Annotated in this window: 48 protein-coding genes (1 of these 48 running past the window's edge); 25 read left to right on the top strand and 23 right to left on the bottom strand. The window is 65.9% G+C overall.

What is annotated here, in order from left to right:
- On the bottom strand, window positions 1-326 hold the 5' portion of the coding sequence (locus tag AC04MI_RS00240; RefSeq protein ID WP_056067875.1) for a hypothetical protein. The gene continues 181 nt to the left of window position 1, outside the view; the window shows 326 of its 507 coding nt (coding positions 1-326); the start codon lies at window positions 324-326; its stop codon lies beyond the left edge, outside the window.
- On the bottom strand, window positions 326-835 hold the full coding sequence (gene def, locus AC04MI_RS00235) for a peptide deformylase (RefSeq protein WP_476496860.1): 510 nt from the start codon (window positions 833-835) through the stop codon (window positions 326-328). Before def ends, AC04MI_RS00240 begins: the two co-directional genes overlap by 1 nt.
- Before the next feature lie 199 nt (window positions 836-1,034).
- Here def and AC04MI_RS00230 point away from each other — a divergent pair, with 199 nt between their 5' ends.
- Both AC04MI_RS00230 and dprA read left to right on the top strand, forming a co-directional pair.
- Complete coding sequence (locus AC04MI_RS00230) at window positions 1,035-2,237, top strand: LysM peptidoglycan-binding domain-containing protein (RefSeq protein ID WP_436076782.1); 1,203 nt, start codon at window positions 1,035-1,037, stop codon at window positions 2,235-2,237.
- A 79-nt stretch (window positions 2,238-2,316) separates the two neighbouring features.
- On the top strand, window positions 2,317-3,483 hold the full coding sequence (gene dprA / locus AC04MI_RS00225) for a DNA-processing protein DprA (protein ID WP_436076781.1): 1,167 nt from the start codon (window positions 2,317-2,319) through the stop codon (window positions 3,481-3,483).
- A gap of 124 nt (window positions 3,484-3,607) precedes the next feature.
- On the opposite strand, the gene AC04MI_RS00220 is transcribed toward dprA, so the two are convergent.
- The 5 genes from AC04MI_RS00220 to AC04MI_RS00200 form a co-directional block, all read right to left on the bottom strand.
- Entirely contained in the window at window positions 3,608-6,007 is a 2,400-nt protein-coding gene (locus AC04MI_RS00220) for a DUF1631 domain-containing protein (protein ID WP_476496859.1), read from the bottom strand.
- A gap of 17 nt (window positions 6,008-6,024) precedes the next feature.
- Entirely contained in the window at window positions 6,025-6,975 is a 951-nt protein-coding gene (gene secF / locus AC04MI_RS00215; RefSeq protein WP_056742880.1) for a protein translocase subunit SecF, read from the bottom strand.
- Window positions 6,976-6,987: 12 nt separating this feature from the next.
- Window positions 6,988-8,871 (bottom strand): protein translocase subunit SecD, encoded by a 1,884-nt coding sequence (gene secD / locus AC04MI_RS00210; protein WP_476496857.1) that lies wholly within the window; start codon window positions 8,869-8,871, stop codon window positions 6,988-6,990.
- 106 nt (window positions 8,872-8,977) lie between these two features.
- The gene (yajC, locus tag AC04MI_RS00205) at window positions 8,978-9,313 is read right to left on the bottom strand and encodes a preprotein translocase subunit YajC (protein ID WP_015016243.1); all 336 of its coding nucleotides are present in this window, start codon (window positions 9,311-9,313) and stop codon (window positions 8,978-8,980) included.
- A 299-nt stretch (window positions 9,314-9,612) separates the two neighbouring features.
- Window positions 9,613-13,182 carry an indolepyruvate ferredoxin oxidoreductase family protein gene (locus AC04MI_RS00200; protein ID WP_476496855.1) on the bottom strand — a complete coding sequence of 1,190 codons (3,570 nt, stop codon included), beginning with the start codon at window positions 13,180-13,182 and terminating at the stop codon, window positions 9,613-9,615.
- 188 nt (window positions 13,183-13,370) lie between these two features.
- Here AC04MI_RS00200 and AC04MI_RS00195 point away from each other — a divergent pair, with 188 nt between their 5' ends.
- Window positions 13,371-13,856 (top strand): Lrp/AsnC family transcriptional regulator, encoded by a 486-nt coding sequence (locus tag AC04MI_RS00195; RefSeq protein ID WP_476496854.1) that lies wholly within the window; start codon window positions 13,371-13,373, stop codon window positions 13,854-13,856.
- Between the two features lie 73 nt (window positions 13,857-13,929).
- On the opposite strand, the gene mltA is transcribed toward AC04MI_RS00195, so the two are convergent.
- A complete protein-coding gene (gene mltA, locus AC04MI_RS00190) occupies window positions 13,930-15,153 on the bottom strand; it encodes a murein transglycosylase A (protein ID WP_288850872.1) in 1,224 nt (407 codons plus the stop codon).
- On the opposite strand from mltA, the gene AC04MI_RS00185 reads away from it, so the two are divergent.
- Both AC04MI_RS00185 and AC04MI_RS00180 read left to right on the top strand, forming a co-directional pair.
- A complete protein-coding gene (locus tag AC04MI_RS00185) occupies window positions 15,086-15,229 on the top strand; it encodes a hypothetical protein (protein WP_192419165.1) in 144 nt (47 codons plus the stop codon). The two genes, mltA and AC04MI_RS00185, sit on opposite strands and share 68 nt — an antisense overlap.
- A gap of 197 nt (window positions 15,230-15,426) precedes the next feature.
- Complete coding sequence (locus tag AC04MI_RS00180; protein ID WP_056067856.1) at window positions 15,427-16,077, top strand: YiaD family glycine zipper/OmpA-like lipoprotein; 651 nt, start codon at window positions 15,427-15,429, stop codon at window positions 16,075-16,077.
- A gap of 36 nt (window positions 16,078-16,113) precedes the next feature.
- Here the strand turns inward: AC04MI_RS00180 and AC04MI_RS00175 are convergent, their stop codons facing one another.
- From AC04MI_RS00175 to AC04MI_RS00160, 4 genes are all read right to left on the bottom strand, one after another.
- Window positions 16,114-16,743, bottom strand: coding sequence for a response regulator transcription factor (locus AC04MI_RS00175; RefSeq protein ID WP_056067854.1), 630 nt, complete (start codon window positions 16,741-16,743; stop codon window positions 16,114-16,116).
- Window positions 16,744-16,828: 85 nt separating this feature from the next.
- Window positions 16,829-18,877, bottom strand: coding sequence for a two-component system sensor histidine kinase NtrB (locus AC04MI_RS00170; protein ID WP_436076778.1), 2,049 nt, complete (start codon window positions 18,875-18,877; stop codon window positions 16,829-16,831).
- Window positions 18,874-19,689 carry a carbon-nitrogen hydrolase family protein gene (locus tag AC04MI_RS00165; protein WP_436076777.1) on the bottom strand — a complete coding sequence of 272 codons (816 nt, stop codon included), beginning with the start codon at window positions 19,687-19,689 and terminating at the stop codon, window positions 18,874-18,876. Before AC04MI_RS00165 ends, AC04MI_RS00170 begins: the two co-directional genes overlap by 4 nt.
- Entirely contained in the window at window positions 19,686-23,843 is a 4,158-nt protein-coding gene (locus AC04MI_RS00160) for a YhdP family protein (protein ID WP_436076776.1), read from the bottom strand. Before AC04MI_RS00160 ends, AC04MI_RS00165 begins: the two co-directional genes overlap by 4 nt.
- Before the next feature lie 143 nt (window positions 23,844-23,986).
- Here AC04MI_RS00160 and glnE point away from each other — a divergent pair, with 143 nt between their 5' ends.
- From glnE to AC04MI_RS00085, 15 genes are all read left to right on the top strand, one after another.
- Window positions 23,987-26,752: a bifunctional [glutamate--ammonia ligase]-adenylyl-L-tyrosine phosphorylase/[glutamate--ammonia-ligase] adenylyltransferase gene (gene glnE / locus AC04MI_RS00155; RefSeq protein WP_436076775.1), complete on the top strand. Its 2,766-nt coding sequence runs from the start codon at window positions 23,987-23,989 to the stop codon at window positions 26,750-26,752.
- Between the two features lie 257 nt (window positions 26,753-27,009).
- A complete protein-coding gene (locus AC04MI_RS00150; RefSeq protein ID WP_056067849.1) occupies window positions 27,010-27,693 on the top strand; it encodes a CerR family C-terminal domain-containing protein in 684 nt (227 codons plus the stop codon).
- Between the two features lie 7 nt (window positions 27,694-27,700).
- On the top strand, window positions 27,701-29,083 hold the full coding sequence (locus AC04MI_RS00145; RefSeq protein WP_436076773.1) for an efflux transporter outer membrane subunit: 1,383 nt from the start codon (window positions 27,701-27,703) through the stop codon (window positions 29,081-29,083).
- 213 nt (window positions 29,084-29,296) lie between these two features.
- Window positions 29,297-30,508, top strand: coding sequence for an efflux RND transporter periplasmic adaptor subunit (locus tag AC04MI_RS00140; protein ID WP_476496853.1), 1,212 nt, complete (start codon window positions 29,297-29,299; stop codon window positions 30,506-30,508).
- Window positions 30,509-30,520: 12 nt separating this feature from the next.
- Window positions 30,521-33,667 carry an efflux RND transporter permease subunit gene (locus AC04MI_RS00135; RefSeq protein WP_476496852.1) on the top strand — a complete coding sequence of 1,049 codons (3,147 nt, stop codon included), beginning with the start codon at window positions 30,521-30,523 and terminating at the stop codon, window positions 33,665-33,667.
- Between the two features lie 108 nt (window positions 33,668-33,775).
- Entirely contained in the window at window positions 33,776-34,987 is a 1,212-nt protein-coding gene (locus tag AC04MI_RS00130) for an HD-GYP domain-containing protein (protein WP_436076770.1), read from the top strand.
- A 335-nt stretch (window positions 34,988-35,322) separates the two neighbouring features.
- The gene (locus AC04MI_RS00125; RefSeq protein WP_056742863.1) at window positions 35,323-35,907 is read left to right on the top strand and encodes a glutathione peroxidase; all 585 of its coding nucleotides are present in this window, start codon (window positions 35,323-35,325) and stop codon (window positions 35,905-35,907) included.
- 244 nt (window positions 35,908-36,151) lie between these two features.
- Window positions 36,152-37,462 carry an NAD(P)/FAD-dependent oxidoreductase gene (locus tag AC04MI_RS00120; protein ID WP_436076769.1) on the top strand — a complete coding sequence of 437 codons (1,311 nt, stop codon included), beginning with the start codon at window positions 36,152-36,154 and terminating at the stop codon, window positions 37,460-37,462.
- Window positions 37,459-38,250 (top strand): DUF1365 domain-containing protein, encoded by a 792-nt coding sequence (locus AC04MI_RS00115; RefSeq protein WP_436076768.1) that lies wholly within the window; start codon window positions 37,459-37,461, stop codon window positions 38,248-38,250. The genes AC04MI_RS00120 and AC04MI_RS00115 overlap by 4 nt, the downstream gene beginning before the upstream one ends.
- Before the next feature lie 35 nt (window positions 38,251-38,285).
- Window positions 38,286-39,518 carry a class I SAM-dependent methyltransferase gene (locus AC04MI_RS00110; protein WP_436076990.1) on the top strand — a complete coding sequence of 411 codons (1,233 nt, stop codon included), beginning with the start codon at window positions 38,286-38,288 and terminating at the stop codon, window positions 39,516-39,518.
- A 50-nt stretch (window positions 39,519-39,568) separates the two neighbouring features.
- Window positions 39,569-40,102 (top strand): chalcone isomerase family protein, encoded by a 534-nt coding sequence (locus AC04MI_RS00105; protein ID WP_309828066.1) that lies wholly within the window; start codon window positions 39,569-39,571, stop codon window positions 40,100-40,102.
- A complete protein-coding gene (locus tag AC04MI_RS00100) occupies window positions 40,099-41,397 on the top strand; it encodes an MFS transporter (RefSeq protein WP_436076767.1) in 1,299 nt (432 codons plus the stop codon). The genes AC04MI_RS00105 and AC04MI_RS00100 overlap by 4 nt, the downstream gene beginning before the upstream one ends.
- Before the next feature lie 25 nt (window positions 41,398-41,422).
- The gene (locus tag AC04MI_RS00095) at window positions 41,423-41,965 is read left to right on the top strand and encodes a DUF3833 domain-containing protein (RefSeq protein ID WP_056056565.1); all 543 of its coding nucleotides are present in this window, start codon (window positions 41,423-41,425) and stop codon (window positions 41,963-41,965) included.
- On the top strand, window positions 41,962-42,744 hold the full coding sequence (locus AC04MI_RS00090) for an SDR family NAD(P)-dependent oxidoreductase (protein ID WP_436076766.1): 783 nt from the start codon (window positions 41,962-41,964) through the stop codon (window positions 42,742-42,744). The genes AC04MI_RS00095 and AC04MI_RS00090 overlap by 4 nt, the downstream gene beginning before the upstream one ends.
- An 8-nt stretch (window positions 42,745-42,752) precedes the next feature.
- The gene (locus AC04MI_RS00085; protein WP_436076765.1) at window positions 42,753-43,208 is read left to right on the top strand and encodes a nuclear transport factor 2 family protein; all 456 of its coding nucleotides are present in this window, start codon (window positions 42,753-42,755) and stop codon (window positions 43,206-43,208) included.
- A gap of 181 nt (window positions 43,209-43,389) precedes the next feature.
- On the opposite strand, the gene AC04MI_RS00080 is transcribed toward AC04MI_RS00085, so the two are convergent.
- The 8 genes from AC04MI_RS00080 to AC04MI_RS00045 all read right to left on the bottom strand — a co-directional run bounded on the left by AC04MI_RS00080 (window position 43,390) and on the right by AC04MI_RS00045 (window position 50,852).
- Window positions 43,390-44,295: a sugar phosphate isomerase/epimerase family protein gene (locus AC04MI_RS00080; protein WP_436076764.1), complete on the bottom strand. Its 906-nt coding sequence runs from the start codon at window positions 44,293-44,295 to the stop codon at window positions 43,390-43,392.
- A gap of 16 nt (window positions 44,296-44,311) precedes the next feature.
- Window positions 44,312-45,211: a VOC family protein gene (locus AC04MI_RS00075; RefSeq protein WP_436076763.1), complete on the bottom strand. Its 900-nt coding sequence runs from the start codon at window positions 45,209-45,211 to the stop codon at window positions 44,312-44,314.
- Between the two features lie 37 nt (window positions 45,212-45,248).
- A complete protein-coding gene (locus tag AC04MI_RS00070; RefSeq protein ID WP_108497021.1) occupies window positions 45,249-46,157 on the bottom strand; it encodes a shikimate dehydrogenase in 909 nt (302 codons plus the stop codon).
- 81 nt (window positions 46,158-46,238) lie between these two features.
- Entirely contained in the window at window positions 46,239-47,243 is a 1,005-nt protein-coding gene (locus AC04MI_RS00065; RefSeq protein ID WP_436076762.1) for a TRAP transporter substrate-binding protein, read from the bottom strand.
- Window positions 47,244-47,298: 55 nt separating this feature from the next.
- Entirely contained in the window at window positions 47,299-48,579 is a 1,281-nt protein-coding gene (locus AC04MI_RS00060) for a TRAP transporter large permease (RefSeq protein ID WP_476496850.1), read from the bottom strand.
- 27 nt (window positions 48,580-48,606) lie between these two features.
- Window positions 48,607-49,191: a TRAP transporter small permease gene (locus AC04MI_RS00055; protein WP_260668910.1), complete on the bottom strand. Its 585-nt coding sequence runs from the start codon at window positions 49,189-49,191 to the stop codon at window positions 48,607-48,609.
- Between the two features lie 224 nt (window positions 49,192-49,415).
- Window positions 49,416-50,132 (bottom strand): TetR/AcrR family transcriptional regulator, encoded by a 717-nt coding sequence (locus tag AC04MI_RS00050; RefSeq protein ID WP_260668911.1) that lies wholly within the window; start codon window positions 50,130-50,132, stop codon window positions 49,416-49,418.
- Between the two features lie 105 nt (window positions 50,133-50,237).
- Window positions 50,238-50,852 (bottom strand): glutathione S-transferase N-terminal domain-containing protein, encoded by a 615-nt coding sequence (locus AC04MI_RS00045; RefSeq protein ID WP_056742845.1) that lies wholly within the window; start codon window positions 50,850-50,852, stop codon window positions 50,238-50,240.
- 132 nt (window positions 50,853-50,984) lie between these two features.
- Between AC04MI_RS00045 and purB the strand changes: the two genes are divergently transcribed.
- Window positions 50,985-52,364 carry an adenylosuccinate lyase gene (purB, locus tag AC04MI_RS00040; RefSeq protein ID WP_476496848.1) on the top strand — a complete coding sequence of 460 codons (1,380 nt, stop codon included), beginning with the start codon at window positions 50,985-50,987 and terminating at the stop codon, window positions 52,362-52,364.
- Window positions 52,365-52,466: 102 nt separating this feature from the next.
- Window positions 52,467-53,027, top strand: a complete 561-nt coding sequence (locus tag AC04MI_RS00035; protein ID WP_056057564.1) for a YaeQ family protein — start codon at window positions 52,467-52,469, stop codon at window positions 53,025-53,027.
- 84 nt (window positions 53,028-53,111) lie between these two features.
- Here the strand turns inward: AC04MI_RS00035 and AC04MI_RS00030 are convergent, their stop codons facing one another.
- Both AC04MI_RS00030 and AC04MI_RS00025 read right to left on the bottom strand, forming a co-directional pair.
- A complete protein-coding gene (locus tag AC04MI_RS00030; RefSeq protein WP_121941350.1) occupies window positions 53,112-53,417 on the bottom strand; it encodes a putative signal transducing protein in 306 nt (101 codons plus the stop codon).
- A 52-nt stretch (window positions 53,418-53,469) separates the two neighbouring features.
- Entirely contained in the window at window positions 53,470-53,910 is a 441-nt protein-coding gene (locus AC04MI_RS00025; RefSeq protein ID WP_476496847.1) for a DUF3717 domain-containing protein, read from the bottom strand.
- Window positions 53,911-54,434: 524 nt separating this feature from the next.
- On the opposite strand from AC04MI_RS00025, the gene AC04MI_RS00020 reads away from it, so the two are divergent.
- The 3 genes from AC04MI_RS00020 (at window position 54,435) to AC04MI_RS00010 (ending at window position 56,163) form a co-directional block, all read left to right on the top strand.
- Window positions 54,435-55,190: a TerC family protein gene (locus AC04MI_RS00020; protein ID WP_056056589.1), complete on the top strand. Its 756-nt coding sequence runs from the start codon at window positions 54,435-54,437 to the stop codon at window positions 55,188-55,190.
- 86 nt (window positions 55,191-55,276) lie between these two features.
- Window positions 55,277-55,735: a hypothetical protein gene (locus tag AC04MI_RS00015; protein ID WP_056056591.1), complete on the top strand. Its 459-nt coding sequence runs from the start codon at window positions 55,277-55,279 to the stop codon at window positions 55,733-55,735.
- 74 nt (window positions 55,736-55,809) lie between these two features.
- A complete protein-coding gene (locus AC04MI_RS00010; RefSeq protein ID WP_056056593.1) occupies window positions 55,810-56,163 on the top strand; it encodes a phage holin family protein in 354 nt (117 codons plus the stop codon).
- Here AC04MI_RS00010 and AC04MI_RS00005 read toward each other — a convergent pair.
- Entirely contained in the window at window positions 56,131-57,591 is a 1,461-nt protein-coding gene (locus AC04MI_RS00005) for a M48 family metalloprotease (RefSeq protein WP_436076761.1), read from the bottom strand. The two genes, AC04MI_RS00010 and AC04MI_RS00005, sit on opposite strands and share 33 nt — an antisense overlap.
- Window positions 57,592-57,671: the final 80 nt, after the last annotated feature.

Below are 57,671 nucleotides of genomic sequence, written 5' to 3'. Positions count from 1 at the left end.
TTTTGCAGGTCGGCGCGGGTCCAGGTGCCCACGGGCAGGTTCTCGAATCGCTGCTGCGTGAGCACCTGCTCGTTGCGCACCAGCCGGCCACTGACATCAAAGTCGAGGTTGTAGGCGGCAAACCCGGCGGGTAATTCCGAGTACAGCAGCCGCTCGCCAGAGGGCAGCGCTATCGTGGCGGTTGGCGGGCCCAGGCGAGCGATCACTTCGGCCCGCAACGCGCCGGGCCGTTCACGGGCCGGCAGCACACAGCCCGCCAACTGGCAAGCCAGCGCCACCAGCGCCAGCACTCTGACGCCCCAGCGGACGCAGAGCGCTGCGCGCATCACCCGCGCGCCTCCCGCTGCTGCTTGASCAKCTTGSTCTTGATGCGGTTGCGCTTGAGSGGSGASAGGTATTCSACRAACACCTTGCCCAKCAGGTGGTCSAKCTCGTGCTGGATRCASACSGCCAGSAGGCCKTCGGCCTCGATGACGCGGGACTGGCCCTGGGCGTCCAGCGCGCGCACATGCACCGCGTCAAAACGCTCCACGCCGTCATAAATGCCTGGCACCGACAGGCAGCCTTCTTCGTTCAGGTGCTTTTCGGCGCTGGTCCAGACCAGCTCGGGGTTGATCAGTACCAGGGGCTGGTCGCGCTCCTCCGACACGTCGATGACCACCAGCCGCTCATGCACATCCACCTGGGTGGCCGCCAGGCCAATGCCGTGCGCGTCGTACATTGTGGCGAGCATGTCGGCCACCAGCGTGCGAATGCGGTCGTCCACCGCCTGGACGGGGCGGGCGACCTTGTGAAGCCGGGGGTCCGGGTAACAGAGAATGGGAAGGATTGCCATGGCTGCAGGTAAGAGATGTCGCTATTTTCGCCACTTTTGCGGCCTACTGCCGCCTTGCGAGCCAATAATCGTTGCCGAATCAAGGGCTTGAGCAGAGAATCTAAGAAGCTTTGTAACGTATTTGCCCGGCCGCACGCCTGCTTTGTGCGCCGAGGTGCCAGCGAGGGGGCGTTTCCCAATGCATGAGAAAAGGAACAACATGACGGCATTCACCAGCGTGCGGCGGACCGCCCTGGGCGCGCTCACGATCATTGCTGGCGCCCTGCTGGTCATGCCGGCCCAGGCGCAGAACTATCCCATCTCCAGCGGCCAGCGCGCCACAGCGCAGCAGGTGTCCGAGCGGGGAGTGCCCCTGGAAGAGCTGGCACCCAACGCCCCGGACACCTACACGGTCAAACGGGGCGACACGCTCTGGGGCATTTCGGGCATGTACCTCAAGCGCCCCTGGCGCTGGCCGGAGCTCTGGGGCATGAACCTCAAGGCCATCCCCAACCCGCACCTGATCTTCCCGGGCCAGACGCTGTACCTCATCAAGGAAGGCGGCTACGCCCGCCTGAGCACCAGCCGCTCGAACGAACCCGAAACCGTGCGCATATCGCCCCGTACGCGCAGCGACAGTCTGGCCGATTCCGCGCTGCCCACACTCAAGCAGCACCTCATCGAGCCCTTCCTGGTCGAGCCCATTGTGGTGGACGAGCAAGTGCTGCTGCGAGCCCCCCGCGTTATCGCAACGACCGACGAGCGTGTATTGATGGCGGCGGGTGACCGCGCCTATGTGCGCGGAGACGCCGCGTCTCCCATGCTGGCAGAGGCGGGCGAACCCCGGTACTACCGCGTGTTCCGCAATGCCGTGGCGCTCAAGGACCCCGTAACCGCCGAAGTGCTGGGATACGAAGCCCAATACCTGGGCAAAGCGGAGCTGGTGCGTGGCGAGTCGTTCGAAGAAATTCCTAACGGCAAGGGTGGATACACGGCGGAATATATCCCCGCCACTGTGGATCTGTCGGCCACCAAGGAAGAGGTCCGCGCTGGTGACCGCCTTCTCCCCGCGCCAGCGCGTCCGTTCCTGAGCTACACCCCCCGAGCCCCCGAGATGGAAGTGGATGCACGCGTGGTGTCCATTTATGGCAGTTCGGCCGTGGCCTATGCAGCCCAAAATCAGGTGGTAGCCATCAATATGGGTTCGCAGGACGGACTGGAGCCTGGCCATGTGCTCAGCCTGCTCACCAAGGGCGACCGCATCAAGGACATGACCGACAGCAACAGGGCGATGGTCAAGCTGCCCAGTGAAATCAACGGCACTGCCATGGTGTTCCGCACCTTCGAGCGCGTGTCCTATGTGCTGCTGCTGGAAATCCGCAACGGTGTGCGCGTCGGCGACCGCTTGGTCAACCCCAAGTAACGCTGAGGGCCGGTAGTACGTATCGCCGCGCGGGGTTCCTGCGCTGCGGTAGTCACGTTGCCGCGCCGTACTGGTATCCATGGACCACGACGAACTCGGCGCCTGGCTACGGCTGACCTTGACGCCAGGCATTGGCAACGGGGCCGCGCGGCGTCTGCTGGCACGCTTTGGCTTGCCGCAATCCATCTTTCAGCAGACCGAAGCCGCCCTGCAACTCTGTGTGCCCGCCGCGCAGGCCAAGGCGTTGCGAGAGATTCCGCAGGGGTGGGAAGCCCTGTGGCAGACCACCGCCCAATGGCTTGCCAGTGCTGTACCACAAGCCCCCGCGCGCGCCATCGTGAGCCTGGGCGACCTGCGCTATCCGCAGGCCTTGCTGGACACGGAAGACCCACCGCTGCTGCTCTACCTCATGGGCCCGGCATCACTGCTGGAGCACCAGCCTTTTCCCAGCGATCGCTGCCTCGCTGTGGTCGGGAGCCGCAACCCCACCGCCCAGGGCGCAGAGAACGCTCGCCTGTTTGCCCGGGCGCTGCACAGCGCAGGCTTGACCATCGTGTCGGGGCTTGCGCTGGGAGTAGACGCTGCCGCCCATGAAGGCGCGCTGGACTTGGCGACGCCCCCTTGCGCGAGGGCCGCCACCATCGCCGTGGTAGGCACCGGGCTCGACCGCGTGTATCCGCGCAAGAACCTGGACCTGGCCCATCGCATTGCAGCGCACGGACTGATCGTCAGCGAGTACCCCCTGGGTACTTCACCGCTGCCCGGCAACTTTCCCAAACGCAACCGCATCATTTCGGGCCTCTCGCAGGGCACGCTGGTGGTGGAAGCCGCACTGGCATCGGGCTCGCTGATCACAGCCCGCATGGCGGCCGAGCAGGGGCGTGAAGTGTTTGCCATTCCAGGTTCCATCCATGCACCGCAGTCACGCGGCTGCCATGCACTGATCCGTCAAGGCGCCAAACTGGTGGAGTCTGCCCAGGATGTACTGGAAGAACTCAAGATCCCCGCCACCACTATGTCCGGCCTGCCCCACGAAGGCGCGAACGCCGCGGAAGTCGCTGTATCGGACGGCACCGAAGACCCCGTGCTCGCCGCCTTGGGCTACGACCCCATGGGGCTGGATGCTCTGGTGGCCCGCACGGGCATGGGCGCATCCGCCTTGCAGGTGGCCCTGCTGGAACTGGAACTCGACGGCAGCATCGCGCGGCTGCCGGGGGGGTTGTTTCAACGGGTCGGCAGGGGCTAGCTGATCGCTCCGTAATCGCCCGGGGCCAGAGTGGCGCAAGGGATGCCAACACGCATCCCGGATAAGCGCCTGTTGACGATCTCACAGGAGATCTCACACAGGCTCTGAGCAACGCCTGCGGGGCTCAGTCCAGCAATCGTTCCGGGTTGGCGTCCAGCTTGGCCAGGGCATCGCGCGTGGCGCGCAGCGTGAGTCCTTCCTCGTCCTGGGCCACCAGCAAGCCAGCCTGCAGGTACGCCGCCAGGCGGCGCAACTGGATCAGGTAACTGCTGCCATCCACCGCAGCAAACAGGTGCAACTGCTTGCGCTGGCTTTGCCAGGCGTACTGCACCTGGGCCGATGCGCCGTTGTGGTCCAGCGTGTACCAGGTGCCAGGCTGCAGATCCTGCGCCCAGGCCACCATGGCATCGTCCACTGGAGCACCGTTGTCAGCAATCACGTGGATGGACGAGGCGTCGATGCCCAGCATCATCTCGATGTTGTCCGCATTGAGCGGCATGTCACCCAGCGTGGCGTCACTGATGAAGTCTTCGAGGTTGGCCAGGCGTTTGGCCATGGCATCGATGTGCGCCTGGGGAATGGACGCCGTCTTGGACAAAAAGGCGTCAGCCAGGGTGTCCGTCAACACTTTGACCTGCGCATCCTGCGCCGCGCCGTTCACGCCCAGCAGGGTCAGCCCTTGGCGCAGGCGTTGCAGCAGCGCGGGCAGGTTCTGGATGACCTGGGCCCGGTCGCTGCGATTGGGTTTAGCGCTGGCGGCCCAAACGAGGTCTGCTGCCGTGCGCTTGAAGGCCACCGTGTCGGCATGCTGAGGGCCATCACGCACGGCCGACAGCGCAAGCACCTCGGCCCAGGTCTTGAACAGGAACTCGCGGATCTCGTCGCGCACCGGCATGTCGCGCAACATGGTGCGCAGCTCGATGGTGTACTGGATCGCCAGCGTTTCCCGTTGCTCGACCTGCTGGGCGACGCTCACCAGACGCGAGGTGACCTGCTTTTCGGTCAGGAACTTGGCCAGGAATTTCTCGAACTCGTCATAGACGAGCTGGAAGACGCGGCGTCCGGTCTCGGGGTACTGCTCGATCACCTGCACCACACGGCGAATCTCGGCTTCCAACGCGCTGCCATTGATGCTGGTCGCGTCAAAACCGAGTACGCAGGCACCCATGCGGTCGATCAGCTTACGGGCGGGATGGTCAAGATTGCTGAAAAATTCGGGCTCAGCCAAGGCCACACGCAGCACCGGCACCTGCAGCCGGGCAAACCACACCCGCACGGCGGGCGGTATCCGGTCCTCTGCGAGGATGCTCTGGAACATCAACGCCACCACCTCGATGATGGCCTTCTCGCCCGAGGTGGTCGCTTTCTTCTTGAGTTCGGTGGAGCGCTCCCGCACGGCGCCCACCAACTGGACCACGGCTGCAGGGCTGTAGTCCTCCATCAGCGTGGCCACGCCACTGTAGTAGGTGTCCGCATGCACGCGGTGCGCCGTGAGCGCATGTGCCAGCGCGGCCGAAGCGGGGGGCGCATTCACCATGTCAAAGCCGGTGGCGGGCTGCGTGAGCAGCCGTCGCAACTGCCCCATCACACCCTGCGCACGCTGGCGTGCCCGGGCCAGGGGCGTCATGCCCGTGGCAAAGGCCGTGGGCATTCCGTGTTGTGGCCGGGGGTAGCCGCCATGTCCAGTGGGCGGCATCTGCGTGCCCGGTGGCCCCATCGGCCGAGCCCCAGCGGGCATGCCGGGAGGCTGCTGCATTCCTCCGCGCGCGGCCATCATGACCGGGCGGGTCTGCGCCAGGGCCTGCGAAGCCAGGCCCCCGGAACCCGAATCGCCCCCGCCACTGCCCGTGGCGGTGCCACCCTGCGTGCGGCGCACCTTGGATTTGAGATCGACCTGCGGCGTGATGCCCTGCTCTACGTAGAACACGTTGACCGCCTGGTAGTGCTTCTGGAGCAGATTGGCCAGCTCGCGCTGCAGGGGATCCACCACGGTTTGCAGGTCCGTTCGGGGTAGCCCTGCCTCCACCCATTGTTCCACCAGCAACAGGCATACCGTGTCGGGTCGCAGGATGTCGCTACTGTCCAGCTCCTGCCCCTCCAGCGACTGGGTGCGCTGGCGCAAGGTGTCGAACTGATGGCTGACCTGCTCGTTCACCGTCAACGCCATGCGCGAGGCGAGGATCTTGTTCTCGACCACATCGTCACTGAGCAGCTCGAACTGACTGAGCCCACCACCACCAGCCGCCAGCTGGCCACGTGTAGAGCTGACGTGGGGAGCCAGCGCCTCTTGCCAGGCCTTGCCGGCGCRCTCAGTCCATGCGGAATGTTTTTGCTGGTACTGCAGCCACGCATCCCGGCGCGACTGCATCTCGCGGGCTGTGCCCGTCTGGTTCATCAACGCGGTGAGGAAGTCCTGGACGGTCTTGTCCAGATCCACCAACCCTCCACAGATCCCCTCTACAAACCGCTGGCGCGCCTGGCGGGCCAGGCGGCGTTGCGGAACAGAAGGGGGCGTGGTGTGCATGAACAGATATTAGCGGGTCAGACGGTAGCTCCGGCATGGGGATCGTTGGGATCCCCCTCCTTTTTGGCGGGCTTGACGAGGTCCTCGCGCTTGACGCCCAGCCACATGGCAATAGCCGCCGCCACGAACACCGAGGAATAGATACCGAACAGGATACCGATGGTCAGCGCCAATGCAAAGTAGTGCAAGCTCGGGCCGCCAAAGAAGAACATCGACAGCACCATCGCCTCGGTGGAGGCGTGGGTGATGATGGTTCGACTCATCGTGCTGGTGATGGCGTGGTCGATCACCTCGTGCGTGGTCATCTTGCGGTACTTGCGGAAGGCCTCGCGGATCCGGTCGAAGATCACGACCGATTCATTCACCGAGTAACCCAGCACGGCGAGCACGCCGGCGAGCACCGACAGCGAGAACTCCCACTGGAAGAATGCAAAGAAACCCAGGATGATCACCACGTCGTGCAGGTTGGCAATGATTGCGGCGACGCCGAATTTCCACTCAAAGCGGAAGGCCAGGTAGATCACGATGCCCACGACCACCATGGCCAGCGCCATCAGGCCGCCGTGCACCAGTTCCTCGCCCACCTGCGGACCTACAAATTCGGTGCGACGCAAGGTCACTGCGGGGTCTGCAGCCTTCAAGGCGCCCAGGACCTGCTCGCTCTGCTGTGCGGACGTCACGCCCTTTTGCACGGGCAGGCGGATCATCACGTCACGCGAGGTGCCGAAATTCTGCACCTGCACGTCGGGGTAGCCCAGTGCGGCCACGGTGTCGCGGACCTTGGCCAGTTCAGCGGGCTGGCTGTAGGCCACTTCCATCACGGTGCCGCCCGTGAACTCCACCGACAGGTGCAGCCCACGCGTAAGCAGGAAGAACACCGCCAGAGCGAAAGTGATGAAGGAGATCGCGTTGAAAACCAACGCGTGCTTCATGAAAGGGATGTCTTTGCGGATACGGAAGAATTCCATGGTTTTCCTCCTTTAGTTCGTCTTGGCCACAGCACTATCGGACTCAGGCTTCCACACCTGACCGATGGCCACGCTCTTGAGCTTCTTCTTGCGGCCGTACCACAGGTTCACSARGCCACGCGAGAAGAACACGGCCGAGAACATGCTGGTCAGGATGCCGATGCAGTGCACCACMGCRAAGCCRCGCACCGGSCCSGAGCCRAASGCCAGCAGCGCSAKGCCCGCGATCARSGTGGTCACGTTSGAGTCSAGGATSGTGSCCCAGGCRCGSTCRTASCCCGCGTGGATGGCCGCCTGSGGCGASRCRCCSTYGCGCAGCTCYTCGCGSAYGCGCTCGTTGATCAGCACGTTGGAGTCAATCGCCACCCCCAGCGCCAGCGCCATGGCAGCAATGCCGGGCAGCGTGAGCGTGGCCTGCAGCATGGACAAGATGGCCAGCAGCAGCAGCACGTTCACCGCCAGCGAGACGGTGGAGAAAATGCCGAACAGTGCGTAGTAGATGCACATGAACACCGCAATGGCCACCATGCCCCACACCACGCTGTGGATACCGCGCTCGATGTTGTCGGCGCCCAGGCTGGGGCCGATGGTGTATTCCTCGATGATTTCCATGGGCGCGGCCAGCGAGCCAGCGCGCAGCAGCAGGGCGGTGTCGTTGGCCTCGGCCGTGGTCATGCGGCCCGAGATCTGCACGCGGCCGCCACCGATTTCGGAACGGATGACAGGGGCCGTGACGACCTCGCCCTTGCCCTTTTCGAACAGCACGATGGCCATGCGCTTGCCCACATTCTCGCGCGTGATGTCCTTGAAGATGCGGGAGCCCTTGGCGTCCAGCGTGAGGTTGACAGTGGGTTCCTGTGTCTGGCCGTCAAAGCCAGGCTGCGCATCGGTCAGGTTTTCGCCGGTCAGGATGACCTGCTTCTTGACGATGACGGGCTGGCCGTTGCGTTCCAGGTAGCGCTCGGAGCCGAACGGCACGGGGCCGCGGCCTGTCTCTGCCGAACGGGCTTCGGTGCCCTCGTCCACCATGCGCACTTCCAGCGTGGCAGTGCGGCCCAGGATGTCCTTGGCCTTGGCGGTGTCCTGCACGCCGGGCAGCTGCACCACGATGCGGTCCAGACCCTGCTGCTGGATCACGGGCTCGGCCACGCCCAGCTCGTTGATCCGGTTGTGCAGCGTGACCATGTTCTGCTTGAGCGCCTGCTCCTGCACGCGGCGTGTGGCTTCGGGCTTGATCGAAGCGCGCAGCTTGAACTCAGTGCCTTCTGGCGTGGTGGTGACCTGGAGATCGGCGAACTGGTCGGCGATCAGGTTGCGCGCGGCCGTGGCCGTGGCTTCATCGCGCACCTTGATGTCGATGGACTGGCCGTCGCGGCTGATGCCGCCATGGCGGATGTTCTTGTCGCGTAGTGCCGTGCGGATGTCACCCGCATAGGACTCGGACTTCTTGGTCAGCGCCGCCTGCATGTCCACCTGCAGCATGAAGTGCACGCCACCGCGCAGGTCCAGCCCCAGGTACATCGGATTGGCGTGCAGGGCCTTGAGCCACAGCGGCGAACGCGACACGAGGTTGAGGGCCACGATGTAGGAAGGGTCGTTGCCGTCAGGCACCAGCGCCTTCTGGATGGCGTCCTTGGCCTTGAGCTGGGTGTCGGGCGTGTCGAAACGCGCGCGCACCGAGTTGCCCTCCAGCGCCACAAAATCAGGTGTCACACCGGCGGCCTTGAGGGCTTCTTCCACCCGCTGCTGCACGGCGGTATCCACCTTGATGGTGGCCTTGGCCGACGACACCTGCACAGCAGGCGCCTCGCCAAAGAAATTGGGCAGGGTGTACAAGGCCCCCACCAGCAGCACGATCACCAGGATCGCGTACTTCCAGACCGGATAACGGTTCATGATCGCGCTCTCACCTCAGTTGTGCAGGCGCCCTACGCGCCAGCGCCCCCCGACCCCGCGCCCGGACGGGCCGGGGCGCGCAGCGCCTCAGGGGGATGTTCATGGATTACTTGACGGAGCCCTTGGGCAGCACCTGCACCACAGCGCTGCGCTGCATTTGCACTTCCACGCCACTGGCGATCTCGATGTGAAGAAACCCTTCGGACAGGCGCGTCACCTTGCCCACGATGCCACCGGCGGTAGCCACTTCATCGCCCTTGGCGATGGCGTCGATCATGGCGCGGTGTTCTTTCTGGCGCTTCATCTGGGGGCGGATCATGACGAAGTACAGCACCACAAACATGAGCACCAGGGGCAGCATGCCGGTCAGAGAGGACATGATGTCACCGCCGCCAGCGGCTGCGGCAGGTGCGGTTTGGGCGAAAGCGGAAGAAATAAACACGGACTGGACTCCACAACGGATGGTCAAAATTCACACAACCCGCCCACACCAAGCGCCAAAGCGCCTGCGGGGGCAGAACAGGGCATTGTATGCGGCGCCTTGAGCGCCGCCCAAGGGGGAAGACCCAAGCGCGCAGCGGGTGTTTGCCACCTGCGGGCCCCACAAGGGCCCGCCAGCGGAAATACAGGCCAAAAACGGGTGATGCGCTAGGGATTCATGCCTCAATAGCTACACTATTAATAGCAAAAGCCCGCACAGAGGCGGGCTTTTGTGGGAGACACTGACGGCAGAAGGACCTATCAGGCGACCTGACGCTGGACCGGGGCGCCCGTGCGCCACTGGGCCATCAGGCCGTCCCACTTGGGACGCGCCGCCTTCAGGTGCCGTTCCTTCACGTGGCCGTAACCACGGATCTCTTCGGGAATGCGGGCAATTTCCACCGCCAAGGCCAGGTTGTCAGCGTTCAAGCGGGCCAGCAGCTCGTCGACGCAGGCGCGGTATTCGACGATCAGTGCACGCTCCATGCGGCGCTCCTCGGTCTTGCCGAAGATGTCCAGTGCCGTGCCGCGCAGGCCTTTCATCTTGGCCAGCAGGCCGAAGGCGCTGCGCATCCAAGGGCCAAACGGCTGCTTCACCAGCTCGCCCTTGTCGTTCTTCTTGGCGGTCAGGGGCGGTGCCAGGTGGTGCACCAGCTTGTAATCGCCTTCGAACATGTTCGCGATCTTGTCCGTGAAGGCCTTGTCGGTGTGCAGGCGCGCCACTTCGTACTCGTCCTTGTAGGCCATGAGCTTGAACAGGTAGCGGGCCACTGCCTCAGACAGGCGGGTGCCGCTGCCCAGTTTTGCTTCCGCCGCCTTCACTTTCTCGACGAAGGCCTGGTACTCGGAAGCGTAAGCGGCGTTCTGATAACCCGTCAGGAACTCCACGCGCTTGGCCACCATCTCGGCCAGCGACGGCTTCTTGACGAACTGGATCACTTGCGCGGCCTGGAACAGCGCCTGCACCGCCGCCAGGTCGTGCGCGCAGCGGCGGCCCCATTCAAACGCTGCCTTGTTGTTGTCCACCTGCACGCCGTTCAATTCCATGGCGCGCATCAGCGATGCGTAGGTGAGTGGCACGCGGCCCTTTTGCCAAGCGTAGCCCAGCATCAGCGGGTTGGTGTAGATGCTGTCGCCCAGCAGCTGGGTGGCCACTTGCTCGGCGTCAAAGCTGCCCACACCTGCCGCGCCTACGGCAGTGGCAATGGCGGCGTCGCAGTTGCCACCGGGGAACTGCCAGTCCGGGTTGTTCACAAACGCCGCCGTGGGCGTGCTGTGGGTGTTGAGCGCCACAAAGGTGCGGCCGGGCTGCATGACAGCCAGGGTGTACTTGTGCGCGGCCACGATGGAGTCGCAGCCGATCACCAGGTCGGCCTTGGCGGTATCAACCTTGGTGGTGTAGATGGCGTCGGGGCGATTGGCAATCTGGATGTGGCTCCAGGTAGCGCCGCCCTTTTGCGCGAGGCCGCCGGCGTCCTGCGTGATCACGCCCTTGCCGTCCAGGTGCGCGGCCATGCCCAGCAGCGAGCCGATGGTGATCACGCCCGTGCCGCCCACGCCGCCCACCACAATACCCCAGGCGCTTTCAGCCACGGGTAGCACGGGCTCAGGAATGGAGGGCAGCGCCGACAGGTCGCCCTTCTTCTCCTTCTTGGGCTTCTTGAGCTGGCCACCTTCCACCGTCACAAAGCTCGGGCAGAAGCCGTTGACGCAGGAGTAGTCCTTGTTGCACGTGCTCTGGTTGATCCGGCGCTTGCGGCCGAACTCGGTCTCCACGGGCTCCACGCTCAGGCAGTTCGACTTCGTCGAGCAGTCGCCGCAGCCCTCGCACACCAGGTCGTTGATGACCACGGTCTTGTCAGGGGTGGCCAGCTTGCCGCGCTTGCGACGGCGGCGCTTTTCGGTGGCGCAGGTCTGGTCGTAAATGATGGCAGTGCAGCCCTTGATCTCACGGAACTGGCGCTGGATGGTGTCCAGCTCGTCGCGGTGGTGCACCGTCACGCCATCGGCCAGGGCCACACCGTCGTATTTGTGCGGCTCGTCCGTCACGATCACGAGCTTTGCCACACCTTCGGCCTTGAGGCTGTTCATGATCTGCAGCACCGAGTGGCCCTCGGGCCGCTCGCCCACCTGCTGGCCGCCGGTCATGGCCACGGCGTCGTTGTAGAGCACCTTGTAGGTGATGTTCACACCCGCCGCAATGCTCTGGCGAATGGCCAACAGGCCGCTGTGGAAGTAGGTGCCGTCGCCCAGGTTGGCAAAGATGTGCGCGTCCGTGGTGAAGGGCTGCTGGCCCACCCAGGTCACGCCCTCGCCGCCCATTTGCGTGAAGGTGCTAGTGCGGCGGTCGGGCATCCAGTTGACCATGTAGTGGCAGCCAATGCCGGCGACGGCGCGGGAGCCCTCGGGCACACGGGTGCTAGTGTTGTGGGGGCAGCCGCTGCAGAACCACGGAGCGCGTTCGCCCGTGTCCACCTGCAGCTCCGTCATGGCGCGTTCGCTGGCCTCGATGATGGCCAGGCGCGCCTCCATGCGGGCCACGATGTCAGAGGGCACCCCCAGCTTCTTGAGGCGCTTGGCAATCGCCTTGGCGATGATGGCGGGCGTGAGGTCGGCCTTGGCGCGCAGCAGCCAGTTCTGGCTGGGGTTGGGCATGCTCCATTCGCCGCCGGTGGCGTCGCCCTCGGGCTCGTCGAACTTGCCCAGCACGTTGGGACGCACATCGGGGCGCCAGTTGTACAGCTCCTCCTTGAGCTGGTACTCGATGACCTGGCGCTTTTCCTCCACCACCAGAATCTCTTGCAGGCCCTGGGCAAAGTCACGCGTGATGGTGGCTTCGAGCGGCCACACCACGTTGACCTTGTGTACGCGGATGCCCAGGCTGCGGCAGGTGTCGTCGTCAAGGCCCAAGTCCACCAGCGCCTGGCGSGTGTCGTTGTAGGCCTTGCCGCTGGCSATGATGCCGAAGCGGTCTTGTTTGCCTTCGATCACGTTGTAGTTGAGCTTGTTGGCGCGGATGTACGCCAGGGCTGCGTACCACTTGTAGTCCATGAGGCGCGCTTCCTGCTCCAGCGGCGCGTCGGGCCAGCGGATGTGCAGGCCGCCGGGCGGCATCACGAAGTCCTCGGGCAGGATGATCTTCACGCGGTCCGGGTCGATGTTGATGCTGCTGGACGACTCCACCACCTCCTGGATGGTCTTCATGCCCGACCACACACCCGAGAAGCGGCTCATGGCAAACGCATGAAGGCCCATGTCCAGAATCTCTTGCACGCTGCTCGGGAAGAACACCGGCGTGCCGCAGGCCTTGAAGATGTGGTCGCTCTGGTGCGCGGCCGTGCTGCTCTTGCTGATGTGGTCGTCGCCCGCAATCGCGATCACGCCGCCGTGCTTGGCGGTGCCCGCCATGTTGGCGTGCTTGAACACGTCCGAGCAGCGGTCCACGCCCGGGCCCTTGCCGTACCAGATGCCGAAGACGCCATCGAACTTTTTGCTTTGCGGGTACAGGTCGAGTTGCTGCGTGCCCCACACGGCCGTGGCGCCCAGTTCTTCGTTCACGCCGGGCTGAAAGACGATGTTGTTGGCCGCCAGGTGCTTCTTGGCGGCCCACAGCGCCTGGTCGTACGTGCCCAAGGGCGAGCCCCGGTAGCCACTGATGAAGCCCGCTGTATTGAGCCCCGCCGCCGCATCGCGCTGGCGCTGCAGCATGGGCAGGCGCACGAGGGCCTGCACGCCGCTCATGAAGGCGCGGCCCTCGCCCAAGGTGTATTTGTCATCCAGAGTGACCGTCTCTAGCGCTTTGCGGATGGACTCGGGCAGGGGGGCGTTCATGGCTATGTCTCCAATGGCTTTTGTGATGTCCGCGCCTTGTGGGCACGCTGGGGCAGCACCATGCGGCCCGTTTAGGGCCACGGCACTAATGTGCAGGTAAGTGTATGTCTGCGCCGCTGATATGTCTTTGCGTTCTGTGCCGTGTTTAGGCTATTCTGAGAAAGGATCTTTCTCTTTTCGGCCGCTTTGTGAACACTCTCGACAAATTCGATATCGCTATCCTCAACGAGCTGCAGGCTGACGCCCGACTGACAAATGCCGAGCTGGCCCAGCGGGTGGGCCTGTCGGCCGCACCCTGCTGGCGCCGCGTGCGGGCGCTGGAGGAGCAAGGCTTCATCAAGGGCTACCGCGCAGAAATCGACCGGCACAAGATCGGCCTCGGGGTACTCGCCTTCGTGCGGCTGGATGCGGACCGCAGCACGGGCAACCTCACGCGCAAGATGGAGGAAGCCATCCGACAGATTCCGGAAGTGGTGTCGTGCCACTACATCAGCGGCACCGGCACCTTCGAGCTGCAGGTGGTGGCRCRGGAYCTGGACRGCTTCTCGCAGTTTGCGCGCGACGTGCTGCTGAACCTGCCCAATGTGAAAGACATGCACACCAGCTTCTCGCTGGGTGAGGTGAAGGCCAGCGGGGCGCTACCGCTGACACACCTCACACGCACACGGGCTTGAAGGCGCGCCGCCCCGGCTCTGCTAGCTACGAAGGGCATGGCAGATTGGGGCCACGCCTTATTTCATGAGCGCCTCAGCGCGGCCACAGCGCCCAAAGGCGCAAATTCTGCTTGAGCCGGCCCGCGATGTCACCCGCCTCTGGCCCCCAACCCGTGAAATAGTCCGCACGCACTGCACCGAGGATGGCGCTGCCCGTGTCCTGTGCGAGCACCAGGCGGTTGAGCTGCACCTGCGGGCCGGACGAGGCCAGCCACACGGGTGTGCCGTAGGGAATGCTCTGCCGGTCCACTGCAATCGATCGGCCCGGCGTCAGGGGCACGCCCTGCGCACCACGCGGGCCAAACCCGGCGTCCAGCGGGGTCAAAGGCTCTTCGCGGAAGAACACATAGCGCGGGTTGCTCCACAGCAGCTCATTGGTGCGCTGGGGGTTGGCGGCCACCCAGGCGCGGATGCCCGGCCAGGTCGCATCGCGCGTCAGGCCCTGGTCCAGCAGCCAGCGGCCCACGCTCTGGTAGGGCTGGTCATTGGTGCCTGCGTAGGCCACCCGCACCAGCGAGACCGAGCCATCGGGCTCGGTGATGCGCAGACGGCCTGACCCCTGGATGTGCAGCACCATGGACTCGATGGGGTCACGCAGCCACGCAATAGCCCGACCCGCGAGCGCGGCCTGGGCCTCCGGCAGGGTGTCAATCTGCTGGCGGGTGTACCAGGGCTTGCGCGCCCCCAGGCTGGCGGGTACCCGATAGATAGGCACCGTGAAACCATTGCCGGGCTGGCGTGCCGCGTCCATCATGGGTTCGTAGTAGGCCGTCAGCAAACCATCGGCGTTGCCGTCAGTGGCCTCAACGCGATAGGGCTGCAGGCGTGCGATGAGCCAGGCACGCTGCTCGTCGGCCGTGGCAATGCTCAGCTGCCGGACCTCGCTGCACAGCGCAGTGAAGGGCGGCTGGGGCCGCTCGCAGCTCTTGATCCACGCGTTCCAGGCTTCGTGCAGCGCGTCTTCGGTAAAGCCCGGCAGCTCGGCCCAGCGCACGGGAATCCAGCGGCTTTTGGGCTGCGCCATGGGCGATGGCAGCGGGCCGGTGTCGCCCGGCAGCACCACCGCACTGGGCGGCAGCGGCGCAGGAGTGCCCCCAGGGCGTGCGGGGACTGGGGCAGGGGGCGTGGAGCAGGCGGCCAGCGTTCCTACAATCAGCGCGGTCAACGCAACGCGCAGGAGTGTCAATTTCATGGGGCTGATTTTGCTTGAAGCGCTGCTGGCGCTGGTGGTACTGGTGGCTATCGTGTGGTGGACCATGTTCTCAGGCCGCAAGGGAGGGGAACTGAAGTCCCCGCCGCCTGCCGACAGCGACAAGCATCCGCCATCGCCTTGAACGAGCGGTGAGTTGCGCCCCAGGGACGGCCCTGTCCTACAACCGATGGGCCAGCGCGCCGATGGCACAGCTTCATCGCGGGCCCCACGATGGTGTGAGCTGGGTGATGCCACTGCACGGGACGCGATAACGCTCCGACAGCGCGGCGGGTGCAAGGCCCGCCCACCCAGCGCCACCGATTTTCAAGGAGCACACACATGCGCACACACATTCAAATTCTCGGCGCTGCCGCCGCCATCGTTCTGGTCACCGGATGCGCCAGCATGGATGACACCCAGCGCCGCACAGCCACCGGAGCTGGCATTGGGGCGCTGGCAGGCGCGGTCATCGGCTCCGCGACCGGTGGCAGCGCCGGGACCGGCGCCGTGGTAGGGGCCGGTGTCGGGGCACTGGGCACCTACATCTGGTCGCAAAACATGGAGCGCCAAAAGCGCGAGATGGAACAGGCCACCCAGGGCACTGGCATCGCCGTGACCCAGACGGCTGACAACCAACTCAAGCTCAATATCCCCAGCGACATCTCGTTTGCCGTAGGCCGCTCGGACATCCAGCCCAACTTCGCGCCGGTCCTGGACCAGTTTGCCGCAGGCCTGCGCAACAACCCGAACACTGACGTACGCATCGTGGGGCACACCGACAGCACAGGCAGCGATGCCACCAACAACCCCCTGTCGATGGACCGCGCCGCAAGCACCCGCAGCTACCTGACAGCGCGCGGTGTGGATGGCCGCCGCATCGTGATCGAAGGCATGGGTGAGCGTTACCCCATCGCTACCAACGACACCGCCGAGGGCCGTGCGCGCAACCGGCGGGTCGAGATTTTTGTGGGCGAACGACCACGGGGCTGATCGCCCGGACTGCGAACTCCCCGCCAGGAGGTGGGCTCAGTTACCCGTGCGCAGCAGGTTGGCCAACTCCACAGCGGACTTGACCTGCATCTTGTCGAACACCCGTGAGCGGTGAACCTCGACCGTGCGCACGCTGATGTCGAGCTGGTCAGCGATGAGCTTGTTGGGAAGACCGGCCACCACCAGGTCCATCACATCACGCTCCCGCTCGGTCAGTTCGCTCAGCCGCACCTGCAAGTCACTGCGTTCGCGCACCTGGGCCAGCCGCTCGGCCGATTGGGCGAGTGCCTGCTCGATGCGGTCCACCAGCGCGTTGTCGGAAAACGGCTTCTCGCAAAAATCAAAGGCCCCCCGCTTGACGGTGTCCACGGCGGTGGGCACGTCCGCATGGCCAGTGAGAAAGATCACCGGCATGGTGGCCAGGTCGCCCCGCGCGGCCAACACGTCAAACAGTGCCAGCCCGCTCATGCCAGGCATACGCACATCCAGCAGCAGGCAACAGGGCTGGCGTTGGGGGGGGCGCTTTTGCAGCATGGCATCGAAGGCTTCGGCCGAATCAAAGGACTCGCTGGGCAGCCTGCGCGAGCGCAGCAGCCAGGCCAGCGCCTCGCGCACGCTGGCGTCATCGTCCACGATGTACACGGTGGCGTTGGTGATGGGCTCCATAGATCAGTTCAGTTGTCCATTGCAATGTCAGTCACGCGCAGACGATGAAAGCACCAAAGCCCCACCGCTGGCCGCCGTAACTGCCTCAGGGGGTGGGTCCATTGTTCACGGGCAGCGTGAAGGTGAATACCGTACCACGGGGCTCATTCGGCGCAAATCCGAGAAAACCGCCGTGTTGTTCGATGACGGTGCGGCACATGCTCAACCCCAAGCCCATGCCCTCCGGGCGGGTGGTGAAAAACGGGGTGAACAGTTTTTCTGCGACCTCGGGGGGAATCCCGGTTCCCACATCGGTCACAGCAAATTCAATCCAGCCGTTATGCGGGTTGGAGGCAGCACGCCGCACCCGGATATCCAGCACGCGATTGCGCACGCCGGGATCATCCATCGCCTGCATGGCATTGCGCGCCAGGTTCAGCAACACCTGCTCCACCATCGTACGGTCACACAGCGCGGGCGCCAGGCCCTGCTCCACCGATGTGTTGACGCGCACGCCCAGTTTGCGGGCCTGCAGGCTCACCAGCGGCAGGATGGCATCGAGCAATTGCTGCGCATGCACTGCCTCACGGGCTTGGTCGCGGCGCCGGACGAAGTCGTGAACACTTTTGATCACTCGGCCCGCTCGCTCGGCCTGGCGGGCAATCTGGCGCATGGCCATGCGCACATCCTCCAGCGCGTCGGGCTCGGGTACAGACGCACTGGCGGGAGTGGCATGTTCCAGCAGGTTGATGGAACCATTGGCGTAGCTGGAGATGGCGGCCAGCGGCTGGTTGAGTTCATGGCTGAGCAACGAAGCCATCTCGCCCACCGTGGCCAGCCGCGCAGTGGCCTGCAGCCGCTCCTGCGAGGCGCGGGACAGCTCCTCGACCCGGCGCTGTTCACTGATGTCCAGGAACGCGCTCATCCAGCCGGTGTGCTGGCCTTGGGCATTGATGAGCGGGGCCTCGATGATCAGCACGGGAAACCGCGTGCCGTCCTTGCGCATGAACTCGGACTCAAATCCCTCGCGCGGCGGCATGGTGCCGGCAAAACGGATGGCCTGGCGCTGGCGGTATTCCTCCACACGCTCGGGGGGCCAATAGGGTGCCGACATGCTCAGGCCCAGCAGCTCCTGCGGGCTGAAGCCCACCATCTCGCAGAAGGCCGGGTTGACGTAGGTGATGCGCCCCTCCAGGTCGCGCGCGCGAAGCCCGGTCACCAGCGAGTCCTCCATCGCCTTGCGAAAGGCCAGCGCATCGGCCAGGTCACGCTCGGCGCGCAGGCGGCGGCGGTTGTCGCGCACCAGCACCACCATCACCGTCACCAGCGCAATCGACATGGCCGTGACCAGGGCCGTCAACACATTGGGGAACAGGCTGGGTGCACTGTGCCAGCTGTCCATGCGCAGCACCAATGTACTGCCTGGCAGATCCAGCAGGTGCTGCGCCGAGAACATGCGCGACCCCCGTCGCGCCGCTCCCAGCACCGCCAGCCGGGTGCCGTCGGCCTCTGTGAAGGAGGCTTCCTGGCTGCGCGTGAGGTTGTGCCCCACCAGATTGGCCAGGATGTCCTGCAGCGCATACGTCGCGACCAGATACCCCATGGTGCGTCCGCTGGCAGACAACGGAATACACAGCTCCATCATCTCCGAGCCCAGGCCGTCACCATGGGGCTGAAAGTAGCTGCTGGAATACGCAGGCCCCCCCAGGCGACGCGCGTTGGCGCAGGCGATGGTGAGGTCCGACTGGCCACTGTCGCGCAGCCGCATGTCCCAGGCCACCGGGCGGTAGGGTGACTGCACGTGGGTGCGCATGCGCAGATTCGCATCGCGCAGCTCAATGCGCACGAGCTCGCGCCGGTTACGCAGCAGGTCAGACGCCTCGACCTCCCAGGCCAGATGGCTCGGGTTGTCGCTGGGGAGTGCCTGCAGGCTTTGCAGGTTGTGCGTCAGCGCGGTGCGGATGTCCGAGACTGCATCGGCGGTGTCCCGCTCCAGGCGGGTCTGCACCTGGCTGGCTTCATAGCGCCCGGCAAGCCACACCATGGTGGCAAGCATGGACACCACGAGCAGTACCAGCGCCGTCCACAACGACCAGCGCCGCCAGGCTCCGCGCCAGCGCTGCAGCAGGGTGCGTTTGACGGGCGTTGGCTTCACAGGACGCGGTGGGTCAATGCTGGCAGCTGAGCGCGCACGACACTCAGGCGCTGCGCGTCCAGCTCGCCGGCTACCACGCCAGCGCCTTGATCGCGCTGCGCGATGATGCTGCCCCAGGGGTCCACCAGCATGCTGTGGCCCCAGGTGTGGCGGCCGTTGGCGTGCACACCGCCTTGGGCAGGGGCGAGTAAATAGGCCAGGTTTTCCACCGCGCGGGCACGCAGCAACACTTCCCAGTGCGCCTGACCCGTGGTGTGCGTGAAGGCGCTGGGCACCAGCAGCAGGTCCGCACCTGCGCGGGCATGCGCGCGGTACAACTCCGGAAAGCGCAGGTCGTAACACACGGACAACCCCACCCGCCAGCGCTGACCGCTGCGCGCTTGCAGATCAAACTGCACCGGGGTGTCACCGGCGTCGATGACACGGCCTTCGTCGTACTGTTCAGCGCCGTTGCTGAAGCGAAAGAGATGGATCTTGTCGTAGCGCGCCACACAGGCACCCGTCGGGTCGAAGACCAGCGTCGTGTTGCGCACACGGTCCGGCGTACCCGTGGCCATCGGCAGCGTGCCGCCCACGATCCACATCTCAAGCGCGCGCGCGATATCGGCCAGAAACTGCTGGATCACGCCGGAACCAGCGGTCTCGCGCAAGGCGAGCTTGTCAGTGTCCTTGTGCCCCATCAGGCAAAAATACTCCGGCAGCACCGCCAGCTCAGCGCCGCCCTGCGCAGCCTGTTCCAGCAGCTGGCGCGCAACGCGCAGGTTATCGTCCAGCGCGATGCCAGACACCATCTGGATGGCGGCGACTTTCATGAAGGTTCTCCAGTCTTGGGGGGTGGGTTGGCCCGGGGCGTCGCCTCGGTGGCAGGGCTCGATTCGCGCCCGCGGCGGGCTACGCGCACCACCCGCGGGTCGGCCCAGGTGCCATCGATGCGGAATTCCTGCGTGGCAGCCTCGATGAGCGGACCGCGCAAAAACACCTGTGCCAAAAAGCTGCCCAGGCCAATCACCGGGTTGATGGCCGTGGCCACAAGCGACGCCGTCATGGCGTTGATTTCCGGCACCACCACCACACGCAGATCCTGCGTCTCCTGGTCGATGTTGGCGCTGCCTTCCATCAGTACGGCCGCATTGACGCCCTTCATCTGCAGGTTGTTGGTGGTGGCCACACCGCGCTCAATGCGTACATCACCGCGCACAAAATCAAACGCAAAACCCTCACTGAACACATCGCGAAAATCCAGTGTCAGGCGGCGCGGCAATGATTGCAGGCTGAGCACGCCCAGCAGCTTGGCCAGGCCAGGATCAGCCTTCAGAAACTGGCCGGATTCGACATTCAGGTTGATCTGCCCGGTCATGCTGCGGTAATCGGGGCTGAAGGGAGCCCCAATCCAGCCCACCTGCCCTTCCATGCGGCCCTTGCCGCGCCGCACCACGTTGGCCATGCCCAGGCGGGCCAGCAGATCGCCCGAGTCGCGGATATCGAGCTTGAAGCTGAGCACGGTGCGCCGCTCGGCCGAACGGGGGCCTGCAGAGGCTGCATTGAGCACCGCCCAGTTGCCGTTGGCAGTGAAAGCGGCCTCGGGCGCCGTGATATTGAACTTGGACAGGCGCCATTCGCGCTGCACCCCCTCGCCGCCCCGGTTCTGGGCCTCCATCTCCACCCGTCCTAGCCGCTTGCCCCGCAGCTCGAAATCTTCCACGACGATGTCCAGCGCAGGCAGGTTGCCCGGTTGCTCGTTGAGCAGTTCTTCGACCTGGGTCACGTCGCTTTGCGGCATGTTCACACGCGACAGTCGGGCAAACAAACGGCCGTTGCTGAAGTCGGGCGATCCGGGCTGGCGGTACTCCAGGTAGCCATTGAGTTCGGTGGCATCGAGGTTGGCACGCCAGGTGGAGCCGTCGCGCAGCGCACCTGCCACCACGTTGTGCAGCGTGCGGCCTTGCAACGTGAGCTCGCGCGCGCGCAGCGCCAGGGTGGTGGGCAGATAGTCCTGTGCCACGGCCTGCCCGGCAGGCGTGGTCGCCACTGCGGCACCCCGGGGGGCGGGCTCGGCGGCAGTGGCCCGGGTGAGCACCTCGTCCCAGGCGTCCACATCCAGCTTGCCCTGGTTGATGTTGGCAGCCACGCCTTGCGCAGGCATCGGGGCGGACTCGCCGTTGCTCAGACCCACACCGATGGCGCCGCGCAGCACGCGCGGCTGGGGGCCGCTCAGGTCGCGCAGGTAGGTGGCGGAGCCAAGTGATCCCAGGTCCAGCACGATCTGGTCCCGCAACGGGGGGGCACTGCTCCCGTTGCCGTTGCTGCTCGCCAAGCCCACCAGTGATTCGCGCGCCACCTGGTTGTCAAAGCGCAGGGGCAGGCTGCTGTCCGCCGTCTTGCCCAGCGGGGGCGGCAAGGCCAAGGCCAGGCCCTGCAGGCTGGTGTTGACCTGCAGCTCGGGCACCCCGCGGCGAAACGACAGGGCCAGCGTGTACGGTGCGCTGCCGGTGGCACGCCGCGCCAGTTGTGACAACATGCCCAGCTGCGGGGTTTGCTGCAGGCCTTCGGCCGTGGCGGTGCCCTGCGCGCGGATCTGCACCGCCGACTCGGTGGCCGGGGCATTGGCCGCCAGCGCACGCATGCCGCCTTCCAGCCGCACGGGGCCGCCCAGCGCCTGGGCCTGCACATTGGACAGCGAAAACCCGGTCTCGCTGAACTGCACGGCGCCCCGCACGCGGGTGAGCGCCGGGGTGTCGGGGGTGATGCGCAGCTCATTACCAGCCAACGTGACGCTGCCCTGCACCTTGGATTTGTTGATATCGCTGATGGGCAGGCTCAGTCGCAACTGAAAGTCGGCATTGCCCGTGCCGCTGGCCTGCTCCAGCGCATTGCCCGTCATACGGCCCAGCGGTGACGTGGTCATGAGCGTGAGCAGCTCGGCCAGCGGGCCGCGTGCATCGGCGCTCACGCCCACCACGGTGTGCGCCAGGTCTGGAATGCGGGCATCGACCTTGGACAGCCGCAGGCCCTTGCTGCCAGCAAAACCGCCGCTGGCGCCGCGCACCTGCATGGACGAACGCTCAAAAATCAGCTCACCGCCGAGGTCAGTCAACGCAGGCCAGGGCAGGGTGCCCGCAGGCTGCAGCGCAGTAGGAACGTAGGCATAGGTCACGTCCTTGACGCGCGCCGCAATGCGGAACTCGCCCTGCTTGGGATCGTTGAAGGGCAGGTCATGCAGATCGCCCTTGACGCGGAACTGCACATTGCTGGCGCTGCCGGCGACCACCGCGTCGCGCACATAGTGACGCGAATCGGCAGGAATGGACAGGGGCAGGTAGCGGTGCACCCGGGTGCCGTCGGCGCGGTGCAGCGTGCCGGTGAGGTCCAGCACCCCCGGAAAGCGCGACCGGTGGGGCGCCTTGGATGCGTCGCTGGTGTGCCAGGTGGCACGGGCATCGCCCTGCGCATCGGCGTTGGCGAACTGCACATCATTGGCCTGCACGGCAATACGGCTGCCATCCAGCTGCCAGCGCACGTCGGCACTGAGCCGGTCCAGCGGCAGGACGGGTTCCTCGAACACCCCTGGCAGCACCAGCGCACCTGACGCCATGGTCAGTGCCGCCTTGCCCCCTGCCTGGTTCATGTCGATGTCCACATTGGCGCCACGCAGACCCAGGTGGGCGGGGGCCGAGCCATCCGTGGCACCCGCCAGTGCCAGCCCCTGGATACGCCCCTTGACCTGGTACTGCTGCAACGCATCCAGAGGTCCCTTCCAGGTGGCCTGGATCTCTTCCACCAGCCCTTGGGGCGTGTAAGAGCGCAAGGCGTCGTGGGCGACCGTCCCCAGCGGCAGGCGGCTGGCCACCTGCGCCAGGGCCGCCAGGTCCAGCCGGTCAGCCCGCAACTCGCCTTGCGCCGGGGCCTTGCCGTTGGCATCGGTGTGCACCAGCCGCAAGTTGCCGCCGGGCCAGGTCAGACCGTCATCGGTCTGGAACTGCAGCGCCTGCGTCGAGAACTCAAAGCCGCCGGTGAACCTCCGCCCCCCCAGCCGGCCCTGGATGGAAGGAAGAACCAGCGGGCGCAGATCGGCGGCCAGCGTGGTGTTCACATCGGCCAGCGCCAGGTCGGCCGTGCCCCCCACCACCTGGCCGCTGCGCACATCGGCCCAGGCCCGCAGCGCGCCCCGGCCCTGCGCCACCTCGATGCCCACATCGGCGTGATGCCGCAGATGCGACACATCGACCCGCGTGAAGTGCGCAAACACCTGACCGTTCCAGTGCTTCCAGTTGCCATCGCGGGCGCGCAGCAGCGGCGCGCGAAACAAGCCGACCAGGCTGAAACGGTCCCCCCATTCCGGCGGCGGCGTGGCATCCACCCGGAGGTTGTGGCGCCAGTTGCCGTTGCGCAAAACCAGATCCACCTTTTCCAGCGCCAGCTCGGGAGCGCCGCGCTGCTCATCGGTCCAGCGCACCGTGCCGTCCTTGATGTAGACCTCGCCCTGCGAGAACAACCAGTCGGCCGCCGCGCTGCTGTCGCCCTGGTTCTGGGCAAACTCCAGCCCCGCCACATAGATGCGTCCGTCACTCGCCCGGCGCACATCCAGGTCGGGGCCTTCGATGTAAAGCTGCTCGAACCCCCACTGCAGCAACGAACGGGGTGACAGCGCCACCACCACCCGGGGCAGGCGCAACGCAGTGCGGCCCGAGGCATCCAGCAGCGCGACATCAGACAGCTCGATGGACGGGATCAGCCCCTCGGTGCGGGCCACGATGGCGCCGATCTGCACGGGAACCCCCAATACCCGTGCGGCCTGCGCCTGCAACTGTGGGCGGAAATCACCGATTCGCGGCACAATCCAGCCATGAAGAGCCCCCCATGCGATGGTCAGCAACAGCCAGAAGGCGAGCAACAAGCCCAGCGACCACCGTGCAAAACCTGCGACTATTTTCAGCAGGCGTGAGGGGTGCGAGGTGGGATCGATCATGGTGAGATGGAAAGTGGCAGGAATTATGACCCGCAGCCCTGGCGTGGGTTCACTCGTGTCCCGAGTGCCCAGTGAGCTTTTGTATGCCGTCGGGCCCGCAGACCAGCACCCCGCTTCCCGTCCAACATCCGGCTGTGGCTGCCATGCATCCTTCTCTGTCTGACCCCCGCTGCCATCAGCCCCTGCCCGAGGGACCTCTGGCCGAGCATTCCCGCTTCTACCAGCGCCTGCACCGCCGCTACGCCAACGACCTGCCGCTGCTGCCACCCGGTGTTCCGGTGCTTGCGACCATGGAGCAGGCCTACGACGCTCTGTGCGCGCGTGGCTGCGACACCGGCACCGCGCTGCGGGTGCTGCGCCAGCTGGTCATGGAACGGCTGATCCAGCTGGACTGCGAAGCGCAGACACCGCTGGCCGACATCACCCGGGCCGTGACCGAACTGGCCGAGCTGGCCCTGGACCGCGCCTGCCAGCAGGCGCGCCGCGAGCTGGACGAACGCCATGGTGCCCCGCGCGGCCCACAGGGCCAGCCCGTGCAGCTGTGGATCATCGGCATGGGCAAACTGGGCGCCCGCGAGCTCAATGTCTCGAGCGACATCGACCTCATCTATGTGTATGAGCACGATGGCGAAACCGCCGGCATGCCCGATGGCCGGGGCCGCATCTCCAACCACGAATACTTTGCGCGCGCCGTCAAGGCCATCTACAGCCTGGTGGGCGACACCACCGAGCATGGCTTTGTCTTCCGGGTGGACCTGGCCCTGCGGCCCAACGGCAACTCGGGCCCCGCATCGGTGTCCCTGGCCGCGCTGGAGGAATACCTGCAGGTGCAGGGCCGCGAATGGGAGCGTTTTGCCTGGCTCAAAAGCCGCGTGGTGGCCCCCCGCGAGTGCATCGGCCGCCCCGAGGTGCAGGCCGTGCGCGGCGTGGTGCTGCCGTTTGTGTTTCGCCGTTACCTGGACTACAGCGTGTTCGATGCGTTGCGCTCGCTGCACAGCCAGATCCGGGACCATGCGTCCAAACGCAGCGCCGGGCACCCCGAGCGYGCCAACGACGTCAAGCTCTCGCGCGGYGGCATCCGCGAGATCGAATTCACCGTGCAGCTGCTGCAGGTGGTGCGCGGCGGGCAGTTCCCCGAGCTGCGCCGCCGCCCCACGCTGGATGCGCTGCAGCGCCTGGCCCATGCGGGCCTGATGCCGCAGGAAACCGCCGACGCGCTGGCCCGAGCCTATGTGTTCCTGCGACGGGTGGAGCACCGCATCCAGTACCTGGACGACCAGCAGACCCACGTGCTGCCCACACGCGACGATGACCTGGCCTGGATCGCCAGCACCCTGGGCTACAAGGACTGCTGCGCCTTCCTGCACGAGCTGGACGCACACCGCGAGCTGGTGGCCCAGGAGTTCGACACCCTGCTGGGTGGCAACGGCAAAAAACAATGCAGTGGCGGTGGCTGTGGTGGCCCCCGGGCGGCGGCACCGCCGCCTCCAGAGCTGGAAGGCCTGCTGGAGCAACTGCCACCGGGCTTTCGCGAGCGTGTGGCTGAATGGCGCAACCACCCGCGCGTGGCCGGGCTGCGTGACGAGGCGCGGGCCCGCCTGTTCCGCCTGGTGCAGCGCACGGCCCAGTGGCTCAAGGAAGGACGCGTCACCGAAGAGGCCACCGTGCGCCTGGCCAACTGGCTGGAACCGCTGCTGCGGCGCGAAAGCTATCTGGCGCTGCTGCTGGAACGGCCCTCGGTGCACGAGCAGCTGCTGCACCTGCTGGGCGCAGCCAAGTGGCCCGCGCGTTATCTGCTGCAGCACCCCGGCGTGATCGACGAGCTGGTGGGCGATGCGCTGCTGTCCGAGCGTTTTGTGGTGGCCGACTTTGAACGCGAGCTGGGCATGCGCCTGGCGTCGCTGCGGTCCACCGGCGAGGACGACGACGAAACCCTGCTCAACCTGCTGCGCCGCGCGCAGCATGCAGAGACCTTCCGCACCCTGGCCCGCGACGTGGAGCGCCGCATCACCGTCGAGCAGGTGGCCGACGACCTGAGCGCGCTGGCCGACAGCGTCCTGCGCATCACCAGCCAGTGGTGCTGGAGCCGCCTCAAGAACCGCCACCGCGACGAGCCCCAGTTCGCCATCATTGGCTACGGCAAGCTGGGCGGCAAGGAGCTGGGCTACGGCAGCGACCTGGACATCGTCTTTGTATTTGATGACGACGACGAACGCGCCCCCGAGGTGTATGCGGCCTTTGTGCGCAAGCTCATCAACTGGCTCACCGTCAAGACCGGCGAGGGTGACCTGTACGAGATCGACACGGCCCTGCGGCCCAATGGCAACTCGGGCCTGCTGGTGACGAGCTTCGAGGCCTACGCCAATTACCAGCAGCAACGCGGCAGCAACACCGCCTGGACCTGGGAGCACCAGGCCATGACACGCGCGCGGTTCGTGATGGGCAGCGAGGCCTTGCGCGAGCGCTTTGACGCTGTGCGCGAGGCCGTCATCACGTCTGCCCGCGACCCGCTGGCGTTGAGGGGCGAGATCGTGACCATGCGCGAGCGGGTGCGCTCAGCCCACCCCACGCCCGCCGGTCGCTTCGACGTGAAGCACAGCCCGGGCGGCATGGTGGACGCCGAATTTGCCGTGCAGTACCTGGTGCTCTCGCAGTCTGCCGCCCACCCCGAATTGCGTGGCAACCTGGGCAACATTGCACTGCTGCAGCGGGCCGAGCAAGTGGGCCTGCTGCCCCCAGGCGTGGGCCACGCAGCCGCCGACGCCTACCGCGAACTGCGCCGGGTACAACACGTGGCGCGGCTGGACGAGGCGCCCACCCAGGTCACGCCACCCGCACTGCAGGCCGAGCGCGATGCCGTGCTGGCGCTGTGGTCGGCGGTCTTCGGCTCCGCAGCCCCATCGGCCTGATCGGCCGGGCGCACTGCGCAAGGGATGGCCGACTTCTGGAGGGGTCGCCTTCCCCCTCCCCGCCATATATTGGGACGGTGCAAAACCTCCATCCCATCTGCCCGTCCCTCGCTGCATTCAACAGGTCATCCCTGACAGAAACACGGCCGAAACACCCACGATATTTTTTGAAACAAAAATTTAATCAATCGTTTGATTAAATAATGCTGTAATCCGGCTCCATGCCAGATTCAGCCCCCAAGCCAACCCGGCCTTCCGTGCCCCCCCCACCGCCCACGGAAGGCGCACAGGCCCGCGCGCGGCTGCTACACGCCGCCTTGCGCCTCTTTGCCGAAAACGGCTTTGCCAAGGCGTCCATCCGCGACATTGCCCAGGCGGCGGGTGTCAACCCGGCCTCCATCAGCTACTACTTTGGCGACAAGAACGGGCTGTACCGCGCAGCGTTCACCGAGCCCATGGGCAGCCCCATCGCCGTGGATGCCTGGCCGGACACCTTGCCTGCGTTCATCGAGCTGCTGATCCAGAGCTTCATGCAACCCCTGCACGAAGGTGATCTGGTCGAGCTGTGCATGCGCCTGCACTTTCGCGAAATGCTGGACCCCACCGGGCTGTGGCAGCAGGAGCTGGAGTGCGAGATCAAGCCTGCCCACGCCGCGCTCGTCGGCCTGCTGTGCAAGGAGTTCGGCCTGAAAACTGCCGATGACGATGTGCACCGCCTGGCCATGGCCATCACCGCCCTGGCGCTGCAGTACTACGTGGGCCGCGACGTGGTGCAGGCCGTGCGCCCCGGCCTCACCGCCACGCCGCGGGGGCTGGCCGCCACCACATCGCGGCTGGTGGACTTTGCCCAGTTCATGGTGGACGGGGAACGCCAGCGCCGCGCTGCGGCCCGCGCGGCCGCCCCCGCCAAAAAAACCTCCTCTCCCCGTACCCCAGAGTGACTTGCACATGCGATTGATCTCACACAAACCCTTGTGGCTGGCGCTGGTCCTGCCACTGGTGGCCTGCTCCACCACCGCACCACCTGCGCAGGTATCGGCACCCGCACCTGCGGCCTGGCACGCACCCTTGCCACACCAGGGCTCCCTCACGGACATGGCCCACTGGTGGACCCAGCTGCAAGACCCGCTGCTGGTCGAGCTGATCGACGCCGCCCAGGCCGTGAGCCCGGGCATCGCACAGGCCCAGTCGCGCATTGCGCAGGCCCGCGCCACGCAGGTGGGCAGCCGGGCAGCCTTACTGCCCTCGCTCGACGCACAGGCCAGTGCCAGCCGGGGCTTCAATGACCAGCTGGCGCGTGTGGCCACCACCTCGCAGGCGGGGCTGCAGGCCAGCTGGGAGCTGGACCTGTTTGGCGCCAACCGCGCCGCCAAAACCGCTGCCGATGAGCGGCTGGCCGGCGCGCAGGCCCTGTGGCACGAGGCGCGCGTGAGCGTGGCAGCCGAGGTGGCACAGCAGACCAGCAGCATCCGCACCTGCCTGGCCCAGCAACAGGTGGCCGAGCGCGATGCGCAGTCCCGTAGCGAAACGTCCCGCCTGTCGCAGCTGAGTGAACGTGCGGGCTTTACTGCGCCCGCCACGGCCGCACTGGCACGCGCCAGCGCCGCCGAGGCCCAGGCCCGTGCCTCGCAGCAACGCATGCAATGCGATGTGGAGGTCAAGGCCCTGGTGGCGCTCACCGGCTGGGAAGAACCCACGCTGCGCACCCGGTTGGCCCAGCCGGTGGCTGCGGCCCCGGACGCGTTATTCACCGTGGACGCACTGCCCGCCCAGGTGCTGACCCAGCGCCCTGACGTGTACAACGCCGAGCGCGAAGTGGCTGCCGCCAGTGCGGACGTCGCCAGCGCCCAGGCCCAGCGCTACCCACGTCTGACCCTCAGCGGCAGTGTGGGTGCAGCCCAGGTGCGCATGGGGGGCGTGACCACCGACCTGAACACCTGGACCATCGGCCCGCTGGCGCTCAGCGTGCCGATCTTTGACGGCGGCCGCCGCGCCGCGCAGACCGATGCGGCGCAGGCCCGCTACGACGAGGCCGCGTCGCAGTACCGCGCCAAGGTGCGCCAGGCCGTGAGCGAGGTCGAGCAAGCCCTGGTGCGCCTGCAAAGCACGGCCGAGCGCAGTGCCAGTGCACGCACGGCGGCCGAGGGCTACCGCGCATCGTTCGACGCGACCGAGGCGCGCTGGCGTGGTGGCCTGGCCAGTCTGGTGGAGCTGGAAGATGCCCGGCGCACAGCACTGGCCGCCGAGAACGCGCTGGTCGCGCTGCAGCACGAACGCCAGACCGCCTGGATTGCGCTGTACCGCGCCGCCGGTGGTGGATGGAAAGAGTGAAGCACCCCCTGAGTCGCTTCGCGCCTTCCCCCTCTCTGGACTCGCTGCGCGAGTCGGGAGGGGGACGCCTCCGGTGCACGCAAGCGAAGCGCCGCATACGCGGCTTGGCGGCCCTTGCACGGGGGCACTGGCCTAGGCAGCGCCAGTTTTATCCCGGGCGGGTGGCGCGTCGCGCCTTGGAAAGCTGATATGAATTCTTCAGGACGAAAACAAATGCAAAATTTCTCTTCCTTCAAGTTCTCTCCCACCGCCTTCGCCGTGATCGCCGCCTGCGTGCTGGCCACGGGCGGTGCACTGGTTTTCTCGGGCGCATCGCGTGCCGCCGATGAACCCAAGGCGAGCCAGCCCCGGCCTGCGCTCACCGTCAGCACGGCGCAGCCACAGCGCATGCAGGTGCCGCTGCGCCTGGCGGCCAACGGCAACATCGCCGCCTGGCAAGAGGCGAGCATTGGGGCCGAGAGCAACGGCCTGCGCCTGACCGAGGTGCGTGTGAACGTGGGCGATGTGGTCAAGGCCGGGCAGGTACTGGCCACCTTCTCGGCCGACACGGTGCTGGCCGATGTGGCCCAGAGCCGCGCCAGCCTGCTCGAAGCCCAGGCCAACGCGGCCGAGGCCGCCGCCAATGCCGACCGAGCCCGCTCGTTGCAAGCCACGGGCGCACTCAGCCAGCAGCAGATCCAGCAGTTCACCACGGCTGAGCAAACCGCCCAGGCCCGCGTGGAGGCGTCCAAGGCCGCGCTGAACGCGCAGCAGCTGCGCCTCAAATACACGCAGGTGGTGGCGCCTGACAGCGGCGTGATCTCGGCCCGCACGGCCACCGTGGGCGCGGTGGTGGGTGCCGGCACGGAGCTGTTCCGCATGGTGCGCAAGGGCCGCCTGGAGTGGCGCGCCGAGGTCACGTCCACCGAGCTGCGGCGCATCCAGCCCSGGGCCAAGGTCAGCGTTACGGCTGCCAGCGGCGCCGCGGCCGAGGGCACCGTGCGCATGGTCGCACCCACGGTGGACCCGCAAACGCGCAATGCGCTGGTCTACGTGGACCTGCCCGCCAACACCGACTTCCGCGCCGGGATGTTTGCGCGGGGCGAGTTCGCACTGGGCAGCAGCGACGCACTCACCGTGCCACAAGAGGCGCTGGTGGTGCGCGACGGGTTCTCGTACGTGTTTGTGGTGGGCGGCGACCAGCGCGTGCAGATGCGCAAGGTCCAGACCGGCCGCCGCGTGGCCGACCGGGTCGAGGTGCTGTCGGGCCTGGACGCTGGAGCCTCCGTCGCCGTGCGCGGTGCGGGCTTTTTGAACGATGGCGACCTGGTGCGCGTGGCGGCCCCGGCGGCGGCGCCAGCGGCTGGCAAGCAGTCCTCCAGCCAGCATTTCATGCAAAAAGTGCCTGTAGCGCTAGTGAATCATGCGCAAGCAGCTATCAATTAAGGAGCATTCCACATGAATGTGTCCACCTGGTCCATCAAGAACCCCATACCGGCGCTGATGCTGTTTGTGCTGCTGACCTTCGGCGGCCTGCTGTCCTTCAACGCCATGAAGGTGCAGAACTTTCCCGACATCGACCTGCCCACGATCTCCGTGACCGTGGCGCTGCCGGGCGCCTCGCCCGCGCAGCTGGAGAACGACGTGGCGCGCAAGATCGAGAACAGCATCGCCACACTGCAGGGCCTCAAGCACATCTACACCAAGGTGCAGGACGGCGGCGCCACCATCACCGCCGAGTTCCGGCTGGAGAAGCCCACACAGGAGGCGCTGGACGACGTGCGCTCCGCCGTGGCCCGTGTGCGCGGCGACCTGCCGGGTGACGTGCGCGACCCCATCGTGACCAAGATGGACCTGGCCGCGCAGCCCGTGCTGGCCTTCACCATCGCGTCGGCCCGCATGGACGACGAGGCGCTATCCTGGTTTGTGGACGACGCCGTGGCCAAGAAGCTGCTCACCGTGCGCGGCGTGGGCGCCGTCAACCGCGTGGGTGGTGTGCAGCGCGAGGTGCATGTGGCACTCGACCCGGTCAAGCTGCAGTCCCTGGGCGCSWCGGCGGCCGATRTGTCACGCCAGCTGCGGCTGGTGCAGACGGAGAGTGCCGGCGGCCGCACCGACCTGGGCGGCAGCGAGCAACCGGTGCGCACGCTGGCAACCGTGCAGTCGGCGCAGGAGCTGGCGGGCCTCACGCTGGCACTGTCGGACGGCCGCCACGTGCGGCTGGACCAGGTGGCCACGGTGACGGACACCATCGCCGAGCCCCGCGCGCTGGCCCTGCTCAACGGCAAGCCGGTGGTGGGCTTCGAGGTCGCACGCAGCAAGGGCGCGAGCGAAGTGGAAGTGGGCGCTGCCGTGCAGGCGGCCCTGCAGGAGATGCGCGCGCAGCACCCGGACCTGGAAATCACCGAGGCCTTCAACTTCGTGCAGCCCGTGCAGGAGGAATACGACGGCTCCATGCACCTGCTGTACGAAGGTGCACTGCTGGCCGTGCTGGTGGTGTGGCTSTTCYTGCGCGACTGGCGCGCCACCTTCGTGTCGGCCGTGGCGCTGCCSMTGTCGGTGATMCCGGCGTTCATCGGCATGYACYKGCTGGGCTTCTCGATCAACGTGATCWCGCTGCTSGCGCTSTCGCTGGTGGTSGGSATCTTGGTGGACGACGCCATCGTGGAAGTCGAGAACATCGTGCGCCACCTGCGCATGGGCAAGACGCCCTACCAGGCGGCCAYGGAGGCGGCCGACGAGATCGGGCTGGCCGTGATCGCCACCACCTTCACGCTGATCGCGGTGTTCCTGCCCACGGCGTTCATGAGCGGCRTKGCSGGCAAGTTCTTCAAGCAGTTYGGCTGGACRGCSTCGCTSGCGGTGTTTGCCAGCCTGGTGGTGGCGCGSSTGCTCACRCCCATGATGGCGGCCTACATCCTCAAGCCCATCGTGGGCGACCACAAGGACCCGCGCTGGATGACGGTGTACCTGCGCTGGGCCGCGTGGTGCATCAAGCACCGGTGGATGACCTTCGTTGCCACGGCGGCCTTTTTCATCGGCTCGCTGGCGCTGATCCCGCTGCTGCCTACGGGCTTCATCCCGCCGGACGACAACTCGCAGACCCAGGTGTACCTGGAGCTGCCGCCCGGCGCCACGCTGGCGCAGACGCGTGCCGTGGCCGAGGACGCGCGGCAGCGCATCGCCAAGGTGGAGCATGTGCAAAGTGTGTACACCACCATCGGCGGCGGATCGGCCGGCACTGATCCTTTCATGGGAGGCGCCAGCACCGAAACGCGCAAGGCCACGCTGACCATCTTGCTGTCCGAGCGCGGCGACCGTCCGCGCAAGCAGGKCATCGAGAACCAGATCCGCGCCGCGCTSGARACGCTGCCCGGYGTGCGCAGCAAGGTGGGTCTGGGCGGCTCGGGCGAGAAGTACGTGCTGGTGCTCACGGGCGACGACCCGCAGGCGCTGACCACGGCCGCATTGGCGGTCGAGAAAGACCTGCGCACCATCCCCGGCCTGGGCAGCATCTCGTCCACCGCCAGCCTGRTSCGCYCCGARATYGCCGTGCGCCCCGACTTYGCSCGCGCCGCCGACCTGGGCGTGACCAGCAGCGCGATTGCCGAAACGCTGCGCATTGCCACCGTGGGCGACTACGACGTGTCGCTGCCCAAGCTCAATCTGGCCGCACGCCAGGTGCCCATCGTCGTCAAGCTGCAGGACGACGCGCGCAAGGACCTGTCGCTGCTGGAACGCCTGCCGGTGCCCGGCGCCAAGGGCCCGGTGATGCTGGGCCAGGTGGCCACGCTGGAGTTCAGCGGCGGCCCGGCCGTGGTGGACCGCTACGACCGCGCGCGCAACGTGAACTTCGAGATCGAACTCTCGGGCCAGCCGCTGGGCGACGTGACCAAGGCGGTCGAAGCGCTGCCCTCCATCCAGAACCTGCCAGCTGGCGTGCGCCAGATCACCATTGGCGATGCCGAGATGATGGGCGAGCTGTTTGCCAGCTTTGGCCTGGCCATGCTCACCGGCGTGCTGTGCATCTACATCGTGCTGGTGCTGCTGTTCAAGGACTTCCTGCACCCGGTGACCATCCTGGCGGCGCTGCCGCTGTCGCTGGGTGGCGCGTTTGTGGGGCTGCTGATTGCGCAGAAGAGCTTCTCGATGCCCTCGCTCATCGGGCTGATCATGCTCATGGGCATTGCCACCAAGAACTCCATCCTGCTGGTGGAGTACGCGATTCTGGCGCGGCGCGAGCATGGCATGACGCGCTTTGAGGCGCTGATCGACGCCTGCCACAAGCGCGCACGGCCCATCATCATGACCACGCTGGCCATGGGTGCGGGCATGCTGCCGATCGCCATCGGCCTGGGTGCTGCGGACGCGAGCTTTCGCTCGCCCATGGCGGTGGCGGTGATTGGTGGACTCATCACCTCGACGCTGCTGAGCCTCCTGGTGATTCCGGCGGTGTTTACTGGGGTGGACGACCTGGGGCAAGGGTTCGGCCGGCTGGCCCGCCGCCTGCGCGGGGGGGGGGGGCGCCATGCCCCGGGCGCACCGGCGGCCCCCACAGCCACAGCCGCCGCCACGGCGCAACCAGCAACTCCCTCTGCCCCCTGAGGCCAAGTCTTGGCGCGCCCCCCCCGGCGTGGGCCCAAAAAGCAGGGCAATCACGGGGGTCGCGCGGGCTTTGGCGGGAGGTAGCCGTCGGATAATGCAACGCGCACCATGAACCTCGTCAGCCTCAACATCGAATCCATCCAGCTGGGCCATCCCCTGCCTTTTGTGCTGCGGGGGGCCGACGGCGTGTTGCTGGCGCAAAAGGGCTATGTGATCCGCACCCGCGACGAACTGGCCAAGCTGGTCGAACGCGGGCGCGAGCTGTGCGTGGACACCGACGAATCCGGCGGCAGCCACCGCGCCTACCTGGCGCAGTTGCAGCGCATGCTGATCGCCGACACCAACCTGGGCGAGATCGCCGCCATGAAGATGACGGCAGGCGAGCAGGCCGCCGCAGCGGCCGCTGCGCGTGCGGGCAAAACCCTGCCCGACTGGCCCGAGCTGCAGTTGCGCGCCACGCAGCTGCTGCGCACCCCGTCGCCCAGCGACTTTGGCGGTCGGTTTCAGGCGCTGCACGACGAGCTGGTGCGCCATTGCGAACAGACGCCCGACGCCACGCTGCTGGCACTGATCTATCTCTCGGCCCAGGAAACGCGCATGTACAGCGCCACGCATTCCATGCTGGTCAGCTGCGTGTGCATGGTGGTGGCCCGCGAGATGCTGCGCTGGCCCAGCGGCCGGGTGCAGCAATTGGGGCACGCAGCGCTGAGCATGAACATCGCCATGACCGAGCTGCAGGACCAGTTGGTGCTGCAGACCCAGCCCCTCACCGCGACCCAGATTGCCGCCGTGGAAGACCACGCGGCGCGGTCCGAGGCGCTGCTGCGCCATCTGGGCGTGGCCGACCCGGTGTGGCTGGAGGCCGTGCGCTGCCACCACCACCGCACGCCCGGGCCCCTGGCCAAAAAGACCGAAGCCCAGCAAATGGCCCGCCTGCTGCAGCGCGCCGACATTTTTGGTGCCCGCCTGGCCCCCCGCGCCGCGCGGCTGCCCATGCCTGTCACTGCCGCCATGCAGGCCAGCTACTACGACGAAGAGCACCAGGTGGACGAGGCCGGCGCCGCCCTCGTCAAGACCCTGGGCGTCTATCCCCCCGGTGCCTTTGTGCGCCTGGCCAGCCGTGAAGTGGGCGTGGTCATCCGCCGGGGCACCACCGCCACCACCCCTCGCGTGGCCGTGGTGACCAACCGCGACGGCATGGCCACGGGCGAGCCCATTCCCCGCGATACGGGCATGCCGCCCTGGAAGGTCACCGGTGTGGTGGCTTTCAAGGACGTGCGGGTCAACCTGTCGTTGGACCGCCTGCTGCAGATGGTCTGACGCCTGGGAGGGCGCTGCGAGCCCCCCGGTTCTGCGTGCCGCCGCTGTCTGCGGCGGGCCACAGCTCCCCCTCATACCTGCATGAGGCGTTGCCCATGCGTGGCTCCTGCCGCCCGTCACTGGGGCTGAAGCTGTATCCACTCCTTTCCCTACCGCGCCATGGGCCAGCGCCGGTGGTACTGCGCGGCCGCTTTTTGGCCCCCGCGTCCCGCTTCCTTCCGAAATCTGAATCCAAACGCGTGCGCGCCACGTAAACCATTCAGTACAAATAAAAACTCATGTGGACAAAAAATGATGAAATGGTTAAATTGGCCGCACTCACTGCCCAAAGTCCTATGAACCGCCTTACAAGACTCCTCTCGACAGCCACCGCGCTGGCGGCCTGGCTGCTGTTGGCGCCCGCCGCCCAAGCGGCCGATGCGCCTGCAGCGTGCCCGGCCACGCTGCAGCACACCTTTCCGCGCCTGCAGGACGAAAAGCCGCAGTCGCTTTGCCAGTACAGCGGAAAAGTGGTTCTGGTGGTCAACACGGCCAGCTTCTGTGGCTTTACCGGCCAGTACAAGGGACTGGAAGAGCTGTATGCCCGCTACAAGGACAAGGGGCTGGTGGTGCTGGGCTTCCCGTCCAACGACTTTGCCCAGGAAAAAGGCAGCAACAAGGAAATCGCCGACTTCTGCGAAAACACCTTCGGGGTGAAATTTCCCATGTTTGCCAAAAGCAGCGTGAAGGGCCCGGAGGCTTCGCCGCTGTACCAGCAGCTGGCGCAGCTGTCGGGCACGGCGCCCCGCTGGAACTTCCACAAATACCTGCTGGGCCGCGACGGCAAGCTGGTGGACAACTACTCCAGCCTGACCGGGCCGGACAACAAGGGCCTGGTGCGTGCCATCGAACAGCAGCTCGCCCTGCCCACACCCCGGTGAGCGCAATGACTTCTTTACATTTCTTGAAAAAAAATACAGAAGGCCTCTGGAACTTCGCCGGGGCGGCCTCACTCTATCCATTGCGCAAGACGATTGCGCAGCGTACAGTTTTAATGTTGCGAAGCCTTTCGGGCCCCCGGGTTCCGACTGACCTCCTGGAGCGCTTCTCCTCCCTCCCTCTCTTATTCGTTTCGGGACGCTTCGCAACCTTTTTATTCCGTGCACCGGCCAGAGGGAGCCGGTCATGAAAATCGCCATCATCGGCTCCGGCATCTCCGGGCTTTCCGTCGCGCACCAGCTGCGCGGCCAGGCGGACATCACGCTGTTTGAGGCGGGCGACTACTTCGGCGGCCACACCCACACCGTCGATGTCACCCTGCCCGATGCGTCAGGCGCCCCGGTCACCCACGGCGTGGACACCGGCTTTCTGGTGTTCAACGAGCGCACCTATCCCCACCTGATCCGCCTGCTGGCCGAGCTGGGCGTGGAGACGGCCAAGTCGGACATGTCGTTCTCGGTGCAGGTGCCCGCAGCCCTGGGCGGGGGCAGAGCCCTGGAGTGGAGCGGCACCAACCTCAGCACCGTGTTTGCCCAGCGTTCCAACCTGGTCAACCCGCGTTTTCTGGGCATGCTGCGCGACCTGCTGCGCTTCAACCAACTGTGCACGCGCATTGCCGACAAGCAGGCCGAGGCAGCGCTGATGCAGCCGCTGGGCGACTTTTTGCGCGAGCACCGCTTTGGCGATGCCTTCCGCGACTGGTACTTCTTGCCCATGCTGGGTTGCATCTGGAGCTGCCCCACCGACCAGATGCTGAAGTTCCCAGTGGCCACCATGATCCGGTTCTGCCACAACCACGGCCTGATTCAGGTGAGCAACCGCCCCCAGTGGTGGACGGTGTCTGGCGGTGCGCGCCATTACGTGGACAAGATCGTGGCGGGCATTGCCGACAAGCGCCTGAACACCCCCGTGCGCCGCATCGAGCGCGACGCCGCCGGGGTGCGCGTGGTGACCGCAGGCCACACCGAACACTTTGACCAGGTGGTGCTGGCCACCCATTCGGACCAGTCGCTCGCGCTGCTGGCCCAGCCTTCGACGCAAGAGCGCGCCGTGCTCGGCGCCATCCGCTACCAGGCCAACCGCGCCGTGTTGCACACCGACACCTCGGTGTTGCCCGAGCGCCGCGCTGCCTGGGCCGCCTGGAATTACGAGCGTGCCCCGCAGCGCAGCCGCGAGTCGGCCCGCGTGTGCCTGCACTACCTCATCAACCAGCTGCAGCCCGTGCCGTTCGCGCAGCCCGTGGTGGTGTCGCTCAACCCGGTGCGCGACATTGCGCCTGAGCATGTGATCGGCAGCTACGAATACGCCCACCCGGTGTTCGACATGGCCGCTATCCGCGCGCAGCAGCAGGTGGGCAAGCTGCAAGGGCAGCAGCACACCTGGTTCTGCGGCGCCTGGACGGGCTACGGCTTCCACGAAGACGGCCTCAAATCGGGCCTGGCCGTGGCCGAGCAATTGCTGGCCGCCCTGCCAGCCCCCCTGGCGGAGGCTGCGTGAGCCAAGCGCCGGCCCCCACCGCAGCGCCCCTGATCGGCTTCGGCCAGGTGCGCCACACGCGGCTGCGGCCCCGGCGGCATGCGTTCGCCTACCCCACGTTTTTCCTGATGCTGCCGATGCGCAGCCTGCCCGGCATGCGTGGGGAGCTGGCTGTGAACCGGCGTGGCGCCATCAGCTTCCACGATGCGGACCACGGCGACGGCCGCAGCGCCGCGCAGGGCGGGGCGCTGGCCTGGCTGGACGAGTTGCTGCGCACCGAAGGCATCACCGACGCCACAGGTGAGGTGTGGCTGCACTGCTACCCCCGTGTGCTGGGCTACACCTTCAAACCCGTGAGCTTCTGGTACTGCCACCGTGCCGATGGCCCCCTGCGCGCCATCGTGGTGGAAGTGAACAACACCTTTGGCGAGCGCCACTGCTACCTGCTGGATGCGCCGCAGTACGGCGTGGAACAGCAGGCACGCAAGGTGTTCCACGTGTCGCCGTTCTGCGAGGTGAGCGGCGGTTACCGCTTTCGTTTCATGCGCACCGAGGCCGGTGCACAGGACGCAGGCCGCACCGTGGTGCGCATCGACCACGACGACGACACCGGCCCGCTCATCCAGACCAGCGTGAGCGGCACCCTGCAGACCATCACCGCACAGACCCTGCGCCAGGCGCTTTGGGGCTACCCCGCCATGACACTGGCCATCATTGCCCGCATCCACTGGCACGCGCTGCAGCTGTGGCTCAAGCGCGTGCGTTTCCATCGCAAGCCCGAGGCGCCTGCCTCCATCGTGACCCGTTGATCTCCATGTCGTTCCAGCCCCGCGAGACCGCCGCCATGAACTCCACCACCGCCACCCGCTCCGACCGCAACGCGCAGGCCCTGCCCGCAGGCACGCCGGCAGCCGCCCGCACCGCGCTCAGGCTGCTGCAGCGCCTGCAGCACGGCCACCTCACGGTGCAGTTGCCTGACGGCACCCTGCAGCACTTCGGGCACGGCAATGGCCCGTCGGCGGCGATCACGCTCAAGAACTGGAATGTCTGCAGCGCAGCGCTCAAGTCGGGCGACATCGGCTTTGCCGAGAGCTACATCGCGGGCGACTGGACCACCCCACACCTGACCGATCTGCTCAAGCTCTTCATCGCCAACCGCCAGCAGGTGGAAGGCGTGATCTACGGCACCTGGGCCGGCCGCCTGCTGTACCGCATCAAGCACCTGCTCAACCGCAACACCCGCGCCAACAGCCAGAAGAACATCCACGCCCACTATGACCTGGGCAACGCGTTCTACGAACTCTGGCTGGACGACACGATGAACTACTCGTCCGCCTGGTTCGAGGGCGATGCAGGCGGCGACATGCGCGCTGCCCAGCACGCCAAGGTGCGGCGCGCGTTGCGCATGGCCGGTGTGCAGCCAAATTCCCGGGTGCTGGAGATCGGCTGTGGCTGGGGCGCGCTGGCCGAGATGGCGACCGTCGAATTCGGCGCCCACCTGACGGGCGTGACACTCTCCACCGAGCAGCTCGCCTTCGCGCAAAAGCGCATGGCGCTGCAAGGGGTGGCCGAGCACGCCGACCTGCGCCTGCAGGACTACCGCGACATCCAGGACGGCCCATACGACGCCATCTGCTCCATCGAGATGGTCGAGGCCGTGGGCCGCGAATACTGGCCTACCTACTTCCAGTCGGTGAACCGCCTGCTCAAGCCAGGCGGCCGGGCCTGCATCCAGAGCATCGTCATCGACGACAGCCTGTTCGAGCGCTACATCAGCTCCACGGATTTCATCCAGCAGTACATCTTCCCGGGTGGCTGCCTGCCGTGTCCGCGCGAGTTCCGCCGCGAAGCCGAGGCGGCAGGCCTGCGCGTGGTCGACGAGTTTGCGTTTGGCCAGGACTACGCCGAAACCCTCAAGCGGTGGCGCGAGCGCTTCCTGGCGCAGCGCACGCAGATCCTGCAGCTGGGGTTTGACGAGCGCTTCATGCACATCTGGGAGTTCTACCTGGCGTATTGCGAGGCGGCGTTTGCGATGAGCAACATCGACCTGGTGCAGTACACCCTGGCCAAGGACTGATGATTGCTATGAAAAATATAGCTGCCACCGCAATATTCACTAGCGCATTGATGGCTTTTGGCCCTCAAACCGCGCTGGCGCAGGTTGCAGAGGCCAGCGCAGCCGCCGCAGCCCCGCTGTCGGGGGCCCGCCTGGTGGGCCAGGGCGTGCTGCGGTTTCTGGGGTTTGAGATCTACCGTGCGCGGCTGTGGGTGCAGCCCGGCTTTGATGCCGACAACTACGCCGCCCACCCCCTGGCGCTGGAGCTGACTTACCACCGCGATTTTTCGGCCGAGGCCATTGCCAAGCGCTCCATCGAAGAGATGCGCCGCGTGGGCAGCTTCACGCCGCAGCAGGCCGCGCGCTGGCAGCAGGCACTGACCGCCGCGCTGCCGGATGTGAAGGCCGGCGACCGGCTGCTGGGCCTGTACCAGCCCGGCGCGGGCGCCGTGTTCAAGATGGGCGGGCGTGTGGTGGGCGAGGTGCCCGACGCCGAGTTCTCGCGTCTGTTCTTCGGCATCTGGCTGTCGCCGCAGACCTCCGAGCCCGGACTGCGGCAAGAGCTGATCGCGGCCACCCGCACTGCGGGACAAGGGCAGCAATGACCACCACCACGCCCATGCGCGCCAGCCAAGGCCTGGCCTATGGGCTGCTGGGCCTGCCGCTGGCTTTTGTGGCGCTGCCACTGTATGTGCTGTTGCCCAACCACTACGCACGCGAGTTCGGCATGCCGCTTGCCACGCTGGGCTCGGTGCTGCTGGCGGCGCGGCTGTTCGACGCGGTGTCCGACCCGCTGCTGGGGCGTCTGTCCGATTACCTGTTCGGCCGCTCGGTGCGCGCCGTGCTGGCGGTGGGCGCGGTATCGGCCGTGGTGCTGGCACTGGGGCTGACCAGCCTGTTCTTTCCGCAGGTGCGCGGGGCCGATGCCCTCATCGCCTGGGCGCTGGTGGCGCTGCTCATCACCTACACCGCCTACAGCCAGCTGGGCATTGCGCACCAGTCTTGGGGCGCGCGGCTGGGCGGCGACGAGCTGCAGCGCGGCCGCATCGTGGCCTGGCGTGAGGGCGCCGCGCTGGTGGGCGTGGTGCTGGCTTCGGTGCTGCCCGCGCTGCTGGGCCTGCCGGTGATGCTCAGTGTGTTTGCCCTCACCCTGCTGCTGGGCTGGTGGGCGTGGACCAGAGCCCCGCGCCCCGCAGACCATGCAGAGGCCATGGCGGGCGTGTACCGCCCGGCACAGCGTGCCAGCCTGTGGCGGCCCTGGGGACGGGCTGCCTTTCGCCGCCTGCTGGCCGTGTTCATGCTCAACGGCATCGCCAGTGCCATCCCGGCCACGCTGGTGCTATTCTTCATCCAGGACCGCCTGCAGGCCCCGCCTGCGCAGGAGCCCATGTTCCTAGCGGCCTATTTTGTCTGTGCGGCGCTGTCCATCCCGCTGTGGCTGCGTGCCGTGGCGCGCTGGGGCCTGGCGCGCACCTGGCTGGCGGGCATGCTGCTGGCAATTGCCGTGTTTGTGTGGACGGCGTTTCTGGGCGCGGGTGATGTGTTGCCGTTCCTCCTGGTCTGCGCGCTGTCAGGCGTGGCCCTGGGCACGGACCTGGCCCTGCCCAGTGCCCTGCTGGCGGGCGTGATCGCGGCCGAGGGCGACAGCGGCCGGCACGAGGGCGCGTACTTCGGCTGGTGGAACTTTGCCACCAAACTCAACCTGGCCCTGGCGGCAGGCCTGGCGCTGCCCCTGCTGGGCTGGCTGGGCTACGCGCCGGGCACGCGCAGCGATGACGGCCTGCAGACACTGGGCCTGGCCTACGCCGTGCTGCCCTGCGCGCTCAAGCTGGCGGCAGCAGCAGCGCTGTACGTCCTTTTTCTACGGCACCCACGCGGTGCGGCGATGGCTGGAACCTGACACCGATACCCCCAAGGCACAACCCATGATGCAAAGACGCCTCCTCCTCTCCGCCGCTGTGGCTGCGCCCGTGGTGCTGTCCGGCTGCGCCAGCCAGAACCTCGATGGCTACGCCACCGAGAAACCCGTGCTGGACCTGGCCCAGTATTTCAACGGCAAGATCGACGCCTACGGCATCTTCCAGGACCGCAGCGGCCAGATCGTCAAACGCTTCACCGTGGTGATGGACTGCAGCTGGAAAGGCAACGAGGGCGTGCTGGATGAAGCCTTCACCTACTCCGACGGCACCACACAGCGCCGCATCTGGCGCCTGACCAAGCACGCGGACGGCCGTTACACCGGCACCGCCGACGATGTGGTGGGCACGGCCAACGGCCAGACGCGCGGCAACGCCTTCCGCTGGAACTACACGCTGGCCCTGCCGGTGGATGGCAAGGTCTACAACGTGGACCTGGACGACTGGATGTACCTCATCGACGACCGGGTGATGCTCAACCGCGCCACCATGACCAAGTTCGGCGTGCGCCTGGGCGAGATCACGCTGTCCTTCACCAAACGCGCACCATGAGCCTCAACCCTCCCTTGCGCGACTGGCAGGGCCGCCGGGCCTGGCTCATCGGGGCCAGCAGTGGCATTGGCCAGGCCACCGCAGCCGCGCTGCATGCGCGCGGTGCGCAGGTCATCGTGTCGGCGCGCAGCGGTGATGCACTGAACGCCTTTGTCGTGCAGCACCCCGGCAGCATGGCGCTGGCTTTTGACACTGCCGAACCGGCACAGGTGCAGGCCGCCGCAGCGCAGGTGCTCGCGGGAGGGGCGCCCGACCTGGTGTGCTACTGCGCGGGCTACTACCGCGACATGCGCGCCACCGACTTCGATCTGGCCGTGATGCTGCGCCATGAGCAGATCAACTACAACGGCGTGCTGCACGTGCTGGCCGCCGTGTTGCCCCCCATGCTGGCCGCAGCGGAGGCCGGGCGCCCAGGCCATGTGAGCCTGATCAGCAGCGTGGCAGGCTTTCGCGGCCTGCCCAAGAGCCTGGCCTATGGGCCCACCAAGGCTGCCCTCATCAACCTGGCCGAGGCGCTGTACTTGGACCTGCACGACCTGGGCATGGGCGTGAGCGTGATCAACCCTGGTTTTGTGGCCACGCCACTCACGGCGGGCAACGACTTCACCATGCCGGCCCTCATCTCACCCGAAGCAGCAGCGGCGGCCATCGTGCAGGGCTGGGAGCGGGGGCATTTCGACATCCACTTCCCCAAGCGTTTCACACGCGTGATGAAGCTTCTGCGGCTGTTGCCGTACCGTTGGTACTTCCCCGCCGTTCGCCGCTTCACAGGCCTTTGACTTTTGCGATGCAGCCCCCGAACACATCCCCATCCACCGAAGAAGCCGTCACGCGCGTTGTCGCATTCTTTGAAAACCTCTCGCCTGCCGACATAGCGGCCATTGGCCATTTCTACGCACCACAGGCGCGCTTCAAGGACCCCTTCAACGAGGTGCAGGGCGTGCCTGCCATCCAGGCCATTTTTGCCCACATGTTCGAGGCGCTGGAGCAGCCGCGTTTTGTGGTCACCGGGCGGGTGGTGCAGGGCACGCAGTGCTTCTTGACCTGGGACTTCCTGTTCGCTTTCAAGGACTTTCACAAGGGCGTGACGCAGACGGTGCGTGGTGCCTCGCACCTGGTGCTGGACGAACAGGGTCTGGTGACGCTGCACCGCGACTACTGGGATGCGGCCGAAGAGATGTACGAAAAGCTGCCCGTGGTGGGCGCACTGATGCGCTGGCTCAAAAAGCGCGCCAACAGCTAGGGATCCGCTGCACGCATCGAGCGGTAAGTGGGCGCTGTGGATCGGAATGGTCTGCTAGGCGCAAAACGCAGCACCAGCTGTCGCTATTGCGAAGTGTTGCAACACCGCAGGCTGCCCGGGACCGCAGATGCTCACGGCGCGGCGATTCGTGCACAGGGTCCCCGGGGCCTGCTCACCCTCTTCACCCCACTGCCCGGATGCGCGAATGCCCGGGCAAGGGCACTGCGCGTTGCAACACGCCTTCGGCCAGCCACAGCGCGCTGTTCCACGCCCGTTGCGCCACATAGGGCAGAGGCAGCTGCTGGTAGTCGTCGTTGAAGACCTCAAAGCTGTAATCGCCCTGATAGCCCATGCCGTCCAGCGTGCGTACCAGTTCGGCCAGCGCCTTGCTGTGCACGCCTTCGCCGGGGAACACGCGAAAGTGCCGCGCGGTCTCGATGCGCTCTTGCACTGTGCGCGTTTCCTGCCACATGAAGTCGGACAGCTGCACGAGGTAGATCTTGGCGGGGTCCACGTCCTCCAGCGCCGCGAGCGGCGTGCTGGTGGCGAACTGGTGGTACGAATCAATGGCCAGCCCGAGGTTGGGGCAATCGGCCTGTTCCACGGCGGCCCAAGCCTGGTGCACCTCGTTGATGTGGCGGCCCCAGGAGAGGCCCTCAAACGCCACGCGGATGCCATGGGGCAGCGCCAGCAGGGCCAGCTTGCGCAGGTCGCGCGCAATGGTATCGGCGTCAGACGTAGCGTGCGAAGACGTGGAGCTACAGGCCAGCAGCACGGGCGCGCCCAGGTCGCGCGCCATCAGGATCATCTGCTTGGCGATGTCCACCTTGTAGCTGTGCAGGTGGCCGGACAGACCCTCGAAGTCGCGCAGCACCTGGAAGCCCGTCACCCGCAGACCGCTGCTGCGCACGGCGTGCACGGCGGCCTCGATGCCCTCGGGGTGGCCCACGATGTCGCGCGCGGCCAGCATGATCTGGCCAAATCCGGCGGCCTTGACGGCGGCGAGCTTGGCCTCCAGCGGGCCGGCCAGGCTGATGGTGTCCATGCCAAAGTCGGCGACGTTGCGTTGCATGGTGGATGTGCGCATGGGGCAGTCTCCAGGCTCAGCGTGCGTCCAGCACCAGTTCGAAGCTGGGTGCGCCGGCATCTGCGCGGGTGAGGGCGCCGCGCGTGCCCGTGTGCACGCCGGTGGGGGACTCGACGAAGTCCACGCCGCGCTCGCGCAGCGCTTGCACCGTGGCCAGCACGTCGGGCGCGCCAAAGGCCACGCGTTGCAGCAACTCTTCGGGGTCGGCTTCCAGCGCATCGACCAGCGGTTCGATGAGCTGCCAGTGCAGCGTGCCACAGGGGCTGGCCAGTATGCGGCCGTGGGTGAGCACGCCAAACGACTGATCCGGTGCCAGCTCGGCGAAGCCAAACAGTTCCCTGTAGAAGTGGATCCAGTCCTCCCCACGGCCCAGGCCGATGTACTGCACCACGCCAAACAGGTGCAGGCCCTGCAACGCGGGCGGGCGCTGGTTGACGGTGGGGATGGGCACAAAGTCCACGTCGTAGATGGAGAACTCCTTCCAGCGGTCGACAAAGTAGATGCGGCTGGCACCCACCCCGTGGATGGCAGGGATGTTCAGCTCCATCACCTCGACCTCGGTGTGCACGGCCCAGGCGCCCAGTTCCAGCACCCGGCGGTAGGCCGCGGCCGCATTGCCCACGCGAAAAGCAATGGCGGCGAGCACCGGCGCTTCAGTGAGCGCGGGCGGGGAGTGCACGCCGGTGAGCTCGTTGTCCTGGTGGGCGTTGACGATGATGTTCATGTCGCCCTGGCGGTACAGCAGCACCTCGCGCGACCGGTGGCGCGCCACGGGCTGAAAGCCCATGCGCTCCAGCGCCTGGCCCAGGGCCTGCGGACGGCTGGTGGCGTATTCGATGAACTCCACGCCCTGCAAGCCCAGGGGGTTGGGCAGTTCGCCCAGCGTTTCGCGGGCGGCCATCATCGGGGTGCTCATGGTGTCGGCTCCTTGGGGGTTGCGGCGGGCAGTGGCATCAGCGCGTGCTGACCAGGCGGCGGAAATGTGCATCCATGCGCGCCGCATCGGGCGCCTCGCCGGTGAACAGCTCGAACGCGCCCACGGCCTGGCCCACAGCCATGCCACCGCCGTCGGATACCCGGCAGCCCAGCGCGCGTGCGGCCTGCACCAGGGCGGTGTCGAGCGGGAAATACACCACTTCGGACACCCACATCGGGGGCCGCAGCAGGGCCACATCGAGTGGCAGGCCGGGCAGTTTGTCCATGCCCGTGGGCGTGGCGTGGATCAGGCCTGTGGCCTGCGCCATGGCCGATTGGATGTCGGAGGCTTCGGCCCGGGCGCCGTACAGCGCATTCACGTCGGCTGCCAGTTGAGCCGCACGCTCGGGCTGCGCATCGACGATGCTCAGGTGCTCAGCGCCCAGCCGTAGCACGGCGTGTGCAATCGCAGCGCCTGCACCGCCCGCGCCGAGCAGCACCACGCGGCGCAGGTCGGCGCCAGGCAGTGCGCGGGTAAAGCCCCAAGCCCAGCCCGATCCGTCGGTGTTGTGGCCCACGAGTTTTCCGCCCTGGATGACCACGGTGTTCACGGCGCCCATGGCGCGCGCTTCTTCGGACAGGCTGTCGAGGTGCGGAATCACCGCCTGCTTGCAGGGGTAGGTCACGTTGCAGCCCGCGTAGCCCATGATGCGCGCCGCCGACAACAGCGTGGGCAGATGCTCCGCAGAGGAAGCAGAGCGGTCAAGGTCGATGAGCTGGTAGTGCAGGCGCATGCCGTGATGGCGCGCTTCTTCTTCGTGCAGCGCGGGCGACAGCGATTTCTGGATGCCGGCACCGATCAGTCCGATCAGCACCTTGCGGGGGCTTGTGGATGGCATGGCGGACGTGGGTGTGGTGACCGGGGGATCAAGCAGCTGGATGCTCATGGGGCGGGCGGGATACGGGGTGAATGCACGGCCGGGCGTGGCGGGCCCACTGGCAGCCGTGCAGGGAGAGCAGCGTGGGGCTTACTTGCCGCCGCGCAGCTTGGCCAGCGTGGCGTAGACCTCTTTCACCGTCTCTGCGCCCACTTTTTCGCTGTGCTTTTCGACCACAGGTTTCACCTTGGCGCGCAGCTTGTCCAGCTCGGCAGGCGAGAACTCGGACACCTGCATGCCGGCCTTCTTGAGGTCTTCCAGTGCCACATTGGCCTGCACGCGCGACACACCGCGCTGGAAGGTGGTGGCCTCGGCCATGGCATCGGTCAGCGCCTTCTGGTCAGCAGGGTTCAGGCTGTCCCAGAACTTCTTGCTCACAATCACGGCCTGGGGGTTGTACATGTGGCGCGTCACGGTCAGGTACTTCTGCACCTCCGCAAACTTGGACGACAGGATGGTGGAGAACGGGTTCTCCTGGCCGTCCACGGCCTTTTGCTCCATGGCCGTGTACAGCTCGGGGAAGGGCATGGGCACGGCATTGGCGCCCAGCGCGTTGAACATGTCGATGTAGATGGGCGACTGGATCACGCGGATCTTGAGGCCTGCAATGTCTTCAGCCTTGGTGATGGGGCGCTTGCTGTTGGTGAGGTTGCGAAAGCCCAGCTCCCAATAACCCAGGCCCACCAGGTTCTTGGCCTGCAGCTTTTCGAGCAGCTTCTTGCCGAAGGGGCCGTCCGTCACGGCGTCAGCCTCTTGGGGCGTAGCGAACAGGAAGGGGAAGTCGTAGATGCCGAATTCCTTGGCCTGGGCCGACAGAATGCCCGCGTTGAGCACCGTCATCTCCACCGTGCCACCTTGCAGCGCCGATACGGTCTGCAGGTCGCCGCCCAGCGTGCCGCCGGGGAAGAGCTTGACGGCAATGCGGCCGTTGGTCTTGGCCGCCACCAGGTCGGCAAACTTCTGCGCGCCCTGGGCCTGCGGGTGGTCCTTCTGGTTCTGGAAGGCGAACTTGATGGTGCGCTCCTGCGCGTGCGCAGCGGGCAGCAGCGATGCGGCGACGAGGGCCGTGGCGAGCAGGGTCTTGAGCAGCTTCATGGGATGGTCTCCTTGGTTTTTGGGCAGGCAGAAACGGTAGGCGCGGGAGGGAGGGTCAGCCCCCAAGCAGGCGCAAGGGCACGAGAACGATGGACGGGAACAGAACCAGCAGGAACATGACGATGAACTGCGCCACCATGAACGGCATGACACCCCGGGTGACCTGCGACATGGAAATGCGGCCCACCCCGGCAACCACGTTGAGCACSGTGCCCACSGGYGGCGTGATSAGSCCRATGGCGTTGTTGATGATGAACAGCACGCCGAAGTACACCGGGTCAATGCCCGCSGCCTTGACCACCGGCATCAGSACRGGCGTGAGGATGAGGATGGTCGGCGTCATATCCATCGCSGTGCCSACCRCCATSACCAGCACCATGATCGCGATCAGCAACAACGTCTGGTTGCCCATGAAGGGCTCCAGCATGCCGATGACGGCAGACGGGAGGTCGGCCACGGTGATGAGCCAGGCCGACACCATGGCTGCAGCGACCAGAAACATCACCACGGCGCTGGTGCGTGCGGAGGTCTGAAAGATCTCCACCAGCTGACGCAGGGTCAGCTCACGGTACACGACCATCGCGACAAACAACGAGTAGACGGCGGCCACCACAGCGGCCTCGGTGGGTGTGAACACCCCCATGCGCAGACCCACCAGGATGATGATGGGCAGGCCCAGGGCCCAGACGGCTTCGCGCAACGCCAGCAGCAGCTCGGCGCGCGTTGCGCGCTTCGGCGGCGCCACGTTCTCGCGCCGCACCAGCCACCACCACGTCACAGCCAGCGAGAGCCCCAGCAGCACACCGGGAACAATGCCCGCCAGGAACAGCTTGCTGATGGACACGTTGGCGGCTACGCCAAAGATCACAAAGCCGATCGAGGGCGGTATCACTGGCGCGATGATCCCGGCGGAGGCAATCAAGCCCGCCGAACGCTCCTTGTTGTGCCCCGCAGCCACCATCATGGGCAGCAGCAGCGACGCCAAGGCCGCCGCGTCCGCCACGGCCGAGCCCGACACTGCCGCCAGGATCACGGCCGCCATGATGGCCACGTAGCCCAGGCCACCGRGGACATGGCCTACCACGGTGAGCGCCAGCTTCACGATGCGCTTGGACAGCCCGCCCACATTCATGATCTCGCCCGCCAGCATGAAGAACGGCACGGCCAGCAGCGGGAAGCTGTCCGCGCCGTTGATCACGTTCTGTGCCAGGATCTGCGCGTCGAACAGGTCGAGATGCCACATCAGCGCCACACCGCAGATCAGCAGCGCGTAAGCGATGGGGACACCGATCGCCATGGCAAGCAGCAGGGAGCCCAGGAAGATGGTGACGGTCATGGTGCGCGTTCCAGTGCAAAAGAGGGATCAGTGGCGTGTGCCCGCCGAGGGAGGGGTGGCACTGGCGTCTTCCGTGCGGTGTTGCAGTGCCGCGAGTTCTTCACTTTCCTGCACCATGACCAGCTCATGCTCGCCCAGCGGCACAAAGAGCGTGCGCAGCAGATCGCGGACCAGAATGGCAATGGCTGATGCGCCCATGAGCACGCCGCTGGCATAGAAGATGCCTACGGACGCCCCGGTCACCGGCGCTTCGGTGTCGGCATTGATCAGCATCTGGGCCCAGCTGCCTTTGAGCAGCAGCCAGGAGACATACAGCATCGAGATCTGAGCGAGAACCAGGCAGATCTTCTTGCCCGCAGCGGGCAGGCGAGACACCAAGACATCGGTGCCCAGGTGCCCATGCTCTCGCAAAGCCACCACGGCCCCCATGAATGTCAGCCACACAAACAGCCATCGCGACAGCTCTTCGGACACCGTGATGCCCGAGTTCACCGTGTAGCGCAGCACCACGTTGCCGAACACCAGCACCACCATGATTGCCAGACACAGACCGGAAAGCATGTCGAGTGCGCGTGTGTATCGCCCGAGCCAGCGGTCGGCCAGTGCAAGCATGGTGTCTCCAGTCGTTATCAGTTAGTGGATTTAATTTTGTACGAACTGGTTAGTATTTGATCTAGGTGCAAACCCTGCTCGCGAACAGCGATAGGGCAGTGCTGGGTGGCGCGGCGTGGGGCCGCGATGGATGGGTCAACCACGCCCGGCGAAGAGCGTCCTCCGGCTCATGGCCCTAAAGAACAGCGGGGTGCCAGGCGCGCAGCGCGCCGGGGGGATTCGATTCAGGGCCGCAGAAAGCGCACGATCATTTCAATGATCGATTCACGGCGTTGCGCCGTGGCGGCAGGCGTATCCAGCGAGCGCTTGAAGATCGCGCCAAAGGTGTGGCGGTTGGCCACGTTGAAAAAGCACAGCGCCGAAATCGACATGTGCAGATCGACAGGGTCCACATCCGGACGAAAAACCCCCGCTGCCACGCCACGCTGGTACACGTCGCGCACGGCATGGATGACTGGGATATTCAGTTCCTGGATCGTGGCGGATTGGGTGATGTACTCGCCCCGGTGCATGTTCTCGTTCATGACCAGGCGGATGAAGTCGGGATTGGCAAGCTGGTAGTCCACCGTGAAACCGACCAGGGTGCGCAGTGCCTGCTCGGGCGCCAGGTCTTCGAGGTGCAGCTCTGACTCAATGCGCCGGATGCGGCGGTAGGCGTCTTCCAGCACCGCCACATACAGACCTTCCTTGCTACCAAAGTAGTAGTAGATCATGCGCTTGCTGGTGCTGGTCAGTGCCGCGATCTCGTCGATGCGGGCTCCGGCCAGGCCCTTGTCGGCAAACTCTGCCGTGGCCACCTGCAGGATGTTGGCCATGGTGCGGTCTGGGTCGTTCACGCGCACCCGATCGGCGCCCGGCGTGGCAGCGGCCTCGCGCGCGGCGCGCTGGCGGGTCGCCCTGATACCAGCGGTGGGGGGTGGGTTTTGAACCATTTCGTTCATACGCCCGGGAGCATACGGCAAGCAGGGGACCGGACTGCACAAAGACCCGCGGCACTCTGCGGGAGGACGGGCTTGCCGGAGCCTTTCAGCAGCCGAGCGACGGGGTCAGGCGGGCTTGGTGTCCGCGAAACTCGGGCGCTGCATCAGCTTGTCGAGCAGCTTGCCCAGGTTGGGGTACTCGCTGCGCCAGGCGATCTCGGGAAAGCGGAACTCCAGCCAACCCAGAGCGCAACCCACGGCGATGTCCGACAGGCTCAGGTGGATGCCGCTGCAATAGGGCTTGTCGCCCAGGCCCTGGCTCATGGACTTGAGGCCATCGTTCACCTTGAGCAGTTGACGGTCGATCCAGGCCTGGCTGCGTTCGCTGTCCTTGCGGTGAACCCAGGTGGCTTCCAGGCGGGCCAGGATGCCGGCATCCATCACGCCGTCGGCCAGGGCCTCCCAGGTTTTGACTTCAGCCCGCTCGCGGCCCTGGGAAGGGATGAGCTTGCCCACGGGCGACAGGGTGTCGAGATATTCGACGATGACGCGCGAATCAAACACAGCCTCGCCGCCTTCCATCACCAGACAGGGCACCTTGCCCAGGGGGTTGGATGCGGAGATATGGGTGTCGTCTGCCCAGACGTTTTCTTGCACGAACTGGTAGTCGAGCTTTTTCTCAGCCATCACGATACGTACCTTGCGCACGTAGGGGCTGGCGGTGGCTCCGATCAATTTCATGGTGTGTCTTCCAGTGCGCGGGGAATGCTGAACAATTCGGGTTTGATTCTATCGACAGCGACCCGGCATGAGGCCGACTGATGCGCCGCCCCCACAAACCCCGCCGACCGGCCCCGCCTACAATCGTGCGCCATGAGCCTGTCCACCATCACCGCCCTGTCGCCGCTTGACGGCCGTTACGCCCCCAAACTTGCCGCCCTTCGCCCGATCATGAGCGAGCACGGCTACATGCACCGCCGCGTGCAAGTGGAAGTGGCGTGGTTCATTGCCTTGTCGGATGCAGGGTTTGCAGAGTTCAAGCCCCTCACCACCGGAGCGCGCGCTTACTTGCTGGGTCTGGTCAAGAACTTCTCCGAGGCCGATGCTGCAGCCATCAAGGAGATCGAGAAGACCACCAACCACGACGTGAAGGCGGTCGAATACTGGATCAAGAGCAAGTTCGAGGCACGCCCCGAGCTGGAAAAAGCCTCCGAGTTCGTGCACTTTGCCTGCACCAGCGAAGACATCAACAACACCAGCCACGCCCTGCAGCTGCGCTCGGGTCGCGACCAGGTGGTGCTGCCAGGGCTGGACCGCATCGTGCTCAAGCTGCGCGAAATGGCCCACGCCTTTGCCGAAGTGCCCATGCTCAGCCGCACCCACGGCCAGACSGCRAGCCCCACCACCGTGGGCAAGGAAATSGCCAACGTGGTGATGCGCCTGCAAACCGCCTGCGACCGCATCGCCAGCGTCAAGATCATGGGCAAGATGAACGGYGCMGTGGGCAACTACAACGCCCACCTGKCYGCCTGGCCCGAYTTYGACTGGGARGCMTTCAGCMRSAAGGTCATCGARACRCCSGMGCCKCTSGGCCTGGGCCTGASYTTCCAGCCSTACAGCATCCAGATCGAGCCCCATGACTACATGGCCGAGCTGTTCGATGCCGTCGCCCGTGCCAACACCATCCTGATCGACCTCTCGCGCGACATCTGGGGTTACGTGAGCCTGGGCTACTTCAAGCAGCGCCTCAAGGCGGGCGAAATCGGCTCGTCCACCATGCCGCACAAAGTCAACCCCATCGACTTCGAGAACGCCGAAGGCAACCTGGGCCTGGCCAACGCGTTGCTCAAGCACCTGTCCGAAAAGCTGCCCATCAGCCGCTGGCAGCGTGACCTGACCGACAGCACCGTGCTGCGCAACATGGGCGTGGCCCTGGGCTACGCCACGCTGGCTTATGCCTCGTTGCTCACGGGCCTGAACAAGCTCGAAATCAACGAAGAAGCCCTGGCCGAAGACCTGGACGCGTCCTGGGAAGTGCTGGCTGAACCCATCCAGACGGTGATGCGCCGCTTTGGAGTGCAGGGTGCCTACGAAAAGCTCAAGGAAGTGACCCGGGGCAAGACCGTGACAGCCGAAGCGCTGCACGGGTTGATCCAGTCGCTGGAGATTCCTCAGGCCGAAAAGGACCGACTGCTGGCGATGACGCCCGGYAGCTATGTGGGCAAGGCGGCCGAGCTGGCCCGTCGCGTATAAAAATGATAGCTGCCTGCGCTGATAGCACGGGCTTTTGAAACCTCTAGAGCTGCCAAAGCAAGTAAATACTTGCGCTGGCAGCTCTTGTTTTTGATACACCCCATGGCCATCAAATCCACCATTTTCAAGGCGAACCTGCAAATCGCCGACATCGACCACGGCTACTACGCCGACCATGCGCTCACCCTGGCACGCCACCCCAGCGAAACCGACGAGCGCATGATGGTGCGGCTGGCAGCCCTGGCCATTCAGGCGCACCAGCTCAATGACCTCTGCAATGGCGACGCCACGCTCGCGTTCGGCGCAGGGCTGTCGGACCCGGATGACCCAGATGCATCGCTGACGGACTTCACCGGCCGCAAGCGAGTGTGGATCGAAGTAGGGCAGCCGGAAGACAAGCCCCTGACGAAAGCCTGCAGCAAGGCTGACTCGGTGATCGTGTACTGCTTCAACCACGCGGCCGAGATCTGGTGGAAGGGAATTGAAACCAAGCTTTCGCGGCTGGACAAGCTGCAGGTCTGGCGCATTCCGACCGAGGCGTCGCAAGCGCTGGCGCAGCTGGCCGAGCGCAGCATGCAGCTGCAGGCCACAGTGCAGGAAGGATCCATCACCCTCAGCAGCACACAAGGCAGCGTGCATGTGGAGCCTGTACGCTGGAAGTGAGGGCGTTTTTGGGCAAAGTTCCTGGTAGCGCTAGAGGAATATGCCTTACTAGCTATCAAATATATAGCAAACCACCCAATACCGTCAGTCGCGCGGCATGAACGCTCCGCAATTCCAGCACTGTTCAAAACCGCCTTCTACCCACTCGCCACAGAGACAGGCCCAGTGGCGCTGCGGCAGGTTGTGTAACTCTTGCAGCAAGGCTTGTGCACGCGCAGCGTGCTCTTCGTGGTCCAGCCAGATCTCGGGCAGGCACTGATCGGGTGGCAGGTGTCCGGCGGCAGCGCCCAGGTACTGGCGCTGCACAGAGGCCGTCATGCCCGCTTCGCACAGCAGATCCGCCCACAGGGTGGCGATGGCGATGTTCGGAGCTTGGGTCAAGCGCAGCATGGCGCCACCTTAGCGGTTTGCCGGGCGTGCGTACAGCCCATCGCCAATCAACCTACCCCGCCGTTGGCGCCCCTGGCGCGGTCACGCCCTCTGCCGCGCGCTCGGCGTATCGGTTGAAACGCCAGGCCGAGTGCTCCAGCGTGATACGGCGCCACACCCCCCGCTTTTCCGCCGGAGTGAACGAGGGCCAGAATTGCACCTCGTCGAARSTGCGCCCGCAGCCCTTGCACWGGTCGTCGCCYTGGCTGGTGGAGCARATGGCRATGCARGGKGTGTCGGGCGTCGTGTCGTACCAGGCCTRCCATGCCGCCATGGCTGCGGAAGGCAGGCTGTCCTCGTCGATCTCTGTGGTGTGCCCGTAGACCATCAGCGCATAGACCTCCCCCAGGGCCTGGACCTCAGGCGCCAGACCCAACCCATCGGGTGATGCGGGCGCACGGTGCCGCCAGTGATTGATGGCAGCTTCGATGTCGGTGATGTGGATGGCAGCCATGAAAGGGGGGCAAGGGACGCGCAAGCGCAGGGGCACAAGAGGGGCTGGATGATAGCGGCCCGCCACAAGGGATGCTGGCAGTGGTGGTATCCGCCGTATTTCCCCGAGCGAGGTAGCACGCCCAGCCCCACCCCGGCGTGTACGCAGTAACCACAACACCCCGGCCCTTGCGCTGCCTCGCCGGTAATGTTCCAATCGCGGTCTCGAAGGGGAGTAGCTCCCGCCTTGCCAGCCAGCCCACCGCCATCCGGGCTTGAGCGGCACAAGGCATCGGATTTGTCGTCAATACGAAGCTTTGCTTCCGGCAATCCGGGTTCACGCATAACCAGCTTGTGTAGAACTGAGCAAGACCTTTGATGGGCCCACCGTGGGCTGATCAAGGCCGTCCCTTCGCTTGCCATGTCTCCCCTGTCTGGGGCAAGCCTTCCTTGACCAGGTCACCGTAAGCCCCCTATCCCTGCGGGGGACTCGGCGCTACAGTGGCGCCAGGATCCTCGTTTCGCGCCACTGACATTGAGGAATTTATGGACTTTTTGGCTTCGCCCGAATTCTGGCTCGCACTCGGCCAGATCATCATCATCGACATCCTGCTGGGTGGTGACAACGCCGTGGTCATTGCCCTGGCCTGCCGCAAACTGCCCCCTGCACAACGCACCAAAGGCATCATCTGGGGCACTGCGGGCGCCATCGTGCTGCGCGTGATCCTGATCGCCTTTGCGATGACCTTGCTGGCGCTGCCCTTCCTCAAGTTCGTGGGTGCGCTGCTTCTGGTGTGGATCGGTGTGAAGCTGCTGGCTCCCGATGAAGAGGGCCATGGCGACGTGCAAGGCAGCGACAAGCTGCTGGCTGCCATCAAGACCATCATTGTGGCCGACCTGGTCATGAGCGTGGACAACGTGATCGCTATTGCCGGTGCGGCCCAGAACGCAGGCGACCATTCGTTCCTGCTGGTGGTGCTGGGTCTGCTGATCTCTATCCCGATCATCGTCTGGGGGAGTCAGCTGGTCATCAAGCTCATGGAGCGGTTTCCCCTCATCATCACGCTGGGTGGCATGCTGCTGGGCTGGATTGCCGGCGGCATGCTGGTCACCGACCCAGCCCTCGCCAACCCTGACAAGTGGCAGTGGATGCTCAAGATGCCCGTCGATAGTGTGAGCGGCGAAGTCACCGATGTCGTGAAGTACGGGGCCAGTGTGGCCGGTGCGCTGCTGGTTTTGCTGGCTGGCAAGATCATCCTGGCTCGCCGTGCCAGTGCCGGCTCGGCACCGGCTGGGCACTGACCGCTTCACGCGGATTGCATTGCATCTGAGGCGGCGCAGGGGGCCATACCGCTCCCCTGTGGTCAGCATCACACCTGGAGGTGGGTATGGACAGAGTCATCGTGTATGTGGACGACGCAGCGTACGCACAGCAAGTGCTGGCACCCCTGTGTGGGCGCCCAGCCAGCGCACACACCCATTGGGTGCTGGTAGCGTGTGCGCCACGCATGACCCACCGTGTCAGCAAATGGGTGAGCCACAGCACCCGCGAGAACTGGCGTACCAAGTGGGCGGACAAGCTGTTCGCACAAATTGTTCCGACACTTCATACCCCCTCGGGGGCTGTAACCACCGTGGTGGCCAAGGGCCCGTTGGCCGAGCTCACGGCTCAACTTCAGGCAGATGCCGGCGGTATGGTGACCGCACCCGTGGTGGACGCGCGCCGACCCAAGTCCGAGCCTGTGCAGCCCACCGGCCGCGTGGACGGGCGCTGGTCGTCACTGTCGGGCACGCTAGGCAGCGTGCTCACCGGCTTTGGTGTGTTGTGGGTGCTGGCGCTCGAATAGGCCGGTAGGCGTGTGTGGCCAGGCAAGCCACATCCAATGATTGCAGCACAGCAGGCCAGTGCTATTCTCCGGCCATGCGACTTCTTCTGAAATGGCTGCTCAGCGCTGCATCGCTGCTGTTTGTGGCTTACATCTACAGCGGTGTGGAGGTGAAAAGCTTCACCTCGGCGCTGATCGCGGCCTTCGTGATCGGCCTGTTCAATGTGGTGTTGCGACCGGTGCTGGTCGTACTCACCTTACCCGTCACCATCGTTACGGTCGGGCTGTTTCTCTTCGTCATCAACGCACTCATGTTCTGGGCAGCGGCCAGCGTGCTGGACGGCTTCCACGTCGCCGGTTTTGGGGCTGCGCTGCTGGGCTCGCTGATCTACTCGGTGCTGGGCCTGGTCATCGAATCAGCGCTCGGCGGCCTGTTCGCGAAGAAGTGACTCCATCGCACGCAGGCGCGTGTCGATGATGGAGGCCTCAATATGGTCCACCGCCGCACCGCCGCGGCGAGCCATATCCTGGCCGGCCTTGAACCGGTCTACAGCGGCGGCATAGTCATAGCGCGCAGCCTGCGCTTCTGCCTCGGCACGAATCGCCCTGAGCGCCTGGCCTTGTGCTTGCCAGGTGGACGCCAGTAGTTGCCACACAGTCGCATCCTTGGGGTGGGTTGCCACCCAGGTTTGCAAGGCTTGCGTGGCGTCCGCGGGTCGGTTGGCGCGCAACAGGGCTTGGGTACGCAGCACAAGTTCTGGCCTGCGCGCGTTGTTGCAATCTGGAATGGACGGCAGGGCCGCAGATGCATCGCCAGCTGCCAATTCGGTCTCTGCCACCAACAGGCGTGCGAGGCGATGCGCAGCGGCGTCCTGCCGCACCAAGTCGTCCAGTTGGCGCGCGATCAGACGCGCATTTGCCGCATCACGCAACTGGCTGCTTGCCAACGCCGCCGCATACAGCGCGCCGGCCCGTCGCGGCAGTGGCTGCGACTGAAACCCAGAGCCCTTGGGCTCAGCGATCCACTGGCGCAAGGTATCCACTCCGGGGTTGGACAGCACACGCGCCCGCGCAGCCACCATGGCATGTTCGCTGGAAGCCTGCATTGCGGCGCCCGGCGCAGACGCTGCACCCGGAGGGATGCGCGACTGCATGTCTGCCATACGCTCCGTGGTCAGCGGGTGGCTGCGCAAATAAGGCCAGGACCCATTGTCATTGAGTCGATTGGCTTGCTGCAGCTTTTCAAACATGCTCACAAACCCTTGGGGCGCAAAACCTGCGGGGGCCATCAGCCCGTAGCCAATGCGGTCCGCCTCACGCTCCATGTCCCGCGAGAAATTGAGCTGATTCTGAATGGCCAAGGCTTGGCCTCCCACAACCAGGGCCTGCGTGGCGCCCGGGTTCTTGCTGGCCGCAAGTGCACCCAGCACCATGGCCCCCAGCAGCAAGGGCGTCTGCTTACTCTGCTGCGTGATCAGTCGCGAGATGTGACGCTGGGTCACATGGCTCAGCTCGTGTGCCAGTACCGAGGCCAATTCATCGCGCGTGACCACTACTCCGATCAAACCCAGATGCACCCCCAGATACCCACCGGGCAAGGCGAAGGCATTCACCGTCCGATCGCGTCCCAGCAGGATCTCCCAGGCAAAGCGCTCGTCCAGCTCGGCACGGAGTTCTCCCCGAGCCTTGGCTGCTGCCAGGAGGGGGTGCCATATGCCTTGCACATAGTCGGCCACCACTGGGTCATCGACGTAGTCTGGGTCGCGGTACAACTCGCGGATGATGCGGTCGCCCAAGCGGCGCTCGGCGCTTGTAGTGAGGTCGCTGGTGTCGCCGAGGGTTGGGAGGGCTGGTTGTGCGCTGACATCTATCGACATTGCGGACAGATTGAAAACCGCCAAGAGAATCATCAGCGTTTTGGAAATAATCGCCCTACGCCGGAGATGCATAGCTATTT

It is taken from the genome of Acidovorax sp. LjRoot204, from assembly GCF_056175785.1.
Note: the sequence above shows the minus strand (reverse complement) of the source record. Positions and strands in the feature narration are given on the sequence as shown.

Coding starts and splice junctions, on each gene's coding strand:
- AC04MI_RS00230 (WP_436076782.1), top strand. CDS start 1,035: ATGACGGCATTCACCAGCGTGCGGCGGACCGCCCTGGGCGCGCTCACG.
- dprA (WP_436076781.1), top strand. CDS start 2,317: ATGGACCACGACGAACTCGGCGCCTGGCTACGGCTGACCTTGACGCCA.
- secF (WP_056742880.1), bottom strand. CDS start 6,975: ATGGAATTCTTCCGTATCCGCAAAGACATCCCTTTCATGAAGCACGCG.
- AC04MI_RS00185 (WP_192419165.1), top strand. CDS start 15,086: ATGGGGCTGATTTTGCTTGAAGCGCTGCTGGCGCTGGTGGTACTGGTG.
- mltA (WP_288850872.1), bottom strand. CDS start 15,153: ATGGTCCACCACACGATAGCCACCAGTACCACCAGCGCCAGCAGCGCT.
- AC04MI_RS00180 (WP_056067856.1), top strand. CDS start 15,427: ATGCGCACACACATTCAAATTCTCGGCGCTGCCGCCGCCATCGTTCTG.
- AC04MI_RS00175 (WP_056067854.1), bottom strand. CDS start 16,743: ATGGAGCCCATCACCAACGCCACCGTGTACATCGTGGACGATGACGCC.
- AC04MI_RS00165 (WP_436076777.1), bottom strand. CDS start 19,689: ATGAAAGTCGCCGCCATCCAGATGGTGTCTGGCATCGCGCTGGACGAT.
- AC04MI_RS00160 (WP_436076776.1), bottom strand. CDS start 23,843: ATGATCGATCCCACCTCGCACCCCTCACGCCTGCTGAAAATAGTCGCA.
- AC04MI_RS00145 (WP_436076773.1), top strand. CDS start 27,701: ATGCGATTGATCTCACACAAACCCTTGTGGCTGGCGCTGGTCCTGCCA.
- AC04MI_RS00130 (WP_436076770.1), top strand. CDS start 33,776: ATGAACCTCGTCAGCCTCAACATCGAATCCATCCAGCTGGGCCATCCC.
- AC04MI_RS00125 (WP_056742863.1), top strand. CDS start 35,323: ATGAACCGCCTTACAAGACTCCTCTCGACAGCCACCGCGCTGGCGGCC.
- AC04MI_RS00120 (WP_436076769.1), top strand. CDS start 36,152: ATGAAAATCGCCATCATCGGCTCCGGCATCTCCGGGCTTTCCGTCGCG.
- AC04MI_RS00110 (WP_436076990.1), top strand. CDS start 38,286: ATGAACTCCACCACCGCCACCCGCTCCGACCGCAACGCGCAGGCCCTG.
- AC04MI_RS00105 (WP_309828066.1), top strand. CDS start 39,569: ATGGCTTTTGGCCCTCAAACCGCGCTGGCGCAGGTTGCAGAGGCCAGC.
- AC04MI_RS00100 (WP_436076767.1), top strand. CDS start 40,099: ATGACCACCACCACGCCCATGCGCGCCAGCCAAGGCCTGGCCTATGGG.
- AC04MI_RS00095 (WP_056056565.1), top strand. CDS start 41,423: ATGATGCAAAGACGCCTCCTCCTCTCCGCCGCTGTGGCTGCGCCCGTG.
- AC04MI_RS00090 (WP_436076766.1), top strand. CDS start 41,962: ATGAGCCTCAACCCTCCCTTGCGCGACTGGCAGGGCCGCCGGGCCTGG.
- AC04MI_RS00085 (WP_436076765.1), top strand. CDS start 42,753: ATGCAGCCCCCGAACACATCCCCATCCACCGAAGAAGCCGTCACGCGC.
- AC04MI_RS00080 (WP_436076764.1), bottom strand. CDS start 44,295: ATGCGCACATCCACCATGCAACGCAACGTCGCCGACTTTGGCATGGAC.
- AC04MI_RS00075 (WP_436076763.1), bottom strand. CDS start 45,211: ATGAGCACCCCGATGATGGCCGCCCGCGAAACGCTGGGCGAACTGCCC.
- AC04MI_RS00070 (WP_108497021.1), bottom strand. CDS start 46,157: ATGAGCATCCAGCTGCTTGATCCCCCGGTCACCACACCCACGTCCGCC.
- AC04MI_RS00065 (WP_436076762.1), bottom strand. CDS start 47,243: ATGAAGCTGCTCAAGACCCTGCTCGCCACGGCCCTCGTCGCCGCATCG.
- AC04MI_RS00055 (WP_260668910.1), bottom strand. CDS start 49,191: ATGCTTGCACTGGCCGACCGCTGGCTCGGGCGATACACACGCGCACTC.
- AC04MI_RS00050 (WP_260668911.1), bottom strand. CDS start 50,132: ATGAACGAAATGGTTCAAAACCCACCCCCCACCGCTGGTATCAGGGCG.
- AC04MI_RS00045 (WP_056742845.1), bottom strand. CDS start 50,852: ATGAAATTGATCGGAGCCACCGCCAGCCCCTACGTGCGCAAGGTACGT.
- AC04MI_RS00035 (WP_056057564.1), top strand. CDS start 52,467: ATGGCCATCAAATCCACCATTTTCAAGGCGAACCTGCAAATCGCCGAC.
- AC04MI_RS00030 (WP_121941350.1), bottom strand. CDS start 53,417: ATGCTGCGCTTGACCCAAGCTCCGAACATCGCCATCGCCACCCTGTGG.
- AC04MI_RS00020 (WP_056056589.1), top strand. CDS start 54,435: ATGGACTTTTTGGCTTCGCCCGAATTCTGGCTCGCACTCGGCCAGATC.
- AC04MI_RS00015 (WP_056056591.1), top strand. CDS start 55,277: ATGGACAGAGTCATCGTGTATGTGGACGACGCAGCGTACGCACAGCAA.
- AC04MI_RS00010 (WP_056056593.1), top strand. CDS start 55,810: ATGCGACTTCTTCTGAAATGGCTGCTCAGCGCTGCATCGCTGCTGTTT.
- AC04MI_RS00005 (WP_436076761.1), bottom strand. CDS start 57,591: ATGTCGATAGATGTCAGCGCACAACCAGCCCTCCCAACCCTCGGCGAC.